We start from the raw sequence: 55,799 nt of genomic DNA on the forward strand, positions 1-55,799 counted from the left end.
AAATGGCACCCCGACGTGTCGGCGCTGACCTTCACCTCGTGGCAACTGACGGCCGGGGGGATATTGCTGCTGCCCTTCGCCCTTCTGGCCGAGCCCGCGCTTCCCGCGCTCGGGGCGGGGGCGATTGCGGGCTTTCTCTGGTTGAGCCTTGCAGGGGCGGCGCTAAGCTACTTTTTCTGGTTTCGCGGGATCGAACGCCTGGGGCCTGCGGCGGTAACGGGGCTGGGCTTTCTCAGCCCGCTCACGGCGGTCTTGCTGGGCTGGCAGCTGCGGCAGGAAACGCTGTCAGCGGCGCAATGGGCGGGGGCGTGTGTGGTGCTGCTCAGCGTCTGGTTGGGAACCCGCCCTGCGACAGGGGCACGGCGTGGCGCGGGTCTGTCCCGTTCCTGAACGGCACAGAGGCGTGGCAGGCGTCATGCCGCGTCTTCCCTGCTTCAAAAAACAAACGGCTACCGGAAGCAATCCGGTAGCCGTTGGAATTCAGGCGGAAGGGCCTCATTTACAGTTGGGCGGCCACGTCTTCCGGCACGTCGAAATTGGCGGTGACGTTTTGCACGTCATCATCGTCTTCCAGCGTGTCGATCAGCTTCATCAGCTTCTGCGCGGTCTCGAGATTGACCTCGGTGCGGTTTTGCGGCTTCCAGATCAGCTTGGCTTCTTTTGCCTCGCCCAGCTCCTTTTCCAGCGCGTCGGTCACCGTGGACAGATCTTCCATCGGGCAGTAGATCCAGTGGCCTTCCTCATCGGATTCCACATCTTCCGCACCCGCTTCGATGGCCGCCATCATGACGGTATCGGCATCGCCTACGGAGGCGTCATAGATGATCTCGCCGAGGCGGTCGAACATGAAGCTCACCGAGCCGCTGGTGCCGAGATTGCCGCCGCATTTGGTGAAGGTCGAACGCACGTTCGAGGCGGTGCGGTTGAGGTTGTCGGTCAGCGCCTCGACGATCACCGCGATCCCCTCGGGGCCGTAGCCTTCATAGCGGATCTCGGTATATTCATCGCCGTCACCCACCTGCGATTTCTTGATCGCGCGGTCGATCACGTCCTTCGGCATCGATTGCGACTTGGCCGCTTTTACCGCCAGACGCAGACGCGGGTTTTTCTCGGGATCAGGGTCGCCCATCTTTGCGGCCACGGTGATCTCTTTCGAAAGCTTCGAAAACATTTTCGAGCGGATGGCATCCTGCTTGCCTTTACGGTGCTGGATGTTTGCCCATTTTGAATGGCCTGCCATGAGCCGTCTTCTCCGTCAGATGTTCATATAATTTGGCGCTGATATAGGACAGACAGCGCCCAATCTGCAAGATGCCGCGCGAAAACGCTTAGTGCAGCGCCATTGGCGGGTCGACATTGTCGCCTGTGGTGTCGCGCAGCGAGGGGGTGTGGAAGGTCCAGGTGCGGCCCGCGCCATTGGATAGGACCACCGTGGATTGCGTCTGCAAGATCGCCGAGGCTGCGGGCACAAGCGGGTGGCTCTCGATCCGGACCTCGTAGTGCAACGGGTTGGAACAGTTGGACAATGTTCCCGAATGCGCGCCACCCATAGTCACGCGGCACACCTCGCCGTTGAAAAAGCTTACCGCAAGCTGTTCGCCATGCAGCGTGACGCCTTGCGGGTTGGCCTTCCAGCCGGTTTGGGCACAGGCGGCGAGGCCGAGAGCCAGCCCCAGACCAATCAGATATTTCATGGGACGTTCTCCCGAAGTGAATCAAAGCGGCCAGATCAAAGGAATAATCAGGCAAGCGGTCAGGCCGGTGACAATATCCAGCGGAATCCCCAGACGCAGGAAGTCGTTGAAACGGTAGCCACCCGGCCCGTAGACCATCATATGGGTCTGATAGCCGATCGGCGTCGCAAAAGCCACCGATGCCGAAAACATTACCGCGATGGCGAAGGGGCGGGGGTCATAGCCCAACGAATGGGCCAAGCTGATGGCGATCGGGGCATAGATCACGGCCACGGCGTTGTTGGACAGGAATTCCGTCATCACCAGCCCGATGAAATACACCGCCATCAGGGTGGCGAAGGGCGGCAGATGGGTCAGCCAGGGCGAGATATAATCGACCAGCAGTTTCACCGATCCCGAAGCCTCAAGCGCGTCACCCACGATCAGCATCGAGAAGATCATGGCCAGAAGGCGCCCGTCGACAAAGGTGAAGGCTTCATCGGCATCAATGCATTTGCTGACCAGAATGATGGCTACGGCTACGCCCGCCAGCACCAGAATCGGGGCGATGTCAAAGGCGGCCAGCCCGACAACGCCCAGCAGCGCCCCGATCGCCAGCGGCATATGGCTGCGGCGATAGGCTTTGGCGGTGGGCTTGGAGACATCCACCAGATCCATATCCGAGGCCAGACGCGCAATGTCTTCCGGCGCGCCTTCCAGAAGCAGCGTGTCGCCCACGACAACCACCAGATCATCCAGCTGGCGCCCGATATTCTGGTTGCGACGGTGGGCGGCCAGAACATAGACCCCGTAGCGGCGGCGCAGGCGCAGCTCGCCCAAGGACCGCCCGATCATCCGGCAACCGGGCGAAATCAGCACCTCGACGGTTTCGGTCTGTACCGAACTCAGCTTGTCGATCATCCGCAGATCGGGGTTTTTCTGCATGCCCAGCAGCTCGGTCATCTCGGTGCGCAAGACCACGCGGTCGCCCTGTTCCAGAACGGCATTGGGCAGATCGCGGCGCAGCGAGGCATCGCCGCGCAGCACATCCACCACGCGCACGCCCTCGCGTTTGAAGGCATCCACCTCCAGAACCGGCGTGCCCAGAAGCGAGCTGTCCTCGGGGATGGCCACCTCGGTGAAATATTTCATCTTCGGGCGCTGGCCCAGCAGGAAGGCCATCGACTGGCGCTCGGGCAGCAGGAATCTGGTGGTCAGCGCCATGAAGAGCGAGCCTGCCACAAGCACCGCGATCCCGACCGGCAGAATCTCCAGCACGCCGAAAGGCTCCAGCCCGCTGCGCCGCGCGACCCCGTCAACGAGGATGTTTGTCGAGGTGCCCAGAAGCGTCAGCATGCCGCCCATGACGGTGAAGTAACTGAGCGGCAACAGGAATTTCGAGGGCGACTTGCCCAGTTTGCGCGCCACCTGAATGAAGACGGGGATCATCACCGCCACGACGGGGGTGTTGTTCATCACCCCGGATGCGACGGCGGTGATGGCAAACATCAGCCCGACCGTGAAGACGGGGCGCTTCGAGATATGGGTCTCGGCATAGCGGGTCATCGCATCCAGCGCGCCTGTGCGCACCAGCGCGCCCATGATCAGGAACATGAAGGCAATGGTCCAAGGTGCCGAGTTCGACAGGCTTTCGGTGGCCTGTTTCACGGGCTCGAAGCCAAAGATGACCATCAGCGCCGCACCCGCAATCGCGATCACCTCGGGCGGGCGCGTTTCGCGGATGAACATGACGAACATCCAGACCACGATCAGCAGCGGCAAAATGGCCCGCACCGTATCGGAAAGCGGCAGATCGATCATCATGACCCCAAGAATTTTTCAAGCGTCTTCGGGCGGATACTAATCAGCACGGGACGCGGCACAAGCAGAGTTTGAAAATCAGGAGCCTTTCCGCCGCAACGGAGCAAAAGGCAACCGGATCCGCTCAAATCGGCGTCTGTTCGGGAAGACGTCCGCCCACCCGCACCGGCTGGCAACGTTTGGCCAGCCCCGTGCGGTCATCGGTTTCGACGAAGAACCCCGAAAGGGAGGCCTCGCCCTTGGCAGGGGTGAATCGGTCCCGTGCCATGCCGGTGATGAAGCGGCGCATGGGCTCGGCTTTTTCCATGCCGATCACCGAGTTGTAATCGCCGCACATACCCGCATCGGTCAGATAGGCGGTGCCTGCGGGCAGGATCATGGCATCGGCGGTGGGCACATGGGTATGGGTGCCCACAACCATGCTGGCCTTGCCATCGCAGAAATGCCCCATCGCCATCTTCTCCGAGGTCGCCTCGCAATGGACATCCAGCAAGATCGCCTGTGCCTGACCGCCCAGAGGATAGGATTTCAGCACCTTTTCGACTGCGGAGAAGGGGTCGTCGAAGGGGCGCTTCATGAAGACCTGTCCCAGCACCTGCGCCACAAGGATCTTGCGGCCACGACGATCCTCAAACAGCCGCGCTCCTGCACCGGGGGCATCCTTGGCGAAATTGAGCGGGCGGATCACCCGTTTTTCCTGCGCGATGAACGGCATCATGTCCTTCTGGTCGAAGGCATGATCGCCCAGCGTCACCACATCGGCACCCGCATTCAGCAAAAGCTTGGCATGATCCGCCGAGAGCCCCATCCCGTTCGAGGAATTCTCGCCGTTGACCACGACAAAATCCAGCTTCCACGCCTCGCGCAGACCCGCAAGACGCTCGCTGATTGCCGTGCGCCCCGCGCGGCCCATTACATCGCCAAGAAAGAGTATTTTCATGGGGTCCTGCCTTAGGGGGTCGGGCGTGAAAGGGCAAATGTTTTCACCCGTTTCCCCCGATTTTTGGCGTTACGGCGCCTCGGAGCGGGTGGGGAAAGGACTGAAAACGCCGGTTTCGGTCACCATCAGGTCCAGCGGCTGGTCGGTGGCCTCGACGGGAACCCGCGCCATTTCCTGCGCGGCAAAGGCGAAACCGATCGCCGTGACGGGGCCGCGCTGGCGCAGGCCCTCAAGGGTACGGTCGTAAAACCCGCCGCCATACCCCAGCCGGAAGCCGTGGCGGTCGAAAGCCAGAAGCGGCACCACGACCACCTGCGGGCAGACCGTCGCCGTAGCGGCGGGAATGGCCGCGCCGAATGCGCCGGGGATCATCTCGGCTTCCGCCGACCACGGTCGGAAGGACAGCGGTCGGGCCTCGGCTTCGACCACGGGCAGGCAGAGAGGGCCGTCATAGCGCAGCAGGGCAGGGCGGGGGTCAAGCTCGGTGCGGATCGGCATGTATCCCGCCACGATCTGACCCGCATAGCGGCGCAGGACCTCGCTCAGGCGGGCATTGGCCTGCAGCGCCAGCCCCTGCGTGGCGAAGGCGGCCTTGCGGGCGACGAAGGCGGCTTTGCGCGCGGCCTGCTTGTCCTCGCCCGAGCTCATAAAAGCATAGTCCCCGCAAGGCCCAGAAAGGCGAAAAACCCCACGACATCGGTGACGGTCGTCACGAAGGTCCCCGAGGCCAGTGCAGGGTCGGCCCCGAGTTTCTCCAGCGCCAGCGGCACCAGAATGCCGGCAACCGCCGCCACCACCAGATTGATGACCATCGCAATGGCAATCACCGCGCCAAGCGTGGCCCCGTCAAACCAGACCCATGCGACGATCCCCATGACAAGCGCGAAGGCCAGCCCGTTGAGCAACCCCACAATGGTTTCCCGCCTGACCACACGCCAGACGTTGCTATCGGTCAGGCTTTTGGTTGCCAGCGCCCGCACGGCCACGGTCAGTGTCTGCGTGCCCGCATTGCCCCCCATTGAAGCGACAATCGGCATCAGCACCGCCAAGGCGACGATTTTCTGAATCGTGCCTTCAAAGACCGAGATCACCAGCGAGGCCAGAATGGCGGTCAGCAGGTTCACCATCAGCCACGGCAACCGCTGGCGCAGGGTTTCCAGAACGGTGTCGGAAAGCGAGGATTCATCCCCCACACCCGCCAGACGCAGGATGTCTTCCTCGTGTTCCTCATCCAGCACGGACATGGCGTCGTCGATGGTGATCACGCCGACAAGGCGGTCATTCTCGTCGACCACGGGGCAGGAGATCAGGTGGTACTGGTTGAAGGCATAGGCCACATCCCCTTCCTCCTGATAGACGGAGATCGTGCGGAACTCTTCCTCGGCAATATCCCTGAGGCCGGAATCGCGCGGCGCCGACAGAATGCGCCCCAGCGTGACATTGGCCAGCGGGTGATGTGCGGGGTCCACCAGAATGACGTGGTAGAACTGGTCCGGCAACCATTCCGACGAGCGCAGATAGTCGATGGTCTCGCCCACGGTCCAATGCTCGGGGGCGGTGACCACCTCGCGCTGCATCAGACGACCGGCAGAATATTCGGGATAGGTCAGCGATTTCTCGACCGCGATCCGGTCACGGTCATCGAGGATATCGAGAATCGCTTCCTGCTGCGGTTCTTCGAGATCCTCGATCAGGTCGACCACGTCATCGGAATCAAGCTCGCGGACTGCCTCGGCCAGAACCTCGGGCTCGAGGCTCGACAGCACTTCCTCGCGGATCGATTCGTCGATCTCGGTCAGGATCTCCCCGTCGATCTCGCGGCCCCAGAGGCGCAGGATCCCGCGGCGTTCATTCCCCGAGATCTGTTCGAGAAGGTCAGCGATATCTGCGGCGTGCAAAGGCTCCAGTAGGCGTTTGAGCGCCTCTGCGTCCTCGTCTTCCACGGCCTGCAGGATCGTCTCGACCAGCTCGCCATCCAGCCGGTAATCCTGCTCTTCGCGCTCTTGGTCCTCGATCAGATCTTCTGCCATCCGGCCCCCTTGGATTTTATTGGCCCGCAACTCGGTATTCAAACTAGCCTATCCGCTGGGCGGGCAGAAGAGGCTGGTATCCCGTTTTCGCTCATGCCTAAGATGGTGCGTCTTTTGCGAGCGGAAAGGAATGGTGATGGTCGATCTTCTGTTGGGACAGGTGATCCGTTTTTGTGACATCCCCATGACAGATCAGGCGTTCGGGATGGAGCATTTGACCCAAGGTGCCGTCGTTGTAAAGGACGGTCGGATCGCGGCAGTCGGCCCTGCCGAAGATGTGAAGCGCGCCTGGCCGCAGGCGCGCCTGCACGATTACGGGGACAAACTGATTTCGGCAGGGTTCATCGACGCCCATGTGCATTTTCCGCAAACCGCGATCATTGCCAGCTGGGGAAAGCGGCTGATCGACTGGCTCAACGCCTATACCTTTCCGGAGGAAATGCGACTGGCCGATCCGCTCTATGCCAAGACGATTGCCGAGACCTATATGGATCTGGCGCTGGCCAATGGCACGACAAGCATGTGCAGCTTCTGTACCGTCCATCCGGCAAGCGTCGACGCTTTTTTCGCGGCGGCACAAAGGCGTGGTCTGCGCGCGATGGGCGGTAAGACCTGTATGGACCGCAACGCCCCCGAGGGGCTGCGCGACAGCGCCCAATCGGCCTATGATGACAGCAAGGCGCTTTTGCGCAAATGGCATGGGGTGGACCGGCTGTCTTATGTGATCACCCCGCGGTTCTCGCCCACATCCACGCCAGACCAGCTGCGCGCTCTGGGGGATCTATGGGCCGAACATCCCGACTGCCTGATGCAGACCCATCTTTCCGAGCAGACCGACGAGATCGCCTGGGTCAGATCGCTTTTCCCGCAGGCCCGCGATTATCTCGACACTTACGAGGCCTTTGGGCTATTGGGCGAAAACGGTCTCTATGGCCATGCGATCCATCTGGAGCCGCGCGAGATCGACAGGTTGTCCGAGCTGAATGCCGGGATCGCCCATTGCCCGACCTCGAATACCTTCATCGGCTCGGGGCTGTTCGATATGGCGGGCATGGTGGACCGCACCCGCGTAGGTCTTGCGACCGACACGGGCGGCGGGTCGAGCTTTTCCATGCTACGCACGATGGCTGCAGCCTACGAGATCGGCCAGCTGCGGGGAACGCCGCTGCATCCGGCATTCCTGTGGTGGCTGGCGACCCAAGGCTCCGCGCGCAGTTTGAAGATCGATGATCGTGTGGGGAATATCGCTGTTGGGCTGGAGGCGGACCTGATCGTGGTGGATCTGGCCTCCACCCCCGCCATCCGTCAACGCATGTCCCGCGCGGACAGCTTCACGGAAGCCCTTTTCGCCACCATCATGATGGGCGACGACCGCGCCATCGCATCTGTCTGGGTGAACGGGGAAAAGCACCACTAACGCCGCTTAATGTGTGTAATTTGAAGCATATTCTTACCTTATCAAATTAACGGGTTTGCACTCGCAGCTTCACCTTGCTTGCGAACTTCAGATCCTCTGAAGCGCATAAGCGTTAAGTGCGACAAGGTCGTTTTCAGCCCAAAGCGTGTCGGCCTGAACATGAGGGCGGAGATGTGTTCGCGCGGCCTTGCGAGAAATGCGCTGGTTCTTCGGGGGGGATCGTGGGAAGAAGCAGGCGCTCGCCTTTGGGTGGAGTCCGGCCTTGGAGGATGACATGGACCAGACCGTTCTTTTTATCATCGCGGCGCTGATCGTGGGCATGTCGAAAGGCGGTCTGGCATCGGCTGCGGCGATCGCTGTGCCTTTGCTGGCTTTGTTCATGAATCCCGTGACCGCCGCTGCGACGCTTCTGCCGGTCTATATCGTGACCGACTGGATCGGGGTCTGGCTGTTCCGGAAAGAGTTTTCGGGTCGCAACCTGCTGATCTTCACGCCTGCCCTGCTGTTCGGGGTGGGGGTGGCAACCTTTATCACCCCATATACGCCCGAGCCTGTCCTGCTGCTGTTTACCGGAGGCATCGGGCTTTGGTTCTGTTTGCGCGCATGGTGCGGGCGCGGTGGCACAAAGGTCACGCAGCCTGCGCTTTTGCCCGGGCTTTTCTGGGGCACTCTGACAGGGATCGCAAGCTTCATCACCCATTCCGGCTCGCCGCCCGCGCAGGCCTATCTTTTGCCCCAGCGCCTGCCAAAGCTGAAATTTGCGGGCACCATCGCGATTTCCTTCGCGATTGGCAATCTGGCGAAGCTTCCGGCCTATTTTGCGATCGGACAGCTTGACGGGCTGAACTGGGGCCTGATTGCCGCATTGGCCGCCACCGGTATTCTGGGGACGTTTATCGGGCGCTGGCTGACGGTCAAACTGTCGGATACGCATTATGTCCGGGTGATACAGGGGATGTTGTTCCTGCTTTCGGTTATTTTGCTGGCGAAAGGCATAATGACGCTGATCGGCGGTCAGGCCTTGCTTTCGTAACTGTTACAGACATGTCATAGAGCAGCCCTAAGAGAGCCCTGCGCACGTGACGCGCCACAGACTTACTGCCCGAAAGGTTGCTATGACCCGTATCGTCCAATCGCTTGCCGAGATTTCTGCCTCCTATGATGCGCTGTTCTGCGATCTGTGGGGGTGTTTGCATAATGGCGTGACGGCCTATCCTGCGGCTGTCGCAGCCCTGCAGGCGTTTCGTGCCAAAGGCGGACGGGTCGTCTTGCTGACCAATGCGCCGCGTCCGGCGGAATTCGTGAAAGAACGCTTTGCCAGGATGGCGATCCCCGACGATGCGTGGGATCTGATTGTCAGCTCGGGGGATGCCGCGCAGGATGCGATGTTTGCCGGTGCCGTAGGGCGCAAGATCTGGCATCTGGGGCCGGAGAAAGACAACGGGTTCTTCACGTCCATTCCCGCCGAATGGGAAGGCCGTGCCAAGATCGAACGCGTGTCTTTCGAAGAAGCCGAGGGCATTGTGTGTACGGGGCCTTTCGACGAAGAGACCGAAACCCCCGAGGATTACCGCGCGACGTTTCTGGCCGCCAAGACCCGCGGGCTGAAGATGCTTTGCGCCAATCCCGATCTGGTGGTGGATATGGGCGACAAGCGGATTTACTGCGCGGGTGCGCTGGCCGAGCTTTATGAGGACATGGGGGGCGATGCGATCTATTGCGGCAAGCCCCATCCGCCGATCTACGATCTGGCTCGCCGCAAGCTGAGCGCGTCCTTCGGTCTGCCGGAGGATGGCCGCATTCTGGCAATCGGGGACGGGATCCTGACCGATGTCGCGGGGGCGGCGGGCGAGGGGCTTGATTGCCTTTTCGTGACCGGTGGTCTGGCCGCCGAGGCTTTCGGGCCGGATGTGGAGGCCCCCGATTCCGACAAGCTGGAGCCGTGGCTGGATGACCAGCAGCAGGCACCGCTTTATGCGATTGGAAGACTTCGCTAACCAGTTGAATCGAATTTTAGTGATTTGAGCGCCCCTTGGAACGTAGTGTTTCAGGGGGCGTTTTGCTATGCAGAGTTCGGATTGAAACAATCTTTCGCACAAGAATATTATCATTTGGTAGTATTTGGTAATATATTATTGCTATAACGATTGATATTGGCGCGGGGGTGCGCTATGCTGCGATGCAACATAACCAGTTTGGAAAGGCCACGCGGATGACGCTGATGAAGGAAATCGAAGGCTCCACGATCTTCATCGAAGATCTTCAGGAAGGCATGTCGCGCCAGCTGGTGAAGACGGTGACCGACCGTGACATCGAGCTTTTTGCCGAAGTCTCGACGGACCGGAACCCTGTGCATGTCGATGACGATTACGCCCGTACCACGATGTTCAAGGGCCGGATCGCCCACGGCATCCTGTCCGCTGGTCTGATTTCGGCCGTGATTGGCGAACAGCTTCCGGGGCATGGTGCGATCTATCTTAAACAATCGCTGACTTTCATGGCGCCGGTGCGTCCGGGGGATGAAGTTTGTGCAACTGTCCGCGTGGCGGCGATTGATCGGGTTAAGCGGCGTGTCACACTTGCAACCCAATGCACGGTGGGCGATACGGTTGTTCTGAAGGGCGAGGCCGTGGTGCTGGCTCCGTCGCGGGATATCTCGCGCGGCTGAGGCAGACCCGTTCTCGCGGGAATGCGGGAACGGACGGCTTTATGCGAGTTTACGACCACTGGCAGATTCCTCCGGAGGCGCGCGGCGCCTCCATTGCCATGGGCAATTTCGATGGTGTGCATCTGGGGCACCGCTCTGTGATCGATCTGGCGCGTCGTGACGGCGTGCCTTTGGGGGTTGTGACATTCGAACCCCACCCGCGCGAGTTTTTCCGCCCCGAAGATCCGCCTTTCCGTCTGATGAATGCCGAAGCTCGCCGCAACCGGCTGGAAAAGCTGGGCGTCGACAGTCTTTATGCGCTTCCGTTCGATGCGCAGCTGGCGTCGATGGAGCCGGAACCCTTTGCCCGCGATGTGCTGGCAGAGGGGCTTGGCGTGTCCAATGTGACGGTCGGGCGCGATTTCCGCTTTGGCCGCAAGCGGGCAGGCGGGGTAGAGGAGCTGGCGCTCTTTGGCCAGAGATTCGGGTTTGACGTGACTGTGGCGCCGCTTCTGGAAGTGGAGGGGGTGCATGTGTCCTCCACCGCGATCCGCAATGCGCTGTCCGAGGGCCAGCCGGAACTTGCAGCCGCCATGCTGGGCCACCTGCACCGGATCGAAGGGGCGGTCATTCATGGCGAGAAACGCGGGCGCGAGTTGGGCTTTCCCACGGCCAATATGTCGGTGGACGGGCTGCATCTGCCGAAACTCGGCGTCTATGCGGTGAAGGTCGATGTGATGACCGGTCCGCAGAAGGGCAGCTATATGGGCGCGGCCAGCCTTGGGGTGCGACCGATGTTCGGGGTCAATACGCCCAATCTTGAAACCTATCTGCTGGATTTCAAGGGCGATCTTTACGGCCAGCATCTATCGATCGCGCTGGTCGAGTATCTGCGCCCCGAACTGGCCTTTACCGGCATCCCCGACCTGATCACGCAGATGGATCGTGATGTCGAACGCACCCGCGAGATCTTGACCGCCTGAGCCAAGAGACGCATTGCCTTTCCCAGCCAAATGATGAGTCTCCTTCTATGTCCAAGCTACGCAAGAAATTCTGGGAACTGCCGCTCGGGGATCTGAATGCCTCGGAATGGGAGGCGCTGTGCGACGGGTGCGGCAAGTGCTGCCTCAACAAGCTGGAATTCGTTGATACCAACGAAGTCGAGTTTACCCGCGTTGCCTGCCGTCTGCTGGATGGGCAGACCTGCCGCTGTGCGCAATACGAGATCCGGCACCATTTCGTGCCCGAATGCGTGCGTCTGACGCCGGAGTCGATCGAGCAGATCGCCTACTGGATGCCGCGCACCTGCGCCTATCGGTTGCGGTTTGAAGACAAGCCGCTGGAAAGCTGGCACTATCTTCTTTCCGGATCGAAAGAGACGGTGCATGAGGCGGGCCAGTCCGTGCGTGGCTGGACCGTGCCGGAATACGAGGTGCCGGAAGAAGACTGGGAAGATTATGTGATCGAGGATCTTTCATGAATTTCGGCTCCGACAACACTTCGGCGGTGGCTCCTCGCATTATGGAGGCCATTCAGGCCGCCAATGAAGGCCATGCGCGCCCCTATGGCGGCGATGCCCTGACGCCGGTTGTCGAAGCCCGTATCCGCGATATTTTCGAGGCCCCCGAGGCGCGTGTTTTTCTGGTAACCTCCGGCACGGCGGCCAATGCCCTGTCCTGCGCGCTTCTGACCCGACCGTGGGAGGCGATTTTCTGCCATCGCAACGCCCATATCGAGGAAGACGAATGCGGCGCGCCGGAATTTTTCACCGATGGGGCCAAGCTGGTTCTGGTGGAGGGCGAGGATGCCAAGATGGAACCGCAGGCGCTTCGGGACAAGATCCGCCATACGGGGGCGGCAATCCATAATATCAAGCGCGGTATGGTCTCGATCACCAATGCGACCGAATTCGGCACTGTTTACACGGTGGACGAGGTCAAGGCGCTGTGTGATGTGGCCCGCGAATTCGATCTGCCGGTGCATATGGATGGGGCGCGCTTTGCCAATGCGGTGGTGCGTCTGGGCTGTAGCCCTGCTGATCTGACATGGAAGGCGGGGGTGGATGTGCTCTCGTTCGGTGGCACCAAGAACGGCTGTATGGGGGTCGAGGCGGTGGTGGTTTTCGACCCCGCCCGGGCGCAGGAATTCGAGATCCGGCGCAAGCGTTCGGGGCAGTTGATGTCCAAACACCGCTATCTGGCGGCGCAGATGATGGCCTATCTTTACGGCGATCTGTGGCTGTTGCTGGCACGTCAGGCCAACGCAATGGCGCGCAAGCTGGCGGATGGTCTGGCAAGCCTGCCCGAGGTGCGGATGCTGCATCCCACGCAGGCCAATGCGGTTTTTGTGGCCATGCCGCGCCATTTGCACCAGAAGCTCCACGATCACGGTGCCTATTACTATTTCTGGCCCTTCGATCAGGATTTGGAAGGCGATGCGGAAGAGGTGCTTTCGGCGCGGCTGGTATGTTCGTGGTCGACCACGACGCCCGAGATCGAGACCTTTCTGGGGCTTCTGGGCTGGGTTGCGCCTGCCAGATCGCTGCCCAAAGCGCCGCGCAGCCTAGCGCCGCAGGAGGCCGAGCCCGATCCCGCCCAGCACGAGGGCTCCCGCTAGCCAGAAGCGCGGGCCGGGCAGTTCGGCCAGAAACACCGCGCCGCCCAATGCGGCGATCAGCGGCACGCTCAACTGCGCGAGAGCCGCCTGCGTCGCGGGGATCTGCGGCAGCACTCGATACCACAGCGCATAGCCTAACCCCGATGTTATCGCCCCCGACGCCAGTGTGGCCCAAAGCCCGTAGGAGGCCCCCGCCATCGGGCTGCCGGCCCCGAGCCACCAGAGCAGCGCAAGAGGCGTGGCAAGGGCGAAGTTGAACGCCGTGGCCGTCAGCGCATCGCGTGCCTTTGCCCCGTTCAGCGAATACAGCCCCCAGCCCATGCCTGCCGCCATCATCCATGCCAGTCCGGTCATGTCGATACGCAGATCACCTTGCGGCCACAGCAAAACCGCCAGCCCCGCGAGCGCCATGCCTGCCCCCAGCCAGCGTAGCGGGGGGATGTGTGTCTTGCGGAAGACCGCGGCCCCGAACATGGTGATCTGCACGGTGCCGAACAGCGTCAGCGCGCCCACACCGGCATCCAGCCGTCCGGAGGCGCGTGAAAAGCCCCAGATATACAGAAACAGGGTTGCCACACCCAAAGCCAGCATGGCAGGCGGGGGCGGATGGCGTAGGCGCATCCCGCTGAGCAGGCATAGCACCACCGCCCCCGCCCCAAGCCGTAGCACCCCGACAAGCGCCGGATCCCAGCCCGCCCCGAACACGGCCATCCGGTTCAGCACCGAATTGGCCGCAAAAGCGATCATCACAAGGCAGGTGGTCAGAAACAGGCGCATCCCGTCACTCTGCCGGTCCTAAGCCAGCTTGGCAAATGCGACTTTCGGGCAATGAAAAAGCCCGGCACTTTGGCCGGGCTTTCGGATCGTATCGGAGGCGGTCTTACGACTGGCTATACATGCCTTCGTAGATCGGCTTGATGGTTTCGGTTTCAAACAGCGACGAGACCGAGGTGCCCGACCATGTGTTCAGGATGGCTTGGGCAAACATCGGCGCGGTCGGCACGATGCGGATATTGGGGCATTTCTTCACGGCTTCGGTCGCTTGGATCGAGTCGGTGATCACCAGCGATTTCATGACCGATTTCGACACGCGCTCGACAGCGGGCCCCGACAGCACACCGTGGGTGATATAGGCATGAACCTCGACAGCGCCCGCTTCCATCAGCACTTCGGCGGCTTTGCACAGCGTGCCTGCGGTATCGCAGATGTCATCGACGATGATACATTTCTTGCCGGTCACATCCCCGATCACGGTCATGCCGGCCACTTCGCCCGCTTTCTCGCGGCGTTTGTCGACGATGGCCAGCGGCGCACCGATGCGCTTGGCGATCTCGCGGGCACGGGCCACACCGCCGACATCGGGGGAGATGACCATGACATCATCCATATCGCCTTTGAAGTGGTGCATGATATCGAGCGAGAAGACCGGCGAGGCATAGAGGTTATCCACCGGAATATCGAAGAAGCCCTGGATCTGGGTCGCATGCAGATCCAGCGTCAGGATACGGTTCACACCGGCTTCGGTCAGCAGGTTCGCCACCAGCTTGGCCGAGATCGGGGTGCGGGCCTTGGTGCGGCGGTCCTGGCGGGCATAGCCGAAATAGGGGATCACGGCGGTGATACGATCCGCCGAGGAGCGTTTGAGCGCATCGGCCATGATCAGCAGTTCCATCAGGTTGTCATTGGCCGGATTGGAGGTGGGCTGGATGACATACATGTCTTCGCCACGAACGTTCTCGTAGACTTCGACGAAGATTTCCTGATCGTTGAACCGCTCGACGCGGGCATCGACGAGGCCCACGGACATTCCGCGATGCATCGACATCCGGCGGGCAATGGCTTCGGCCAACGGGCGGTTGGCATTGCCGGCGATCAGTTTGGGTTCAGTCATGGCGGACATGGGCTTTGGCTCCGGGCAGCGCCGCAAGGGAAGGTCGCGGCAGAGATTCGCTTACATTGCGCCTGCCTTAGCACCGAGGTAGCGTCTGGGCAAATCCAAGGGTGCAAGGGAGACATGCGAATGTCACATATTGATTACTACTTCTCGGTTTTTTCGCCTTATACCTATTTCGCGGGGCTGCGTCTTGAAGAGATTGCAACCCGTCACGGGGCGCAGGTGACCTATCGGCCGCTGGACCTGATGGCGCTGTTTGATCGCACGGGGGGCACCCGTCCGGCGGACCGCCATCCGTCGCGGATGCAATATCGCAATCAGGAGGTCACGCGCTGGTCGCAAAAACTGGGGCTGCCGATGCCCAATATCTCGGTGCCCGTGCCCAATGCCGCCCCCGCCTCTTATGCGATCATCGCGGCCCAGAAGGCCGGTGGCGGCGATCTGGGGGGGCTGGTCCATGCCATTGCCCGCGCCCGTTGGGCCGAAGGGCGCGACATCGCCGAGGAAGGGCTGATCCGCGCGGCGCTGGAGGCCAATGGTTTTGACGGCAATCTGGTGACGACGGGGTTGTTTGACGGGGCGATTGCCTACGAGAAAAACCTTGAAGACGCGGTGGCCGCAGGGGTCTTCGGCTCGCCCTTCTATGTCGTGACCGACACCGACCAGCGCTTCTTCGGGCAGGACCGGCTGGCGTTTCTCGACAGCTATCTGGGGACATGTGCATGATCGATGACCGCAGGGGGGTCCAGATCGCCTCGGAATTGCTCGGGGGCGGCGAACGCCCGGCTTTGGCAATCCACTGCATGCTGGGCAATGCCCGCGCATGGGAGCCGTCCTTCGCGCTGCTGGAAGACCGGATGACCGCGCGGGTCTTCGACCTGCCGGGGCACGGGCGGTCGGGCGAATGGGTCGCAGAAGAGGCCGCCGGTGCCTTCGAGAGGCTGGTGACACAGATTGCGGCCAGTTTCATCGACCGCCCGCTTGATCTGATCGGGCATAGCTTCGGCTCCAGCGTGGCGCTGCGGCTGGCGGTTGCGGCCCCCGAGGCCATCCGCAGCCTGACGCTGATCGAGCCCATTCTTTTTGCCGCCATCGAAGGCACGCCGGAATATGATGCGGTGGCCAAGGACCAGAAACATCTGATGCAGCTTCTGGCTGCAGGAAAGCGCGAAGAGGCGGCACGGGCCTTTCTGGCGCAATGGGGCAGCGGTGTGCCTTGGGAGGCTTTGCCAGAGCATCAACGCGCGCGCTTCATGGAGCAGATGCCCATTCTGGCCAATACGACCACAGCAAATTTCGCCGATCCCGGGCAGATCCTGCGGGCGGACGGGATCGAGGCGATTGACGCGCCGGTCCTGCTGGTCCACGGCGACCAGACCCACCCTTCGGTGCCGCTGGTTTGTGCCGAACTGGCGGTGCGGATGCAGAATGTCGGGACGGCGACGGTGCCGGGGGCAGGGCATATGCTGCCGCTGACGCATTTTGAAAGTCTGGCCGATCTGATCGGCGTCAATCTCGACCGCTCCTGAAGCGGACGCCGCGCTGATCGGGCGCGGCGTTCACTCTCATATCAGCCTGTTTACATGGCCCATCTTGCGGCCCGGCTTGGCCTCGGCCTTGCCGTAAAGATGGATCTGCGTGCGCGGGGTCTTGGCAAATTCGGGCACGCGCAGCACATCATCGCCGATCAGGTTGAGCATCTCGACATCGGCATAGCGCGCGCCATCGCCCAAGGGCCAGCCCGCGATCGCGCGGATATGTTGTTCGAACTGGTCGACGGCACAGCCCGCCTGCGTCCAGTGGCCCGAATTATGCACACGCGGCGCGATCTCGTTGACGATCAGCCCCCCCTTGGTGACAAACAGCTCGACCCCCATCACGCCGACATAGTCCAGCGCATTCAGGATCTTTGCCGCCATCAGAACGGCATCCATGCGCAGGCTGTCAGGGATTTGCGCCGGCACGGTGGTGGTGTGCAGAATGCCGTTCTTATGAACATTCTGACCGGGATCGAAACAGGCGACCTCACCGGTGGTGCCACGCGCGGCAATCACCGAAATCTCCATCGAGAAGTCGATGAACCCTTCCAGAACCGCCTCGGCCCCTGCCATCGCGGCCAGCGCCTCGGGGGCATCTTCGGGCGCCATGATCCGCGCCTGACCCTTTCCGTCATAGCCCAGACGGGTGGTTTTCAGGATTGCGGGCGTGCCGATCTCGGCAATCGCCGCGTCGAGGCTGGCCGTATCGGTGACCTTGGCCCACGGCGCGGTCTTCAGCCCGATCTCACCCAAGAAGCTCTTCTCGATAATCCGGTCCTGCGAGGTCGCCAGGGCGCGCCGGTTGGGATGCAGCGGGCGGATGGCCTCGAGGATATCCAGCGCCGAGGTGGGGATGTTCTCGAACTCATAGGTGATCACGTCCACCGAACGGGCGAAGGCGCGCAGGGCCTCGGCATCCTCATAGGACGCTGTGGTCACCTGATGTGCCACATCGGCTGCGGGCGGATTGGCGCCGGGTTCGAAGATATGGGTCTTGAAGCCCAGACGCGAGGCCGCAACCGAGAGCATGCGTCCCAGTTGTCCGCCGCCCAGAATGCCGATCATGGCTCCGGGTTGCAACGAGATGTCGGTCATGGATGAACGTCCTGCGGCTCGTCAGGGATCGAGTCGGACAGGGTCGTGCGCCATGTGTCCAGCCGCTCGGCCAGCGCCGCGTCCTGAAGCGCCAGAATGCCCGCTGCCAGAAGGGCCGCATTGGGCGCACCGGCAGAACCGATCGCCATTGTGGCCACAGGGTAGCCTTTGGGCATCTGGAGGATAGAATAGAGGCTATCGACCCCCGAAAGCGCCTTTGTCTGCACCGGCACGCCGATCACGGGCACACGGGTCTTGGAGGCCATCATGCCGGGCAGGTGGGCCGCGCCGCCTGCACCTGCGATGATCACTTGCAGCCCGCGCTCGACAGCGGTCTTGCCATAGGTCCACAGGCGATCGGGTGTTCTATGTGCCGAAACGATCTTCGTCTCGTAGCTGACCCCGAGATCGTCAAGGATCTGTGCTGCGCCCTTCATGGTCGGCCAATCGGACTGGCTCCCCATGATGATTCCGACTTTTACGCCCAATGGTACCTCCTGAAACTTTGAAAGCGCACTATAGGCGCGCAGCCGTTCTGAGCAAGACCAAAGGGGGGATTCGAGGCTTAGGCGAGGATGTCGGGGATCAGTTTGTCTTCGATACGGGCGATCTCGTCTTTCAGTTGCAGCTTCTGCCGCTTCATGCGCGACAGACGCAACTGGTCGCAATGGGCCACAGCCTGAAGGGCTGCAATGGCTTCATCAAGATCGCGATGTTCCTGACGTAGCACCGCAAGTTTGACCCGCAGGACTTCTTCGTGTTCCATTTCGACATGCGCATTCATGATGGCGTTCCGTAGATTGCTGTATGGCGCCGGCCTCAAAGGGTGACTCGGCAGGTGTTCATTTTTATTAATACACGATTTTTTGGAATTTCGGAAGAAAATCGACGTTAATCCTTCTCTGGCAGGGTCTTGCGGTATGCGCTGCGGCTGACCATATTCATAGGGAAGGGCCGCCGGTGCATGGGGCCCGTTCGCTGCACGTCGCTTTGAAAAGGGCTTGCCTGATGACGAAACTAGGCTTTGGGTCGCATCCGTATCTGCTGGGCTTTGACCAGCTGGAACGATTGGTGGAACGGACGGCCAAAACAGGGTCGGATGCCTATCCACCCTATAATATCGAACAGTCGGGGCCGGATTGCTACCGGATCACTCTGGCGGTGGCGGGATTTGCCGAAGAGGATCTGTCGATCACGATGGAGGATCGCGCGCTTGTGATCCGTGGTCGGCAGGGTGAAGACGGTGCGGACCGCGTTTATCTTTACCGTGGAATCGCTGCACGCGCCTTCCAGCGCAGCTTCGTGCTGGCGGATGGGGTCGATGTGGCGGGCGCGTCGATGGAAAACGGGCTCTTGCATGTCGATCTGCGGCGGGTGGTGCCCGATCCCGTCGTGCAGACGATCCCGATCTCGAAAAAATAACATCAGGCAGGAGGACTTGCGATGCATACGAAATTCGACTTTGCGCCCGAAGGCCAGACGGACCGGATTGCCTATATCCGTGCGGTGGATGCGGGCGATCTGCCCGACGAGGTGAAAGCCCAGCTGGGCGATGTCAAACAGCTTTACGCGCTGCATTCTTCTGACGGCGAGCGGCTGGCCTTGGTCCGTGACCGCGAAATGGCCTTTATCCTTGCGCGGCAGAACGACCTTGCGCCTGTGACGGTGCATTGATCGCAAGGGCCGTTGGCAGAAGACAAATCCGGCCTCTGGAGGCGAAAGACTGACTGATATCGGGGTGCCGCATAGGCGCCCCGTTTTCTTTGGCCGTGAGGCGTGTCCGGCGGCTGGTCCCAAAGGGGGGCATGGCCCGCCGGACCCTCAGGCCACGCCTTTTTCCAGGCCCCGCGATTGGTTATGTGGCAGCAGCGCCGGACCCAGTTTGCGGCAAATTCTGCCGGAGAGGGCCGGATAGGCCAGCGGGCCGTAATCTGCGGGTAGGCGGGAAAGCTGGGGCAGCGATTGCCGGATCAGCTTCTGGCAGGCGGGGCCGAGCATCGCCCATGCCTCGGTGCCGGGATAGAGGGTTTCGGCCCATGCGCCTTCGGCCATGATGACCTGATGATGCTCGGTCAGGATGTGCCAGTATCGCAGCCGCGGATAGGCGACGGGCTGGATGCCGGACCTGAGCCCGACAAGGTGACGCGCCGCAGCCAGACCCTGCCTGTATCCCGTAAGGTCTTCTAAGGCAGGATGGCTGACCAGCACCCGATGGTGGGCCGAAACAAGCAGCGCCCGCGTGTTGCCCAATATGCCTTTCGCAAAGCGGATAGGCGCGGCGCGCCCGAGGGCCGCGACCTCGCGGCAACCGATCCAGAGAATACGGGCGGGCGGTCCGTGAGGGGTGATCAGCCTGTCGCGCGGGGTCAGGTTTTGCACGGGGCGGGGGCCATCGACTGTCATGATGCGGGTGTCCTGCGCAAAGCAGACGAAGGGGGCATCGACATGGGCGATGGTCACGCCATCATATTCGACCCCGTCCCATGTGCCCAATGTGATGGACTGGACATTGCTGTAATGCACCCCCGCCGGAATGGAGCTGTCCATCAGGCGGGCGCCCCATGTGCCATCGGTGAACAGCGTGACCTCGATCTCCAGTCCGCTATAGGTGACCCCGTTCACCACCATCGTCGAGTTGGTATAAAGCGCGATTTCCTGCGGATAGAGGTTGAGCGAGGGGCCCGAGATATATTCGGCGGGATCGGGGCTATGCACGTCATCGGTGTCATAGTCCCAGATAATTCCGTCGTTATTGGTGTCATGTAGCGTGATTTCGGTATAGCCCGCCGGATCGACCGAGCGGCCATTTCCGCTGGCATTGAGGTTGTCTTGCGAGGCTGCGGAATAGCCCGGCCATGTGCTGGAGGAATACCATCCCCAAGAAGATGTATCTGCCATAGGTTACAATCTATGCTTCAAAATCCCGTTCTTCGGGAGATTGGCAAACAAAGCTTAAATTGCGGTGAAATGCGCCGGAGGCCGCAGGCCATAGGGGGCGGCAGAACGGAACGGGCCTGAACAGGGCAGGGGAAACCGGAAGGCAAAAAACCGCCCCGAGGGGGGCGGCTTTCCAGAGGTTTGTTAGGTTCCGGACCTGTCTGTGTGTGACAGGGTTATTCGGCCAGACCCTGTTCGGCCAGCCAGCGTTCGGCATCCAGCGCGGCCATGCAGCCCATGCCCGCCGAGGTGACGGCCTGACGGTAGGTGTGGTCGGTCAGATCGCCTGCGGCAAAGACGCCCTCGATCGAGGTGCGGGTCGAACCCGGCTCGACCCAAACATAGCCGCCCTCCTGCAGTTTGAGCTGGTCCTTCACCAGTTCCGAAGCGGGCGCATGGCCGATGGCCACGAAGAAACCGTCACAGGGGACTTCGCGCTCGGCGCCATCGGCGGTGGATTTCACCCGCACGCCGGTCACGCCCAGGGGCGCCTCGGTGCCAAGGACTTCTTCAACGGTGTGGTTCCAGACCACCTCGACCTTGGGGTTTTTGAACAGGCGTTCTTGCAGGATCTTCTCGGCGCGGAAGCTGTCGCGGCGGTGGATCACGGTGACCTTGGAGGCGAAATTGGTCAGGAAGAGGGCCTCTTCCACCGCCGTATTGCCGCCGCCGATCACCACGACCTCCTTGCCGCGATAGAAGAACCCGTCGCAGGTGGCGCAGGCCGAGACGCCGAAGCCCTGGAATTTGTCTTCCGAGGGCAGGCCCAGCCATTTCGCCTGAGCACCCGTGGCCAGCACGACCGCATCGGCCACATAGGTGGTGCCCGAGTCGCCTTGCGCGGTGAAGGGGCGTGAGCCCAGATCGAGCGAGGTGATGTAATCACCGATGATCTCGGTGCCCATCGCGCGGGCATGCTCTTCCATCTGCACCATCAGGTCGGGGCCTTGCACCTCGGTATGGCCGGGCCAGTTCTCGACCTCGGTGGTGATGGTCAGCTGGCCGCCCGGTTGCAGGCCCTGCACCAGAACGGGCTGAAGCATGGCGCGCGAGGCATAGACGCCTGCGGTATAGCCAGCGGGGCCGGAGCCGATGATGAGCAGTTTTGTTTTCTTGGTCGTCTCGGACATGCCGGTCTCCTGAGATTCCTGTCTTGCAGCGCGTTTGATGCGGATATAGACACCGCAACCTGCGACGAAAACCCCCCGCCGAGCTCGACGGAAGGATTGATGCGATTGTGCCGCGCGGCGGATCGGGTCTGCCTTTGCGAAATCAGGGTGCGATTGCGCTTGCAGATAAAGATGTGAAATATTATTGCGCAACTGCGATATTTTCGATAGTTTTCGGCGCAAGGCGGAGGTGTGATCATGGCCAGTTCAAAGCTTGACGAAATCGACCGGAAAATCTTGGCCGAGTTACAGGCCGACGGGCGTATGACGAATGTGGAGCTGGCAAAGCGTGTGGGGATCTCGGCACCGCCCTGCCTGCGGCGTGTGCGCACGCTGGAAGAGGCGGGATATATCCGCGGCTACCATGCTGATGTGAACCCGCGCGAGCTGAATTTCGAGGTGCAGGTTTTTGCCTCGGTCCGGCTGCATTCGCAATCCGAGGCCGATCTGGCGCAGTTCGAGGCGCGTTGCAATACATGGCCGCTGGTGCGGGAATGCCATATGCTCAATGGCGAGATCGATTTCATCCTGAAATGCGTGGCCCCCGATCTCTCGACCTTCCAGAGCTTCCTGATGAGCGATCTGACCGCTGCGGAAAACGTGGCCAGCGTGAAAACCTCGCTGGTGATCCGCTGTGCCAAGGACGAGCCCGGTGTGCCTTTCGACGTGCTGGAAAGCCGTCTGGCCAAGCAGGCCTGAACCTGTCTGGCCACGGGGCGGGGCGCGTGAAGCCCTGACGACCAAGAAGGTAGCCCCGAGCGAAGGGGCCGCATCTGGCAGCCGCGCATAAATTCGTGAGCCTCTGTGCAAAAATCGCGGTGTGCAGTCGGGCTGTTTCGGGCTAGACTGGCTGCATGGACAAGCCTCTTTCTCTATGGTCGCGCATCGCGGCGGCACTTGCTTCCCTGACGCGGGGGGAGGCGCTTTCGGATGTGTTCGACCAACTGCGCGCGCCGCCCGAACGGTCGGTGGCCTTCACCATTGCGGTGATCGCGCTGGGGGCAAAGATGGCCAAGGCCGACGGGCAGGTGACCCGTAACGAGGTCGAGACATTCCGCCGGATTTTCTCGATCCCGCCGGGCGAAGAGACCAATGCCGCGCGTGTCTTCAACATGGCGCGCACCGATGTGGCCGGTTTTGATGCCTATGCGCGCAAGATTGCCGCGATGTTCGGTCCGGGCAACGGGGTGTTGAAAGACGTGCTGGAGGGGCTGTTTGCCATTGCGGTGGCCGATGGTGATTTCCACGAGAATGAAGAGATCTTCCTGAAAGAGGTGGCGCGGATCTTCGGTTTGAAGGACTGCTGCTATAGCGCTATCCGTGCCAGCTACGTGGCAGGGTCCGATCCGGACCCTTGGGCCGTGCTGGAGGTCGCGCCGGATGCGAGCCTTGACGAGGTGCGCAAGGCGTGGAAGGCGGCGATACGCGAGGCCCATCCCGATCGCGCGATTGCCCGCGGGATGCCGGAAGAGGCCGTGCGTCTGGCCCAAGACCGGACAGTGGCGCTGAACCGTGCGTGGGAAGAGATTCGCACGCGGCGGGAGATGGCCTAGGGGCATCATGCAGCGCGATATCAATTTGCGGATCGCGACCTATAATGTGGAGTGGTTCACCAATCTGTTCGATGCGCAGGGCGAGCCGTTATTTGACGGGCGGCCCACGCGCCACGAGCAGACGACCGCCGCCGGTCAGGCGCGGGCGGTGGCGCGGGTGATGGCCTCTGTCGATGCGGATCTGATGCTTGTGGTCGAGGCCCCCGATGACGGGGTCGGGCGGCATACACGGGTCAGTCTGGAGCTGTTTGCCGAGTATTTCGGGTTGCGCACCCGTGCTTGTTTGCATGGGGCGGCCAGTGTGACCCAACAAGAGATCGCCTTGCTCTATGATCCTGATCGGGTGGCGGTGAGGCTTGATCCGGAACCGGGAAGCCATCCGGTGCCGCGCGTGCACGGGCTGAGTGCGGCCGATCATGTCTTCGACAAGCCGCCGCTTGAAGCGATCATCGAGAGTGCGGGCAGTACTTTCCATCTGATCGGGGTGCATATCAAATCGAAGGTCTCGCATGGCCAGACCGCGCGGAACATGCACCGGCTGGCGTTGCGCAGCCGTCGCAAGCAGCTTGTGCAATCGCTCTGGCTGCGCGAGCGGGTGGAGGACCTGCTACGGCAGGGGAAGTCACTGATTTTGCTGGGAGATCTGAACGATGGTCCGGGGCTGGACGAATATGAAGAAGTGCTGGGCCAATCCGCGCTGGAAGTGATTTCGGGGCAGCTCGGGCCGGGGCGGTATCTGCTGCATGATCCGCATGCCCGCCTGCAGGTCGGGCCGACGCTTGCCCAACCCGCATCGGCGCGGTTCTGGTCTGTGGCCGATCAGCATTATTTCGGCGCGATGGTCGATTACATCATGGTGTCGGGGGATCTTTGCGCCAACCGGCCTGCATGGCGGATCTGGCATCCGTTCGACGACCCCGTCTGTTATCGCAATGCCGAATTGCGGGAGGCGCTGCTGACCGCTTCGGACCATTTTCCGGTATCGCTGGATCTGGTGCTGCATGCCCCCGCCGAAGCAGGGGCAGCACAAGGCCGCCCTTAGGCGGGCTGGCGGATGACCGGCTTCACGCCAAGCGAATTGCATAGCGAGGTGAAGCGCGATTCGGTGACTTCGCCAAACAGGTCCGCGCCCTTGCGGGTCAGGCTGAGTTCCAGCCGCTTGTCCTCGCGGTGATGGGTCAGCACGCCCGCCTCGGTCGGATCGTCAATCGAGAACATGGCCGCAAAGCGCATGGCCTTGCCCAAGATTTCGGCCTCGCGGATCTGGTCTTTCGAGAGCAGCTTGAAAAGGGCCTGATGCGCCGAGTTCGAGCGGTTGTTCTTGTAGCGATGCAAAAGCGCCAGCCCGACCAGAATCCGCTCCGGATGGGACAAGGCCGCCATATTGGCGCGGGTGACGTTTTCGAAACAGGCATCGGCGCGGTAATCGGGATGGGTGCGCCATGTCGTGTCATGCAGCAGGCAGGCCGCACGGATCAGACGGTAGGTTTCGGGCGGCACCTCGCCCCAGATCGGCTGGATGAAGCTGTGCATCTTCTTGCCAAAGCCGGGCAGGCGGGCGGCACGGCGTTCGGCATGACGGCACGCCTCGATCAGCGGATCGCGGCGGCGCAGACGGTCGGGCATCTGTTCGTAAAGCAGCCCCTCGCGGATCCCGTAAGAGGACACGTCGATTTCGGCGGGCTGGAACAGCGCGACCAGTTCGCGCAGCACGATGGCCGCATAGGGCACCAGATCCATCCGTGCCGAACCGATGCCGGTGCGGGTGCGCAAATCCGAGAGATTGGTGCTTTCGATCATCTCGAGGGTTTTGCCCACCGCCTCCGGTGTCATCCGGTATTCATGTAGCACCAGAAGCGGATAGGCCTCGCGCTCCATATCGATGCGGGCAATGGCGCGCCACGATCCGCCAACCAGATAGATCCGCTCGTAATCGGTGCCCACCTCGGCGGCCAGCCGCTGCATGGTCTCTTTGACATGGGCAATCTGCGCCGCACGGTCGCCCACAAGCTGCAAACGGAACGGCCCGAGCTGCGAGGAAACCCGCCGCCAGACCTTGCCATCTCGCACCTCTGCCAGTTCCATCGAATTGCCGCCGATATCGCAGATGAGACCGTTGGCATCGGGCCAGCCCAGCAGCACGCCCTGTGCCGACAGTCGCGCCTCTTCGGGACCGTCCACCACATGGATGGTCAGGCCGGTTTCCTGCTCGATCAGCTTGTGGAAGTCCGGCCCGTCTTCGGCATCGCGCATGGCGGCGGTGGCCACACAGGTCAGTGAATTGACCTTCATCCCCTTGGCCAGCGCGGCAAAGCGGCGCATCGCGGTCAGGGCGCGGATGCGCCCTTCGGGGTTCAATCGGCCCGTCTCGGCCAACCCCTGCCCGAGCCCCGCCATGACCTTCTCATTGAAAAATAGGCAGGCGAACGCGCCGCGCCGTCAAAGACGACCATGCGGATAGAGTTCGAGCCTATATCGACGACCCCAACACGGCTGAGCGCGCGAATCGAGGGGTCGTCAAAGAGCGGTTTTCCGAAGGGATCCCACTCGTCATTGTCAGTGCTGCTACCGACGGCCACCATATCTGCCATCTGTGCCTTCCGGGCTAAACAAACATCGCCCAAATTCTAGGCTCAGTCGAAGCTATGAGCAAGCTTTGGCACGTCGCTTGCCCCTGCGGAACCCCGTCCCGAAAGCGACGGGTTTTCCATGAAGAAGCGGTGACAGCTGAACAGCGTCTGATTGTCCTCGGGCAGATAACGGATGAATTTGCCATCGGGCTGCAAAATCCAGCTTTGGGCCTCATCGGCCATATTCGCCGCCATGATCTGTTCGGTGATCTGCGCCTTGACGGTGGGGTTTGTGGTCTCCACCAGCGTTTCCACGCGCCGGTTGAGGTTGCGCCCCATCCAGTCGGCCGAGCTGAAAAAGACCCGCGCCTTTTTCGAGGGTAGCCCGTGGCCATTGCCAAAGCAGACGATCCGCGAATGCTCCAGATAGCGCCCGACGATAGATTTCACGCGGATATTCTCCGACAGGCCCTTGATGCCGGGGCGGATGCCGCAGATGCCGCGGATCACAAGGCTTATCTTCACGCCCGCATTCGAGGCGGCATAGAGCGCGTCGATCACCTCGGGGTCGATGATCGAATTCATCTTCGCCCAGATTTCGGCGGGTTTGCCGACTTTGGCATGTTCGGCCTCACGGGCGATCAGCTCCAGCAGGCGCGGCTTCAGCGTATGGGGCGAGATTGCAAGGTTCTCGAGATTTTCCGGCTGCACATAGCCCGAAAGATAGTTGAAAACCTTGGTCGCATCGCGCCCGAGCGCATCGTCACAGGTGAAGAAACTGAGATCGGTATAGATTTTGGCCGTGATCGGGTGGTAGTTGCCGGTGCCGTAATGGGTATAGGTTACTAGGCTGTCTCCCTCGCGGCGCACCACGGTGCTGATCTTGGCGTGGGTTTTGTAATTGGTGAAACCATAGACCACATGCGCGCCCGCGCGTTCCAGCATCCGCGACTGGCGGATATTGGCGGCCTCGTCGAAACGGGCTTTCAGCTCGACCAGTGCCGTGACCATCTTGCCGTTCTCGGCGGCCTCGCAGAGCGCGGCGACAATGGGGGAATCCTTCGAGGTCCGGTAGAGGGTCTGCTTGATGGCCACCACATTGGGGTCATTGGCCGCCTGTGCCAGAAACCGCACCACCATATCGAAGGTCTCGTAGGGGTGATGCAGCAACATGTCTTTCTGGCGGATCGCCGCGAACATATTGCCTTCATGGTCCTGCACCCGTTCGGGAACGCGGGGGGTGAAGGAGGGCCAGAGCAGGTCGGGGCGGTCGTCAAGGATCAGCTCCTTGAGATCGGCCACGCCCAGAAGGCCGCGCACTTCCACTACCTCGTCTTGCGTGACATGCAATTCCTCGCGGATCACCTGATGCAGGCTTTCGGGCGCACCTGCCGTGATTTTCAGCCGGATCACCTGACCGCGCCGCCGCCGCTTCAGGGCGGTTTCAAATTCGCGCACCAGATCCTCGGCCTCGTCCTCGATCTCGAGATCGCTGTCGCGGAGCACGCGGAAGGCACAATGGCCGCGCTCGCGGAAGCCGGGGAAGAGCGAGTTCAGGTGCAAGAGCAGCACGTCTTCCAGCGGCAGGAAGCGCGCCTCTCCGGGCAGGCGGACAAACCGGTCGATCTGCTGCGGAATCGGCAGAAGCGCCTGCATGCGGCGCTTGTCGCCGGGGCGTTCCAGCTCCAGTGCCAGACAGAAGCCCAGATTGGGGATGAACGGGAAGGGGTGGGCCGGATCAATCGCCAGAGGCGAGAGTACCGGAAACACCTTTTGCAGGAAGTGATCGCGCAGGAAAACCAGATCGTCTTCGGTCAGCGTCGCGCGGGTCACCACATGGATGCCCGCCTCGTCCAGTTCACGCCGGATGGTGTTCCAGCTCGATTGCTGCATATCCATCAGCTGGCGGGCGTCTTCATTGATCAGTTGCAGCTGTTCGCGCGGGGTGAGCCCGTCATGCGAGGGGATATTGTTGCCCTCGCGGACCAGTTCACGCAGACCGGCCACGCGCACGGTGTAGAACTCATCAAGATTGGTGGCCGAGATCGAGACGAAGCGCAGCCGTTCCAGCAGCGGAACGCGCGGATTGGTGGCCTCTTCCAAGACCCGCCAGTTGAACGCGAGCCATGACAGCTCGCGGTTGAAGAAACGTCCGGGACCGGAGATGACTTCCTCGGGAAGTTCGACGGGCACGGGAAACGGGGTTTTGAGAAAATCAGCCTGTGTCATGACCGCGGTTATTGCCCTGAAATGTATCGGAAAGATGACAGTTTGATCAATCTTCCTCGTGAAGACCAAGACTGTCCAGAACGTCCGAGGCCAAAGAGCGGGTAATCGCGCGTTTTTCCGACAGTGACCTTGCGTCAAGAGCGGCCACCAGTGCCCGCGCCGTCGCCAGAGACCTGTCCATCCGGCTGACAAGCCACGGGATCAGCGTCACCGGCACATGAATCTGGCGGTCTGCAAACATTTTCACCAGAACGGCAGCCAGCAGCGCATCATCGGGTGGCATGATCTTGGCGCTGGTCGTGGCCTCCATACGCGAGCGCAGGTCCGGCACCACAAGCCCCCAGTCACGCGGCGCGGTGCGGGCGGTCAACAAAAGCTTCACCCCCTCCGCCTGACACAGATTGCACAGGTGGAACAGCAGTGATTCGCGTTCGCGGGTGCCCGCGATGTGATTGGCGTCATCCACGACGATTGCGCCCGCTGTTGCCAGCCAAGGCGCATCATAGTTCTGCAATTCGGCGGCGGGGATCAGCGGCGCGCGGTTCGCATCGGCCCAGATCTGCGCCAGATGGGTTTTGCCCGCGCCGGCATCGCCGGTCAGGATCATTCGCCCCGAGGTCCAGCTTTCGGGCGTGTCGAGCATCGCCAGTGCCAGCGCATTGGCCTGTGCGACATAGTAATCCTCGCGCCCCTGCGACTGGCGCAGCGGCAGGTCGAATATCAGCTGTTTGCCTGTCATCCTGCCTCCCCCGGTCTGGCCGGGTCGTGCCTTTTTACTTGGTGAAATCTTCCGGCGGAAGATCCTTGGCGCCGACCCCTTTGTAAAGCGGTCCTTGCATGTACTGCTGGATGCCAAAACGTGCAAGCACACCCAGCATCGCCGCGACAGGCACCGCAACCAGCATCCCCACAAAACCGAACAGCGTCCCGAAGGCCGACAGGGCGAAGATCAGCCACAAAGGATGCAGCCCGATGGAATTGCCGACAAGCTTCGGCGTGATGATATTGCCTTCCAGAAACTGCCCCAGCGCGAATATGGCCGCCACAATCGCGATATGGCCCCATTCGCCCCAGAACTGGAACAGCGCAAGCCCGATGGCAAGGCTGCCGCCGATAATCGCACCGACATAGGGGATAAAGGTCAACGACCCCGCAATCGCCCCCGCGATCAGGCCGAAGTTCAGCCCTGCAAGCATCAGCCCGACGGCGTAGAACGTCCCGAGGATCAGGCAGACGGTCACCTGCCCGCGCACGAAGCCCGACAGGACGCGGTCGATATCGCGCGCGAGGCTGCGGATGGTGGCGGCATGTTCGCGCGGCAGCATCCGGTCGACCTTGGCCACAATCGGGTCCCAGTCGAGCAGCATATAGAAGGCCACCACCGGCACCACGACGATGAAGACGATGAAATTGACCACGCCCATAGCCGAGCTGAGCAGGGTGCTGGCCAGCTCGCCGCCGCGCTCCTGAATGGTCTGCCCGATCGAAACCAGCGCCTCGTTTACCGGCGAGCCGCTTTGTGCCAGTTCGGGGAATTGGGTCGTCAGGAAGTCTTTCAACTGGTTGAAAATCTGCGGCGCCGTTTGCACAAGTTGCGTCAGCTGGTCGACCAGAAGCGGCACGATGGCCAGCGCCGCAATCACGAAGATCAGCGTGGCGGTGACGGCAATCACGGTGGTGGCCAAGGCGCGCGACATGAATTTTTCCAGCCGGTCGGCCACGGGATCAAGGAAATACGCGATGGCACCGCCCACGATAAAGGGCAGGATCACATCTCCCATCAGCCAGAGCGCCAGCACGAAAACGACGATGACGATGGACCAGATGAGCGCTTGGTTGCGCATGGTAAAAGACATGATTGCTCCTGATATGGGTCTTGCGCAGAATGACGAAAAATCGGGCAAAGGCAACCGCCCGCACCGGACAGTGTCCCCGACGCCCTCGCGGTTGCGCATGTCAGGGCGCTTGAGAAGACGTGAACATAAGATAGGCGGGCGGGGCTTGCATCCAAGGGCGGCGGGCGTCACTCATGACGCGCCACAAACAGGAGCGTAAAATGAAGACCTTCTTTGTGATGGCGACGGTTTCGCTGGGGCTTGCACTTCCAGCCGCCGCAGAGACGGCCCGCGCCGATCTGGTCGATGCACAGGGGCAGGCATTGGCCTCTGTGACGGTCGCCGATCTGGCCCCCGAGGAGGGGTCTGTGCGTCTGGCGCTGGCTACGGTCGAACTGGCGGCAGGCGACAGGCTCGGGGCAGGGGTCGAGCTGGCCTCGGCCAGCGCCTGTCCGCGTGGGGCGGCGGGCACGCTGCTGATCCCGCAATCGGATCTTCCGCCCGACCCCAAGGCACAGGCCGACCGCCAAATGCAGGCGCAGGGGCAGGCACCGAAATTGCTGCTGCCTGCCGCCGGTCGTCAGAAGGCCGAATATCTTCTGCCCGATACCGATGTGCGCAGCGCCTTCCTTTCGCGGCAGCCGCGTGCGGTCAGCCTGCGCCGGAACGGTGTGCAGCTTGCCTGTGCGCTGTTCCAGACCGTGCCGGACACTGCGGAGCAGGCGCAAGATCTGTGATGCGCGTGGTTGCTCTTGCCTGACCGCGCCGAATGGGCTAGCCCGAAGGCCAGTTTCACCTAACCGACAGGGGCCGTCCCTCATGCGTCTTTCCCGTTACTTTCTTCCCGTTCTGAAGGAAAACCCGTCCGAGGCGCAGATTGCCTCGCACCGGCTGATGCTGCGTGCCGGCATGATCAAGCAACAGCAGGCCGGTATCTATTCGTGGCTGCCGCTGGGCTATAAGGTTCTGCGCCGTATCGAACAGATCGTGCATGAGGAACAGATCCGCGCGGGCCATATTCCGGTGCTGATGCCGACGATGCAATCGGCGGAACTCTGGCAGGAATCGGGCCGCTATGACGCCTATGGCCCCGAGATGCTGCGTATCAAGGACCGCCATGGCCGCGACATGCTTTACGGGCCGACCAATGAGGAGATGATCACCGACATCTTCCGCGCCCATGTCGAAAGCTACAAATCGCTGCCGATGACGCTGTATCAGATCCAGTGGAAATTCCGCGACGAGGTCCGCCCGCGTTTCGGTGTGATGCGTGGCCGCGAATTCTTCATGAAAGACGGCTATAGTTTCGATCTGACCCGCGAAGACGCGCTGCATGCCTATAACCGCCATATGGTGTCCTACCTGCGCACCTATGAGCGTATGGGCCTGACCGCGATCCCGATGCGCGCCGATTCCGGCCCGATTGGTGGCGACAATACCCATGAGTTCCTCGTGCTGGCCCCCACGGGCGAGTCGGAGGTGTTCTATGACAGCAATGTCACCGACCTGACGCTGGGCAACCGCGAGGTGGATTACGACAACCGCGAAGAGGTGGAAGCGATCTGCAAGGAGTTCACCACGCTTTACGCCCGCACCGACGAGACCCATGACGAGGCGATCTTCAACGAGGTCCCTGAAGAGCGCCGCAAATCGGCGCGCGGGATCGAGGTCGGCCAGATCTTCTATTTCGGCACCAAATATTCGGAATCGATGGGCGCTGTTGTCCAGACGCCCGACGGGTCGAAAGTGCCGGTCGAGATGGGCTCGCACGGGATCGGTGTCTCGCGTCTGGTCGGCGCGCTGATCGAGGCGAACCATGACGACAAGGGCATCATCTGGCCCGAGGGTGTGACCCCCTTCCACGTGGGGATCGTCAACCTCAAGCAGGGCGATGCGGCCTGTGATAGTGCCTGCGACGCGCTTTATGCCGCGCTGGTGAAGGCGGGTCTGGACCCGCTTTACGATGACCGCAACGAACGGGCGGGCGCGAAATTCGCCACGATGGACCTGATCGGTCTGCCGTGGCGGATTACCGTGGGGCCGCGCGGTCTGGCGGCCAATAAGGTCGAACTGACCTCGCGCCGTAGCGGCGAAAGCGAGGAAATGTCGGCAGAGGCCGCCGTGGCCAAGATCATCGAGATCTACGCCCCCCACCGCTAAGTTCCAGACCCCCGCTTCCTGCAAGCGGGGGTTTTTCATGCGGTCATCCGTCTCGGGGCGCCAGTTGCAGATGCAGATGGTCGTCATAGCGTGCCGCCCGACAGCCCTGAAAACGGATCTTGGGCTCGTTTGCGCCGATCTCTGCCAACAGATGCGGCTCCAGAAAGACCTTGCCGATGGCAGGGTCGGCCTGAAGAACCGCCAGCAGATCGCGGGTCCGCAGAGGGTCCAGCTGATAGTCGGGGAAGAGCCCCTGTAGCCACCCCATATCCCAGCGCAGCGTCGGCCATTTGCGCGGGCAGTCCGAGGGCCCCTGCTGGAAGGCGAAATAGCCGATGGGCGAGCGGGTCTTGCCCGCCAGATACTGCCCGTCGCGCATATAATACAGCGCCAGATCCGCCTTACGCCCGTCCTTATGCGACAGATGCGGCAGCAGCGGAAAACCGTCGAGAAAGGGGAAATTGGCGTCCAGCACCTGCGTGATCGTTCCCGGATGGCGGTCCTGCATGGTCTGGGCCGTGCGTTCCAGCGCGGCTTTCAGATCGGGCGTCACATAATTGCGGTTGAGTGCACAGGTCAGCCAGCTACGCATTTCCAGCGGGCCAGTGGCGTGGCCAGTGCCGTGGCAGGGGAGGGCCACCCGATCGCCCAGCGGTGCAAGCCACAGGCAGGCCGCCCATAACACCAGATAGCTCAGCGCAAAGAGCGCCAGACGCAGAGTGCGCCGTGGCATGGACAAAGAAAGCAGCCACGCCACCCCGCCGATCTGGGTCAGGAATGTCAGTCCGAGAATAAGAAAACCTTGCAGAATATAGCGCATCAGAAACAGCCCGTCATTGCTTTGTGGCATCTGGCACAGGGTGGGATCGCAGGCAATATGCAAGATCTTGATTGAAAAAATCAGGAAAATGCGGCATGGGCTTGGTCTGTAGGTTTGTAACATCCCGTGATGCCGATGCCCGTTCTGTTCCGTCTGTCCGCGTTTGTCCTTGGCGTTGCCTGTGCGGCACCGCTTGCCGCGCCACTTGCCGCGCAAGAGGCGGCACCCGCGCCTTGGGCCGCGTGGGGGGAGATGCTGTTTCACGACACCGAGCTGTCGCAGAATGGCACGCAATCCTGCGCCACCTGCCATGATCCGGCGCTGGCCTTCACTGATCCACGTGAATCACAGGCGGGGCGGGCGGTGTCTTTGGGCGATGACATGACAAGCCTGGGCGACAGGAACGCGCCGACTTTGGGCTATGCGCGCTTTTCCCCCGCCTTCGGTCAGGATGGCTCGGGGATCTATCGTGGCGGGCAGTTCCATGACGGGCGTGCCAAGGATCTGACCGAGCAGGCGCGTGGCCCGCTGTTCAACCCGATCGAGATGGGGCTGGCATCGGCGGGGCTGTTTGCCCGGCGACTGGCTGAAAACCCCGATCAGGCGCGGCTGGCCCGCGATCTGGCGGGCATTGCCGACCCCGAAGCCGACCCCGAAGCCACTTTGGCCGCCGCCACCAAGGCGATTGCCGCCTTCGAGGCCACGGACGAATTCGCCCCTTTCGACAGCCGCTATGACCGTTTTCTGCGCGGCGAGATCGAATTGACGGATGAAGAGGAACTGGGGCGCATCCTGTTCTTTTCGCAGCAGTTTACAAATTGCAACCAGTGCCATCAGCTGCGCGCGACACCGGGCGAGGCGGGGGAGACCTTCTCGAATTACCAATACCATAATATCGGTGTGCCGGTGAATGTTGCCGCGCGCGGGCTGAATGGTGTGGCCAGCGATTTCCACGATCAGGGGCTTCTGGCCAACCCCGCCATCACCGACCCCGCACAGGCGGGCAAGTTCAAGGTGCCGACCCTGCGCAATGTGGCGGTCACCGGCCCCTATATGCATAACGGGGTGTTCTCCGACCTGCGCACGGTGATCCTGTTCTACAACACCTATAACACCAAGCGCCCCGAGCGGCATATCAACCCCGAAACCGGCAAGCCCTTTGCGCCGCCGGAAGTGGCGGGGACGCTGTCCCTTAAAGAGCTGGAGATCGGGCCTGCGCTGGATGACCAGCGTATCGACGCGCTGGTGGCGTTTCTCAAGACCCTGACCGATGCGCGCTACGAGCCGCTGCTGGAGCCGTAATATCGGCAGTTTGATGCAGGTGGCACCGGCCAGCGCTTGACCTTTCCCCCGCGTGCCGCAACTGTGCCGCGCGATTACGATTATCCGGAGAGACCATATGGCTGGCCAAAGCAGGCCCTTCTCGGCGTTTGAATTCATGATTGCCTGGCGTTACTTGCGGGCACGTCGGGCCGAAGGCGGGGTCTCGGTGATGACCTGGATCAGCCTGATCGGCATCACGCTGGGGGTGGCTGCGCTGATCATCACGCTGGCCGTGCGCGCGGGCTTCCGCGCGGAATTCGTGGATACCATTCTTGGTGCAAATCCCCATGTCACGGTCTATTCGGCACCAACCGAGGTGGTGGAGGGCTCGGGCGTCTATAGCCGGATCATCCGTGATTATGACGCACGCGCCAAGCGCATCGCCGCAATTCCCGGTGTGACAGATGCCGCGCCCTTGGTGAAAGGGCAGGTGATGGCCACGTTCAACGACCGCAACAATGTGGGCGAGGTGTTCGGCATCCGCAAAGCGGATCTGGAAAAAATCCCCGGCGTGGCGCATTCGGATCAGGCCATTGGCAGTCTGGACAATTTCGATCAGGGCATCGCCATCGGGTCCGGCATGGCGCGCGACCTTGGCATCGGTCTGGGGGACAAGCTGCGCCTTCTGTCGCCCGAAGGGGCCAAGACCGCCTTTGGCACCAGCCCGCGGGTCTCGGCCTATACGGTGACCTATATCTTCTCGGCGGGGCGCTATGACATCGACCAGACCCGTATCTATATGCCTTTCACCGAAGCCCAGAGCTATTTCAACCGCGAGGGTGGGGCCGACGAGATTGATGTCAGTGTGACCGACCCCGAGAATGTGGATAACTGGACGCCCCAGCTTATGGAGGCGGGCGGCGAGGGCACCATGCTCTGGACATGGCGCGACAGCTCGGGGAGCTTTCTCAAGGCGCTGACGATGGAGGATAATGTGATGTTCATTATCCTGTCGGTGCTGGTGCTGATTGCCTCGATGAATATCACCTCGGGCCTGATCATGCTGGTCAAGAACAAGGGCCGCGACATCGGGATCTTGCGCACGATGGGGCTGACCGAAGGCTCGATCCTGCGGGTGTTTTTTCTGTGTGGCGCCTTTACCGGCGTGATCGGCACCCTTGCGGGGCTGGTCGTGGGGGTGGTGTTCTCGCTGAATATCCAGCACATCATGGACGGGCTGAATGCGCTCAATGGCGGCGATGTCTGGGATGCCTCGGTGCGCGGCATCTACGAGCTGCCCGCCAAGCTGCAGGTGATGGATGTGGTCAAATCCGTGGGCCTGTCGCTTGGGCTCAGCTTTGTGGTGACAATTTTTCCCGCCCGTCGTGCGGCGCGTCTGAACCCTGTGGAGGCCCTGCGCTATGAGTGATGTGTTGAAGCTCTCCGGCATCGAGAAAATCTATAACCGTGGCACGGCCAAAGAGATCGCTGTGCTGCGGGGCCTTGATCTGGCGATTGCACCGGGGCAGGTGGTGGCACTGGTCGCGCCTTCGGGCACCGGTAAATCGACGCTTCTGCATATCGCGGGGCTGCTGGATACGCCCGATACCGGCGAGGTGCAGATTGACGGTGAGGATCTGGGGCGCGCCTCCGACAAGCGGCGTACGGCGGCACGGCGGAATTCGCTGGGCTTTGTCTACCAGTTCCATCATCTGCTGCCCGAATTTACCGCCGAGGAAAATATCGTGCTGCCGCAACTGGCCAATGGGGTCGCCCGTGCCGAGGCGGTGTCTCATGCCCGCTCCCTGCTGGAGCGCGTCGGCCTGAAAGACCGCGCCAGCCACCGCCCCTCGGCGCTTTCGGGCGGCGAACAGCAGCGGGTAGCGTTTTGCCGCGCCTTGGCCAATAAACCGCGCCTGCTTCTGGCGGATGAACCCACCGGCAATCTTGATCCGGCGACCTCGGATACGGTATTCGCGGCGCTGATGGATCTCGTGCGCGAGACGAATCTTTCGGCGCTGATTGCGACCCATAATATGGAGCTTGCACAGCGTATGGATCGGGTGCTCCGGCTGGATGGGGGGCTGTTGAGGGACTGATATGGATCTATATGGCATAAAGACCTGCGATACCTGCCGCAAAGCGCGCAAAGCCTTGGAGGCCGCGGGCAAGACCGTGATCTTTCACGATATTCGCGAAACGCCTCTGTCGGCGGAAAAGCTGGCGGCCTTTTACGAGGCTTTCGGGGACAAGCTGCTGAACCGATCCTCCACCACATGGCGGGGGCTGGACGAGGCCGAACGCGCCACGCCCGTCAAAGACCTTCTGGCCCTGCACCCTACCTTGATGAAACGTCCTGTGCTTGAGGAGGCAGGGCAAATGACGCTGGGCTGGGCGAAAGATGTTCAGGGGCTCTGGCTGGCATAAAAATTTGGGCTGGGCGGGAACTTTATTTACCAGCTTATGTTTCTTTCCTGATGTATCAGTTTTCCGCGTCGGAATTTTTAACCTCTGTCGTTCAGAGTAATGAAAAGACGCAGTAACGGAAGGATTCCGTATGGTTCAGCTTGCAAGCCCCGCCCAGCTTATGGGTGCGCCGGTTACCCGTGTGACTTCCGTCCGTCCCGATTATTGGGTGCATCTTGCCTGGATTACTGCGGGCGCAACGCCGCTTTGCGCATGGCGTCATGCGGCCAATCTGTCGACTGCGGGTCTGGCAGATGCGGTCGGGATTTCGCCGGAACAGCTTGCGCGGATCGAATGCCGCAAAGAGGCGCTGGGATCCGATCTTCGGCTGCGGGCGGCTGCGGCTTTGGGTGTGCCGGAAGGTGATCTGCGCGAATAAGCCTTGGCCTGTCGATACTCTGCTTTCTGGACAAGCTCCCAGACCTGCGCGCCTGATCCGGCGCGCTTTTGCTTTGTTCCGGAACTGCGGGGGCAGGTGTCTTCGGGGCAGGGAGGGTGCCGATAAAATAAAACGGCCCGATGATGGAATCGGGCCGTCTCGTCATCTGACTATGAAGCTCAGAGAACCTTGAGCTCACCAGCAGAGGCACGACCGTCACGGCCGCTGATCAGTTCGTATTCGATCTTTTGGTTGTCGGCGAGGCCGGTCAGCCCTGCGCGCTCAACTGCAGAAATATGGACGAACACATCTTTGCCGCCTTCATCGGGGGCGATGAAGCCGTAGCCTTTGGTGGTGTTGAACCATTTTACGGTGCCAGTGGCCATTCCCGTAGTCTCCTTCAGGTCTTCCCGGCGGCGAGATTGCAACCGGGCCGTGCTGCCTGGTCTTCCAAGTCGCCCGGCAGCCCTTAGGACACGGGGTAGAAAGTCAGCGTTACACGCGAGTACGAACATGAACCATGCGTATGAAAATGCAATGACGAAATGGCGAGAGAGCGAACTCTCTCACCTTTCTGTGATATGGCGCCACGGCGCATGGCATTTTGCCCGAAAAATTAGCGCAGATCGGGGGCGAGGGCTTCCGATGCAAGCGTTGCGATAATTTCGTCCAATGCGACGGTCTCGGTGCGGTTTTCCCCCAGACGACGCACCGAAACGGTCCGCTCCTCAACTTCTTTCATCCCGATGGCAAAGATATAGGGCACTTTGCCAAGGCTGTGCTCGCGCACCTTATAGTTGATTTTCTCGTTGCGCGTATCGGCTTCGGCACGGATGCCACGGGCCGTCAATGCAGCAGTGACCTCGCGCACGAAGTCATCGGCATCCGACACGATCGAGGCCACAACCACCTGACGCGGCGCCAGCCACAAAGGCAGCTTGCCCGCGAAATTCTCGATCAGCATGCCGATGAAGCGCTCGAAGGACCCCAGAACCGCGCGGTGCAGCATGACGGGGCGGTGACGCTCGCCATCCTGCCCGATATAGCTGGCATCCAGACGCTCGGGGAGGTTGGGGTCCACCTGCAGCGTGCCGCATTGCCATTCGCGGCCAATCGCATCGGTCAGGGTGAATTCAAGCTTCGGCCCGTAAAACGCCCCTTCGCCTTCCTGAATCTCGTATTCATAGCCTGCGTGGTTGCACGCATTGCCAAGCGCCGCCTCGACGCGGTCCCAGCTTTCTTCCGTGCCGATGCGCTTTTCGGGGCGGGTCGAGAGCTTGATCGTCCAGTTCTCGAAGCCCAGATCGGCATAGATGCCCGCAAGGAAGCTGATGAACTTGGCGGTTTCTTCCTCGATTTGCGCCTCGGTGCAGAAAATATGCGCGTCATCTTGGGTAAAGCCGCGCACCCGCATGATACCGTGCAGCGCCCCCGAGGGTTCATAGCGGTTGCACGACCCGAATTCGGCCATACGCAGCGGCAGGTCGCGATAGGATTTCAGCCCCACGTTGAATACCTGCACGTGGCAGGGGCAGTTCATCGGCTTCAGCGCATTGACGGTTTTCTCACGGGCATGATCCTCGTCCACTTCGACGATGAACATGTTCTCCTGATAGTTTTCCCAATGCCCCGAGGCTTCCCAGAGCTTGCGGTTCACCACCTGCGGGGTGTTCACCTCGACATAGCCGTCGGCGCGCTGCTTGCGGCGCATATAGTCTTGCAGCGTGGTGTAGATGGTCCAGCCATTGGGGTGCCAGAAGACCTGACCGGGGGCCTCTTCCTGCATGTGATAGAGGTCCATCTCGCGGCCCAGACGGCGGTGGTCGCGCTTGGCGGCCTCTTCCATCATGGTGGTCCAGGCGTTCAGGTCCTTCTTGGTCTTGAAGGCCACGCCATAGATCCGCTGCAGCATCGGGCGGCTGGAATCACCCAGCCAATAGGCGCCCGCCACATGGGTCAGCTTGAAGGCATCGGCGGGCACCTGACCGGTATGGACAAGGTGCGGGCCACGGCAGAGGTCCTGCCAGTCGCCATGCCAATACATCCGCAGGTCCTCGCCTTCGGGGATGCGATTGACCAGCTCGACCTTGAAGGGCTCGCCACGGTCCTCGTAATATTTGATGGCGTCTTCGCGCGACCACAGCTCGGTCTTCACCGGCTCGCGGGCGTTGATGATGTCGCGCATCTTCTTCTCGATCACCGCGAGGTCTTCGGGGGTGAAGGGCTCGGCGCGGTCGAAATCATAGAACCAGCCGTTGTCGCGGACCGGACCGATGGTCACTTTCACATCCGGCCAGATCTCCTGCACGGCGCGGGCCATGATATGGGCCAGATCGTGGCGGATCAGTTCCAGCGCGGGCGCATCATCGGACATGGTGTTGATGGCGATCTGCGCATCTTCCTTGATCGGCCATTGCAGATCCCAATGCTGGCCATTCACCTGCGCAGAGATCGCCTTCTTCGACAGGGATTTGGAAATGCCCTCGGCGATTTCCATCGGCGTGATGCCGGCATCGACCTGCTTCTGATTTCCATCGGGGAAGGTGAGGGTAATCTGGGACATCTGAGTCCTCCTCGTCGGTTTGGCGCCCACGGAACGCCCGGTTGCAAGTTATGTATTCGGGGGCCTTGTGGAACCCGCAGGAAACGGTGTCAAGTCTTCGATAAAGAATGTCCATAAAAACGGGTGCCTATGGCGGAACTTCCCCATTCACAGCACCGTTATCTATGGAAGTCGCAGCGAGGTCCTCATGCCCAGCCAGTTCAGCCGTTCCCTCTTCCGCCGCCTTGTGGACGACCCCGACCGTGACGGCGGCCTGAAACCCGCCCCCCGCGAGGCGGAGCCCTCGAATTTTCTGCGCCATATCGTGGGGTTGGCGGGGACAAAATCGGCGGATGGGCTGATTGACCCGAAGCTGGTGCTTAGTTGGCTTCTCGGCCATCTGGGGGCAGGGGCTTTCTACACAGGGCTTTTGGTGCCGGTGCGCGAGGCGGGGGCGCTTTTGCCGCAGATTTTCACGGCGGCGCTGATCCACGGGCGGGGACGGCGCAAATGGGTCTGGGCTTTGGGCTCGGCCGTTCAGGGGCTTGCGGCGGGCGGCATCGCGCTGGCGGGCCTGCGGCTTGAGGGCGCCGTGGCGGGTGCGGTAATCGTGGCACTTCTGGCGGTGCTGGCGGTGGCGCGCTCGGCCTGTTCGGTGGCCTATAAGGATGTGCTGGGCAAGACGATTGGTCAAAGCCGCCGCGGGACGGTGACCGGCACGGCCTCGACGATCGGCTCGGCGGCGGTGGTGATCTTTGCGCTGGTGCTGCTGTTTGTGCCGGTGGATCGCTATGCCTTGGTCGAATGGGCGATCTTTCTGGCTTCTATCGGCTGGGGGATTGGCGCGGTTATGATGGCGCTGATGGTCGAGGATGACGATGGCGGCACAGGGGAATCAGGCCTGCCCAACCCTTGGACCCTGATGCGCGAAGACCGCCAGCTGCGGCTGTTCATTATGGCGCGCGCGCTTCTGGTCGGTACGGCTTTGGCGCCGCCCTATCTGGTGCTTTTGGCCTCCAAGGGCAGTCAGGATTTTGCCGAATTGGGCGGGCTGGTGCTGGCCTCCTCCGTGGCGGCTTTCCTTTCGGCCTATATCTGGGGGCGGCTGTCGGACCGCTCCTCGCGCCGCGTGCTGATCTATGCGGGGCTTGCGGCGGCGCTCAGCTTGGCGCTGGCCTTGGGGATGAACGCTATGGGGCTGGCGCAGACCATCTGGGCGATGCCTGTCGTGCTGTTTTGCCTGATGCTGGCCTATCATGGGGTGCGTCAGGGGCGCTCTACTCATCTGGTGGATATGTCGGGGCCGGGCGAGCGGGCGGATTACACGGCGGTCTCGAATACGGTCGTGGGCATCTTCCTGCTGGTGGCGGGGGCAGGGGCTGCCGCACTGGGAAGTGTCTCGGTGCCCCTTGTCATCGGGGTGTTTCTTGTGATGTCTGTGGCAGGCGCTTGGATTGCAACGAAATTGACCGAGGTTCAGACATGACCGATTTCCTGACCACACCCGAAGGCCGCAAGATCGGCTATAACCGTATCGAGGGCAGCGAGCCGGGTATCGTGTTTCTGGGGGGCTTGCGCTCGGATATGGAGGGCACCAAGGCGCTCGCGCTGGAGCAATGGGCCAAGGCTCAGGGCAAGTCCTTCCTGCGGTTCGATTATTCCGGCCACGGGGTGTCTTCGGGGACCTTCGAGGAAGGCGCGATTGGCGATTGGTTTGAGGACGCGATGGCGGTGATCACCACGCTGACATCGGGGCCGCAGGTTCTGGTGGGCTCGTCGATGGGTGGCTGGGTGTCGCTTCTGGTGGCGCGCACGATCCCCGACCGTGTGGCCGGTCTGGTGACGATTGCTGCGGCGCCTGATTTCACCGAAGACGGCTATTGGGCCAGTTTCGATAAGGAAACCAAGCATAAGCTGGAAGCCGAAGGGCAGATCGCGCTCCCCTCGGACTATGGCGCGCCGATGATCATCACCCGCCGCCTGATCAACGAGGGCCGCACCCGTCTGGTGCTGCGCGACCCGCTGTCGCTGCCCTTCCCGACGCGCCTTTTGCAGGGCACCAATGACGAGGCTGTGCCCTATGACTGGGCGATCCGGCTGCTGAATCACGCCGATTGCCCCGATATGACGCTGCAACTGGTGAAGGGCGCCGATCACCGCTTCTCGGATGAGGATTGTCTGAAGATGATCGAGCGTGCCGTGGCCGATGTACTGGCCCGTATTCCGTAAGGGATCACCCCTGATCCAGTCACTTGCGGCCGCCGTTATAACCCCGAGATGACATTTCCGCTTCAATCTCCACCGCCCTTGCGTCACATTGGTGTCAAGAGCGGTGAAGCCGCCACAAGAGGAAGAGGGAATTCGAGCGATGACAGCTGAACCACTGGTTCTGCTTCCGGGCTTTATGTGCGATGCCCGTATGTATTGGCATCAGGTTGCAGAGCTTTCCGCAGAACGATCGGTGATGGTCTGTCCGCTGCGGGGCGAGAGCGTCGAGGCGATGGCGCAGGCGGTGCTGGCGGATGCGCCGCCGCGTTTTGCTTTGGCAGGGCATTGGCTGGGCGCGCTGGTGGCGATGGAAATGCTCAAGCAGGCCCCCGAGCGGATCAGCCGTATTGCCCTGATGAACGTGTCGCCCCTGACAGAAACGCCCACAATGGCGGGGTTACGCGAGCAGCGGATCCTGCGGGCCAAAATCGGGCGTCTGGATGATGCCATGCTGGAAGAGGTGCCTGCGGAGGCTCTGGCTGCGGGCGAACATCGCGCTACGGTTCAGGCGATCTTGCTGGATATGGCAGGCAGCCTGGGCGCTGACCGGTTTGCCGCCCAGTCGCGGGCGCTGATGCGCCGCCCCGACCAGCAGCGGTCGCTGCGCACGGCCCGCCTGCGGGCGCTTTTGCTCTGCGGCGAGGCCGATACGATTTGCCCGCCGCGCCGTCACCAGTTTCTGGCCGAACTGATTCCGCATGGCGTTTACAAGGAAATCCCGCAGGCAGGGCATCTGGCGCCGCTCGAGCAACCGAAGGTGGTCACCGAGGCGCTGCGGGACTGGCTCAACCTGCCAGAATCTTTCAAATAATAGATACTTTCTTTGGGTTTTTTTAACGTTTGCACTGGAACATCTTCCTGAGAGGCAGAAAGAACTTTTGCGCCTCTATTCTCTTGTCTACGGTGAATAGTGGGTTCGGTTATTTCAATTGCCTTGCACGAAGGCGATCGATGGCAGGGAGGGCCTGATGATCCGTATCGTGAGTTGCACTTTCAAAGCGAACGACCCCGTTTACGATCATCGATATTTTCAGGGCAGCTCTGTGCGCATTGCTTCCTTGGAAAAGGGGTGTGATCTGGTGAGCTACAGCGCACCGCAATATGAGAACGACGCGGCGCGTCCACAGCCTGCAAATGATGCCGTGGCGCAAATGGCGCGCCTGAGCCCGCCGGCGCGGGGCAGCAGCAGGCGTGGGGCGATCCGTGTGGAAGCCGATGCGGGCGCGGTTCTGGAACGTCACATGGCAGAGGCGCGGCGGGCGGCCGCTTTGGTCAAAATGATCGAGGGGGCGTTGATGGGCGATGTCTTCTTGCAAGATCCGCCCTGACCGGTTGCACAGACATTTCGAAGCCAGACATTCCGAAGGCGTCATTCCGGAAGCGGGTGTGCCGGAATAGACTAAAGGCGCGGCAGGACAGCCGCGCCTTTGTGTATTTCGGGGCCAGTGACGCGGTGGTCGACGCGGTGGTCAGATCCCGCGCGACAGCGCCGCAACACCGGTGCGGGCCACATCGCTGAGCCCCAGCGGACGCATCAGCTCTGCAAAGGCGTCGATCTTCTCGGGCGCGCCGGTCATCTCGAAGACAAAGCTCTCCAGCGTCGAATCCACCACATTGGCGCGGAAGATCTCGGCCAGACGTAGCGCCTCGATACGCTTGTCGCCCGCGCCCACCACCTTGATCAGCGCCAGTTCGCGTTCAACGGCCTGACCTTCGATGGTCAGGTCGATCACCTCATGCACCGGCACGATGCGGCCAAGCTGGGCCTTGATCTGTTCGACGACGGCCACGGTGCCGCGGGTCACGATGGTGATGCGCGAACGGTGGCCCTTATGGTCGATCTCGGCCACGGTGAGGCTGTCGATATTATACCCGCGACCGGCAAACAGCCCGATCACACGGGCCAGAACGCCCGCTTCGTTTTCCACGATCAGCGCCAGCGTGTGGCTTTGCACGACCTCGGAATGGAAATCCCGTAGGTCATAGGCCGAATGGCTCGTCGAGCCCTTTTTGATGTTCAGAGCGGCCATAGCCTGTCTCCTTTCAATCCATGCATTTCAGCGCTCGGGCGGGGCGGACCCGCCCGATCAGGCTTACACGAGGGCTGCGCCCTCTTTGAAGGCCTGCGCATCGGCGGCCAGTAGCATCTCGTTATGCGGCTTGCCCGAGGGGATCATCGGGAAGCAGTTCTCGTGCTTCTCGACAAGGCAGTCAAACAGCACCGGACCATCGTGGTTGAGCATCTCCATGATGGCATCATCCAGATCGGCGGGGTTGTCACAGACGATCCCTTTCCAGCCGAAGGCCTCGGCCAGCTTGACGAAATCGGGCAGGCTTTCGGACCAGCTCGAGGAATAGCGCTCGCCATGCAGCAGCTCCTGCCACTGGCGGACCATGCCGAGGCGCTCGTTGTTCAGGATGAACTGCTTGACCGGCACGCGGAATTGCGAGGCGGTGCCCATTTCCTGCATGTTCATCAGCCACGAGGCCTCACCGGCCACGTTGATCACCAGCGCCTCCGGATGCGCGATCTGCACCCCGATCGAGGCAGGGAACCCATAGCCCATGGTGCCCAGACCACCGGAGGTCATCCAGCGGTTCGGTTTGTCGAAATGCAGATATTGCGCGGCCCACATCTGGTGCTGGCCCACTTCGGTGGTGATATAGCGGTCGCGGTCGGCGGTCAGCGCCTGCAGGCGCTCAAGCGCATATTGCGGCTTGATGGTCTTTTCCGAGCCGGTATAGGCAAGGCAGCGCACGGCACGCCATTCGTCAACCTGCTTGTGCCATGCAGCCACGGCCTCTTTGTTGGTCTTGCGGCCACGCGCTTTCCAGACCTTCAGCACGTCTTCCAGCACATGCCCCACATCGCCCACGATCGGCAGATGCACGGGGATGATCTTGTTGATCGAGGAGGGGTCGATGTCGATATGAACCTTGGTGGACTCGGGCGAGAAATCTGCCACGCGGCCGGTGATCCGGTCATCGAAACGCGCGCCGATATTGATCATCAGGTCGCAATCATGCATCGCCAGATTGGCCTCATAGAGACCGTGCATCCCCAGCATGCCCAGCCAGTTCTTGCCCGAGGCCGGATAGGCACCCAGACCCATCAGCGTCGAGGTGATCGGGAAATCGGTGCCATCGACCAGCTCGCACAGAAGCTGGCTTGCCGCCGAGCCGGAATTGATCACGCCGCCGCCAGTATAGAAGACGGGCTTCTTGGCGGTTTCGATCAGCTCCACCAGCTTGGTGATCGCCTCGATATCGCCCTTCACCTTGGGGGCGTAATGGCTGACATCCACCTGTTTCGGCTCGCAATAGGTGCCAAGCGCGAATTGCACGTCTTTGGGCAGATCCACCAGCACGGGGCCAGGGCGGCCAGAGGTCGCCACATGGAAGGCCTCGTGGATCGTGGCGGCCAGTTCCTCGGTCTCTTTTACCAGCCAGTTATGCTTGGTGCAGGGACGGGTGATGCCCACGGTGTCGGCTTCCTGAAAACCGTCGGTGCCGATCAGGAAGGTCGGCACCTGACCCGACAGAACCACTAGCGGGATGGAATCGAGCAGCGCATCGGTCAGGCCGGTGACGGCATTCGTCGCCCCGGGGCCAGAGGTGACCAGCACCACGCCCGGCTTGCCGGTCGAGCGGGCATAGCCTTCCGCCATATGGACCGCCGCCTGTTCGTGGCGGACAAGGATATGGCGGATGTCGTTTTGCTGGAAAATCTCGTCATAAATCGGTAGGACAGCGCCGCCCGGATAGCCGAAGATAACTTCGACACCCTGATCCTTGAGCGCCTGAACCACCATTTTCGCGCCAGTCATCTGCCGTGACATCGCATACTCCATCCATTGCCCAATATCGGGCCCGTTCCAATCCAACCCAGTGTGTCGATACGAAAAAGCCCCCGACCTGTGGCGGGGGCGCATGGGAACCATCATGGTCTAACCGCTTAACGGCCCATGCGCTTCCTTCTAATGACGACGAGGAGCGAGTTCATCGCTAGTCCTTTCACTGTGGTTGCTGGCACATTATGTCCCCGCGCAAGGGCCGTCAATCTCAAAATCGGAAATAAAGTAACTCTGCTGGCATATAATTCGGTTCTTTATTGCGTAAATGCCGGGTCCTGTCGGAATAATCGCAAATTGACCACGGCCGGGCGGGCGGATTTGCGGCAGATTCGGAGAAAGGCCACGCGCTCGGCGGCGAATGGGTGTAAAACGGCGCCGGACGTGGTAATCGGAAGGTATGCGCCTGAATGGGGAGCAAACGGCCCGATTGGTTGCGGTAAAAGTGCAAAGTGGTCAATTAATCTCACCAGATTTAGGCATTCCCCTTGACCTGAGACGGCTGTCTGCACCAAGAGGGGGGGGTGTCATAGTGCGGTCCTGCCCATCGGGACCCGATGTGAGGGAGGAAACTTATGGGTGCCATGTTGGCATTCGCGCGGGCTGTTGACCGCGTGAATGAATTCATCGGAAAATCTGTGTCATGGTTGATCCTGCTGGCAATCCTTGTCAGCGCGGTCAATGCGGTGGTGCGCAAGGTGTTTAGTGTCTCGTCCAATGCGTGGCTTGAACTGCAATGGTATCTTTACGGGGCGGCTTTCCTGTTGGCGGCGGCCTATACCCTGCAAAAGAACGAACATATCCGGATCGATATCCTTTATGGCGCGCTGAAACGGCGCACCCAGAACTGGATCGACCTGTTTGGCCATGTCTTCTTTCTGCTGCCGTTCACATCGCTGATGCTGTATTTCCTCTATCCCTATGTGATGCTGTCGATCCGTTCGGGCGAGGTTTCGACGAATGCGGGCGGGCTGATCCTGTGGCCCGCAAAGCTTCTGCTCCTGATCGGCTTCGTGCTGCTCTTTGCGCAGAATATCGCAGAAATCATCAAGAAGATCGCCATTTTGCGCGGTCTGACCGAAGACCCGCATGCGGGCCAGTCCAGCCACGGCGATATGTCCGATGAGCCTGTCGTGAAAGAGGAGGCTCTGTAATGTTGATGGAGCTTATCGCGCAGAACCTTGCGCCCATCATGTTCGCCTCGCTGGTGATCTTCCTGCTGCTGGGCTATCCGGTGGCGTTCTCGCTGGCGGCCAATGGTCTGCTGTTCTTTGTGATCGGGGTCTATCTGGCGCCGATGTCGGGCGGCTCGATCCATCTTAGCTGGCCGCTTCTCAACGCGATGCCGGAACGGATGTGGGGGGTCTTGTCGAACGAGACATTGCTCGCCATTCCCTTCTTTACCTTCATGGGGCTGATGCTGGAGAAATCCGGCATGGCGGAAGACCTGCTGGACACCATCGGTCAGCTGTTCGGCCCCGTGCGCGGTGGTCTGGCCTATGCCGTGGTCATCGTGGGCGCGCTTCTGGCGGCAACCACGGGGGTCGTTGCGGCCTCGGTGATCGCGATGGGGCTGATCTCGCTGCCGATCATGCTGCGCTACGGCTATGACCGCAAGATCGCCTCGGGGGTGATTACCGCCTCGGGGACACTGGCGCAGATCATCCCGCCGTCGCTGGTGCTGATCATCCTCGCCGACCAGCTTGGCCGGTCCGTCGGCGATATGTATAAAGGCGCGCTGATCCCCGGTATGATCCTGATGGGGCTCTATCTGGGCTATGTCTTCGTGATGTCGATCATCCGCCCGAACGCCATGCCGGCGCTGCCGAAAGAGGCGCGTACGCTGGGCTCTGGTGTCATGTCGCTGGTTGTCGTGCTGGCGATCGCGGGCGCGGTCTTCTATGGCACCGATCTTTATCTGGCGACCAATCACGCGGCCAATGATGCGGGCATTCTGGCGGTCTTTGCCGCTGTGATCGTGGCCTATGTCATCGCGCTGGCCGACCGCGGGCTGAAGACCAACCTCATGAGCCGTCTGGCCCAGCAGGTGGTCATCGTGCTGATCCCGCCGCTGGCGCTGATCTTCCTCGTGCTTGGCACCATCTTCCTTGGCGTGGCAACGCCCACCGAGGGTGGGGCGATGGGCGCGGTTGGCGCGCTGATCCTTTCGGCGATGAAGGGGCGGCTGAAGTTCGATGTGGTGCGTGACGCGCTGACCTCGACCACGCGTCTGTCGGCCTTCGTGATGTTCATCCTGCTGGGCGCGCGGGTCTTCTCGCTGACCTTCTACGGCGTCAACGGGCACCTCTGGGTCGAGCATCTGCTGACCTCGCTTCCGGGCGGCCAGCTTGGCTTCCTGCTGGTGGTCTCGGTGATGGTGTTCTTCCTGGCCTTCTTCCTCGATTTCTTCGAGCTGGCCTTCATCATCGTGCCGCTTCTGGCCCCTGCGGCAGAAGCCATGGGGATCGACCTGATCTGGTTTGGCGTGATCTTGGGCGTGAACATGCAGACCTCTTTCATGCACCCGCCCTTCGGTTTCGCGCTGTTCTTCCTGCGCTCGGTCGCGCCGAAAGTGCCCTATCTCGACCGGATCACCGGCAAGACGATTGCGCCGGTGAAGACCTCGCAAATCTATTGGGGGGCGGTGCCCTTCCTGTTCATCCAGATCGCGATGATCGGGCTGGTGATCGCCTTCCCGCAGATGGTCATGCATTACAAAGGGCCGACTGTCGATCCGTCGACGATCGAGATGAAGCTGCCCGATATGCCGGGTCTTGGCGGAATGGGCGGCCTTGCGCCGCTGGGCGGGGCGCCTTCGGGCGGCGATAGCAACCCGCTTGGCCTGCCGCCGCTGGGCATGCCGGGTGCGCCTACGGGCCAACCCGCCACGCCGCCGCAGGGCGGGGATGCAAGCCTTGGCATTCCGGCTCCGGCAGGTCTGGGTGGCCTGAACTAACCCGTCCGGACGTTTTTAGACCAGAACCGGCGCTTGCAAAGGCGCCGGTTTTTTCGTGGGCTGGTAGGACGGGCGGCAGGCAGGCGATGCGCCCGCATGATTTGGCCGCCAGACCAGGGAGGACGCGGATGCAGGATATGAGAGTGGCGCTTGTCGGAGGGCGGGGAATGCTTGGGCGGGCTTTCGGGCTGGGGCTGATGCGCGCGGGGATGCCGGCGCGGAATATCACCGTTTTCAGCCGCTCGGACCAACCGCTGCCAGAGGGGCTGGAAGCGGTTGCCCTGATGCAGGATTACCGACAGCTTGCGGCGCGATGCGATCTGGCGGTGCTGTTGCTGCCGCCCGCACAGGCGCGGACATTGCGTCTTGATCTGGCGGGCAAGCCGGTTCTGTCGGTCATGGCCGGAATAGATCTGGCCCAGCTTGCACGGATCGCCCCCGAGGCCCAACTGGCCCGTGCGATGTCCAGTCCGGCGGCAGAGCAGGGGCTTGCCTATTCGCCCTGGGTGGCGGGGGCAGGGCTGGGCGCGCGCGGCATGGCGCAGGTCGGGACGTTTCTGGGGGCTTTGGGGCAGGCGGAGCGTCTGGAGAACGAAGAGCTTCTGGCGCTTTTCACCGCATTGACCGGCCCGGTGCCGGGATTTGTCGCGCTTTTTGCCGAAATGATGCAGGACTATCTGGTCGCGCGCGGAGTCGCAGAGGCGGTGGCGGACCGTGCGATCCGTCAGCTCTTTCTAGGGGCGGGGCAGATGATGGCGCACCAGCCCGCCACCGCCTCGGCCCATGTGCGGGATATGCTTGCCTATGGCGGCACGACAGCGGCGGGGTTGCAGGTGCTGCGCGACGCGCCGCTGCGCAGGATGCTTTTTGAGGGGCTGGATGCGGCGGCAGAGCGGGCCCGCAGCATCGGCCTGCCTTCGGGGGAAACCTCCCCAAGCCGTGAAGCCTAGGGCGTAAAAAAAGGGCGCGGTGTGGCGCGCCCTTTCTATGGAGTTATGGACGAGGCTGTCTCAGGATTTGTTGCCCTCGGCCTTTGCGGCAGGAAGCGGGTCTGCCGCCTTGGTGGCAGAGGTGGCCGGAGCGGCTTGCGGCGCTGCGGCTGCGCCCTCCGGTTTCTGGGCGACGGTCTGTGCCACAGGTGCCGGTGTGGCGGTTACAGGCGCTGCAGCGACAGGGGCCGCCACAGGCACGGGCTGGACGGGGGCAGGGGACGCGGCGGGCGCGACCTCTTTGACCGGCGCGGTTTTTACTGGTTCTGCTTTGGTTTCGGAGGTCTTGGTTTTGGGGGCCTCGGTTTTGGAAGCGGCGGGTTTGCGCCCGCGACGGGTCGCCGCCTTGGGGGCTGCCGTTTCGGAGGCCGCCGCCTTGCGGACCGCAGCTTTGCGCGGTGCCATAGGAGTGACCGCACTATTGCCCTTGATCTCGCGATCCGCATCTTCTGGCGCGGCATGCTCGTCGATGAATTTCAGCACGATCGGGCGGATATTGTTGCGCCATGCGCCGCCTGCAAAAATGCCGTAATGGCCGGCATTCGGTTCCAGATGCTGGCCTTTCATATGGTCGGGCACGCCGGTGCACAGATTCAGCGCCGCCACACATTGACCGGGGGCGGAGATGTCGTCTTTCTCGCCTTCGACCGTTTTGACCGCCACTGTGGTGATCTTGCCGATATCGATCTTCTTGCCATCGATGCTGAACCGGTTGCGGGCCACTTCCAGCCCCTTGAAGATCCGCTGCACCGTCGAAAGATAGAATTCCGCCGTCATATCCATGACGGAGAGATATTCATCATAAAAGCGGTTGTGGCGGTCACGCTCGGCAGGGCCGGTTTTCGCATCGGCCATGATCTTGTCGAAGAAGGACTTGGCATGGGTCTCGGCATTCATCGAGATGAAAGAGGCAAGCTGCATCAGGCCGGGATAGACCATGCGGCCCACGCCCTTGTAACGATAGCCCACGCGCTGGATCACGCTATGTTCCAGCTGGCCCATCGTGATGCGGCGTCCGAAATCGGTGACCTCGGTATCGGCGGCATCGGGGTCGATCGGCCCGCCGATCAGCGTCAGCGTGCGCGGCTGCGCCTCGGGGTCTTCCTCGGCCAGATAGGCGGTCGCGGCAAGTGCCAGCGGGGCCGGTTGGCAGACCGCGATCACGTTGATATCGGGGCCGAGCTTGCGCATGAAATCGACCAGATAGCGGGTGTAATCCTCGACGTCGAACTTACCCTCGCTGACCGGAATGTCGCGCGCGTTCTTCCAGTCGGTCACATAGACCTCTGCATCGGGCATCAGCGAGATGACCGTCGAGCGCATCAGGGTCGCGTAATGGCCCGACATCGGGGCCACCAGCAGGATGCGGCGCGGCATAGGGTCGCGGCCCTGCACCTTGAAATGCACAAGCGACCCGAAGGCCTTGTCCATCAGGGTTTCTATTTCCACTATGTGGTCGCGCCCGTCGGCAGCGGCGATGGCACGGATGCCCCAGTCGGGTTTCATGACCATGCGCGAGAAGCTGCGTTCGGTCACCGCACCCCATGATTCCATGATGCGGAAAGCGGGGTTGGGCGAGAGGCCGAACACCGGGTAAGAGGCGATGGCACGGGCGGAGGCGCCGATCCATTCATTGGTGTTTCTGATGCTCTCCATCAGATCGTAGCTGTAGATGCCTTTCATCGTGTCGCTCCTTTGGCCGACCAGTCCGGACATTTCACACGCCTGAGGTGAAAATCTGCTGAATGCCCGCTTTACCCTAGAGAAGAGAGGTCTATGGTTGGGAAAAGGATAGGAGGAGCGAGAAGGCATGACAACAGGGGAGGCGCAGGTTTCTGCTGCATCGCAGAAAATGCAGGAAAATCTTGCAAAGATAGAACAGCTTTCGCAGCGACTTGTCGATGCGTTAAGCCATCGGCGCATGCCGAATCCCTCTTTGGAAGGACCCGGCGTCGATTTGTATATGTCGACGACCGCGGCGCTGATGCGGGAATTGTCGGATAAGCCGGCTCAGATTCTCGAAGCGCAGGTGAAATACTGGGGCGATGCGATGAGCCATTATATTCAGGCCACGCATGCTCTTGCCACGCAAGGCTTCCGTCCGCCCGAGGATCCGGGCCCCGAGGACAAGCGCTTTTCCAATCCGCTCTGGACGACCCATCCCTATTTCAACTTCGTCAAACAGCAATATATGATCGCCTCGCGGGCCATTGACGAGGGCACCGACGCCCTGCCGGGCCTTGCCGATGTAGATCGCAAGCGGCTGAAATACTTCACCAAGCAGTTGGTGGATATGATGGCCCCCACCAATTTCTTCGCCACCAATCCCGACGCGCTGGAACGCGCCATCGAAACCGAAGGCGAAAGTCTGGTGCGGGGATTGGAGAATCTCGTGCATGATGTCGAGCGCAATCACGGCGATCTGCTGGTGACATTGGCAGACCGCACCGCCTTCGAGGTCGGGCGCAATCTGGCCACGACCGAGGGCAAAGTGATCTACCGCTGCCGCATGTTCGAACTGATCCAGTACACGCCGCGCACCGAGAAAGTGTATCGCACGCCTTTGCTGATTTTCCCGCCCTGGATCAACAAATACTACATTCTGGATCTGAAAGAGCAGAACAGCTTCATCCGCTATGCGGTGGAGCAAGGGTTCAGCGTGTTTGTCGTGAGCTGGAAAAACCCCGATGCCAGCTTTGCCGATGTGGGCTTTGACGATTATGTCGCCAGCTATCTGGAGGCCATTGCGCAGGTCAAACAGGAGACCGGCGTCGCCAAAATCAACGCAATCGGCTATTGCATCGCGGGCACCACTCTGGGGCTGACGCTGTCTTTGATGAAAAAGCGCGGTGATCATTCGATCAATAGCGCGACCTTCTTCACGACACTGACCGATTTTTCCGATCAGGGGGAGTTTGTCTCGTTCTTGCAGGATGATTTCGTGGACGGGCTGGAGGTGCAGTGCCGTGTGGACGGTGTGCTTTCGAGCTATTTCATGTCGCGCACCTTCTCTTTCCTGCGCTCGAACGACCTGATCTGGCGTCCGGCGATCCGCAGCTACATGATGGGCGAGGCCCCGCCCGCCTTCGATCTGCTTTACTGGAACGGCGACGCGACCAACCTGCCGGGCAAGATGGCAATGGAATATCTGCGCGGCCTGTGCCAGCAGAACCGCTTTGCCGAGGAGACCTTTACCCTGTTGGGCGAGGATCTGCGACTGGCCGATATTGATGTGCCGCTTATGGCGATTGCCTGCGAGACCGACCATATCGCGCCGTGGCGTGCCTCGTTCAGGGGGGTGGCGCAGATGGGGTCGAAAGACAAACAGTTCGTCTTGGCAGAATCGGGCCATATCGCAGGGATCGTCAATCCGCCCGACAAGAAGAAATACGGCCATTACACCAGTCCGGCCCCGATCGAGGATGCCGACGACTGGCATGCGGCTGCCGAATATCACGAAGGCACGTGGTGGCCGCGCTGGTCCGAATGGCTGGCCGGACGGTCGGGGCGGCAGGTTGCCGCGCGCGTGCCCGGAGCAGGCGGGCATGAAATTGTGGCGGATGCCCCCGGAAGTTACGTTCGCGAGACAATTTTGTTGTGAAAATTTTTCCGAGTGGTTTAAGACTTGTCCTGTGCTTTACCTAGTGTAAATTTTCTGCAATGCAGCATAAAAGACTTGATTTTCTGCGCTGCAGCATATACTCTTCATTGTAGCGAATAGGGCCGCGCAGACCGAACCCCTGGCCCTTCTATCTCAGATCGGAGCGACGAAATGGCCGCAACTACCCAAGATTTCACCAAGATTATGCAAGATATGATGTCCTCGATGCCGATGGACATGTCGAAGTTCCAAGAGGGCTTCAAAGCGCAAGCGGCTTTCGGTGAGAAAATGTCCAAAGTGGCTTTGGATGCTGCCGAGAAATCGACCGAGATTTCGGCAAAATGGACCAAAGAAACGCTCGCCAAAATGAGCGATATCGCAACCACCAAATCCGAACCGGCAGACTATGCTAAAGCTGTCAGCGACTTCGCGTCGGCTTCGGCAGAAATCGCGTCGGAAAATATCGCCGCTTTCGCAGAAGTTGCGAAAAAAGTGCAGATGGAAACCGTCGAACTGATGCTGGCCGCCGGCAAGGATTTCTCGGAAGATGCCACCGCTGCCATGAAATCGGCAACGTCTTCGGCAACTTCGGCTGCGAAAAAGACCACCGCAGCAGCGACCGCGAAGTAATCTCTTCCTCCCGGGTCTCTGGCAAGATCCTCCCAGTCAGGGAACGGACTTAGGGGCGGGCTTAGGCTCGCCCCTTTCTTATTGATTTTATGGCATTTGCGCCTCATGATAGCGTTTCATACGATATCCTGGGGAGGATCATCATGGCCGATGCGGAAAAGCCTCTACTGATCAAACGCTACGCGAGCCGTCGTCTGTATAATACGGAGACGAGCGATTATGTGACGCTGGAAGATATTGCCCGCTTCATTCGCGATGGCCGCGAGGTGCAGATTGTCGATCTGAAATCGGGCGACGATCTGACGCGCCAGTATCTTCTTCAGATCATTGCCGAACATGAAAGCCGCGGCGAGAGCGTTCTGCCGGTGGATGTGCTGACCGATCTCGTGCGCTCTTACACCAGTTCGGCGCAAAGCGTTGTGCCGCAGTTTCTGGCGGCAAGTTTCGACATGCTGCGTCAGGGCCAGTCCCAGATGATGGAGAATATGGGCCGTATGCCGATTGCTTCCATGCCGGGGTTCGAGGCGCTGCAAAAACAGCAGCAGGCGTTCTTGCAGACGATGATGGGGGGCTGGCCCAAAGCGGGCACCGGCCCCGAGCGGGAAGCCCCCGCCGCTTCCGAGGACCGCGAGGAACTGGAAAAGATCAAGAAACAGCTTTCCGAATTGCAATCGAAGCTGTCCAAGCTCTGATCACACGCATCCCAGCGCCCTTAGCGCTTCGCCAAGAGCGGTTTTGGGCAGAAGGACCAGACAGGGGCCTGTCATCTGCAAGGTGACGGGCCCTGTGACTTCATTCGAGGTGCCGATCTGGCCGCAAGGCTCCAGCGTCAGGCCGTCGATGGGCCAGCGTAGCCCCGTGGATGTTCCGGCAGAGGGGCCTAGCGGATAGAGGGAAAAGCGGCTTTGGACCGGCAGGGTCAAAGCCATTTCCGGTGGCGCGCAGAACACGATATCTTCCGCGTCGATCAGGATGATCTTTTTACGTGGCGGGTGGGCCAGCGCCGACAGGGCCGCCAGCGTATGGTCGAGACGCCGCCCCGTAAAGCCGAGCCCCAGATAGAAAGGGGCCTGTGTCAGGCGCAGGCATTTGCCGAAATCGGTGCTGTCCTGTTCGGCGATGTGGTGTAGCCGTTCTGCCGTGATTCTGCCACGATGGGCCGGATCGAAGCTATCCATATCGCCGATCACGGCTTCGGGCATCAGTTCCAGCGCCAAGGCCTGATTTGCGCCGCCATCTGCCGCGACCAAATGTGGCGCGATTGTCATGGCATGGTAAACGTCCCGAGGGTCGATTTGCCCGCCGCCCAGCAGCGTAATGCCGGTTTTTCTTGATAATACAGGCGATTCCGTCATTATTTGATCCTGTCAGGGGCGCTGGATTGGCCTCTGAATAGGTAAAATTCCTTGTAATTGCCATTATTCGTTCACTGAATGGCACCAATTTCGAAACATAGTTAGCCGAACAGAAGTCCAAAGAGGCGAGCAAATGGTCGGTGCAAATAAGATTCTCACTGTTTCTTACGGGACATTCTCCTGCACGCTTGAGGGCTTTGACGAGCCGTTCCAGACGATGCAGGCGATTGCGGAATATTTCCGCGACCTCGCCGCCGAGGACCGATATTTCGGTGCCGAGCCTCCCCAGCCCGATGCGGAGATGCTGCACCGGATTGCCGAGCGCGAGATCCAGCGCCGCGTTGATGCCAAGATCCAGAAAAACGGGGTGATTCTGCGTGCTTCGGAAACGGGCTCTGTGCCTTCTGTCGCTGCCAGGCCCTTGGCACCGGAGAAGCCCGAGGCTGCTGTCGCCGCGCCGGAAGAGGCCGCGGCAGTTCAGGTGCCCGTGCAAACACCGGTGCAAACACCCCTAAAAACGCCTGCGCCGATGGCGGCCCGGATGGAGGAGTCTGT

55 protein-coding genes and 2 pseudogenes (2 of these 57 cut by a window edge) are annotated in these 55,799 nt (G+C 61.3%); 33 read left to right on the forward strand and 24 right to left on the reverse strand.

The features are described from left to right. Positions 1–390, forward strand: the end of a protein-coding gene (locus tag WDB86_RS14075; RefSeq protein WP_406736205.1) for an EamA family transporter. Its footprint begins 489 nt before the window's first position; the window shows 390 of its 879 coding nt (coding positions 490–879); its start codon lies beyond the left edge, outside the window; its stop codon occupies positions 388–390. A 109-nt stretch (positions 391–499) separates the two neighbouring features. Here WDB86_RS14075 and WDB86_RS14080 read toward each other — a convergent pair whose 3' ends face one another. The 6 genes from WDB86_RS14080 to mgtE all read right to left on the reverse strand — a co-directional run bounded on the left by WDB86_RS14080 (position 500) and on the right by mgtE (position 6,464). Continuing rightward, on the reverse strand, positions 500–1,240 hold the full coding sequence (locus WDB86_RS14080; protein ID WP_339107881.1) for a YebC/PmpR family DNA-binding transcriptional regulator: 741 nt from the start codon (positions 1,238–1,240) through the stop codon (positions 500–502). A gap of 88 nt (positions 1,241–1,328) precedes the next feature. After that, positions 1,329–1,694, reverse strand: coding sequence for a hypothetical protein (locus WDB86_RS14085; RefSeq protein ID WP_339107880.1), 366 nt, complete (start codon positions 1,692–1,694; stop codon positions 1,329–1,331). A 21-nt stretch (positions 1,695–1,715) separates the two neighbouring features. Beyond that, complete coding sequence (locus tag WDB86_RS14090) at positions 1,716–3,494, reverse strand: SLC13 family permease (RefSeq protein WP_339109532.1); 1,779 nt, start codon at positions 3,492–3,494, stop codon at positions 1,716–1,718. Between the two features lie 124 nt (positions 3,495–3,618). Next, a complete protein-coding gene (locus tag WDB86_RS14095) occupies positions 3,619–4,434 on the reverse strand; it encodes a TIGR00282 family metallophosphoesterase (RefSeq protein WP_339107879.1) in 816 nt (271 codons plus the stop codon). Positions 4,435–4,503: 69 nt separating this feature from the next. Further along, positions 4,504–5,082: a 5-formyltetrahydrofolate cyclo-ligase gene (locus WDB86_RS14100; RefSeq protein WP_406736206.1), complete on the reverse strand. Its 579-nt coding sequence runs from the start codon at positions 5,080–5,082 to the stop codon at positions 4,504–4,506. Next, positions 5,079–6,464, reverse strand: coding sequence for a magnesium transporter (mgtE, locus tag WDB86_RS14105; protein ID WP_339107877.1), 1,386 nt, complete (start codon positions 6,462–6,464; stop codon positions 5,079–5,081). Before mgtE ends, WDB86_RS14100 begins: the two co-directional genes overlap by 4 nt. Positions 6,465–6,600: 136 nt before the next feature. On the opposite strand from mgtE, the gene guaD reads away from it, so the two are divergent. The 7 genes from guaD (at position 6,601) to WDB86_RS14140 (ending at position 13,144) form a co-directional block, all read left to right on the forward strand. Continuing rightward, positions 6,601–7,881, forward strand: coding sequence for a guanine deaminase (gene guaD, locus WDB86_RS14110; protein ID WP_406736207.1), 1,281 nt, complete (start codon positions 6,601–6,603; stop codon positions 7,879–7,881). A 274-nt stretch (positions 7,882–8,155) separates the two neighbouring features. Further along, the gene (locus tag WDB86_RS14115) at positions 8,156–8,914 is read left to right on the forward strand and encodes a sulfite exporter TauE/SafE family protein (RefSeq protein WP_339107875.1); all 759 of its coding nucleotides are present in this window, start codon (positions 8,156–8,158) and stop codon (positions 8,912–8,914) included. Positions 8,915–8,996: 82 nt separating this feature from the next. Next, a complete protein-coding gene (locus WDB86_RS14120) occupies positions 8,997–9,878 on the forward strand; it encodes a TIGR01459 family HAD-type hydrolase (protein WP_339107874.1) in 882 nt (293 codons plus the stop codon). A 224-nt stretch (positions 9,879–10,102) separates the two neighbouring features. Further along, complete coding sequence (locus tag WDB86_RS14125) at positions 10,103–10,549, forward strand: MaoC family dehydratase (protein ID WP_339109531.1); 447 nt, start codon at positions 10,103–10,105, stop codon at positions 10,547–10,549. Between the two features lie 41 nt (positions 10,550–10,590). Continuing rightward, on the forward strand, positions 10,591–11,511 hold the full coding sequence (locus tag WDB86_RS14130) for a bifunctional riboflavin kinase/FAD synthetase (protein WP_339107873.1): 921 nt from the start codon (positions 10,591–10,593) through the stop codon (positions 11,509–11,511). Positions 11,512–11,558: 47 nt separating this feature from the next. Then, positions 11,559–12,008: a YcgN family cysteine cluster protein gene (locus WDB86_RS14135; RefSeq protein WP_339107872.1), complete on the forward strand. Its 450-nt coding sequence runs from the start codon at positions 11,559–11,561 to the stop codon at positions 12,006–12,008. Beyond that, positions 12,005–13,144 (forward strand): threonine aldolase family protein, encoded by a 1,140-nt coding sequence (locus WDB86_RS14140; protein WP_406736208.1) that lies wholly within the window; start codon positions 12,005–12,007, stop codon positions 13,142–13,144. The genes WDB86_RS14135 and WDB86_RS14140 overlap by 4 nt, the downstream gene beginning before the upstream one ends. Here WDB86_RS14140 and WDB86_RS14145 read toward each other — a convergent pair. Beyond that, complete coding sequence (locus WDB86_RS14145) at positions 13,091–13,921, reverse strand: DMT family transporter (RefSeq protein WP_406736209.1); 831 nt, start codon at positions 13,919–13,921, stop codon at positions 13,091–13,093. The two genes, WDB86_RS14140 and WDB86_RS14145, sit on opposite strands and share 54 nt — an antisense overlap. A 103-nt stretch (positions 13,922–14,024) precedes the next feature. Then, the gene (locus WDB86_RS14150) at positions 14,025–15,044 is read right to left on the reverse strand and encodes a ribose-phosphate pyrophosphokinase (RefSeq protein ID WP_339107868.1); all 1,020 of its coding nucleotides are present in this window, start codon (positions 15,042–15,044) and stop codon (positions 14,025–14,027) included. A gap of 120 nt (positions 15,045–15,164) precedes the next feature. Between WDB86_RS14150 and WDB86_RS14155 the strand changes: the two genes are divergently transcribed. Further along, positions 15,165–15,764, forward strand: coding sequence for a 2-hydroxychromene-2-carboxylate isomerase (locus WDB86_RS14155; RefSeq protein ID WP_406736210.1), 600 nt, complete (start codon positions 15,165–15,167; stop codon positions 15,762–15,764). Beyond that, the gene (locus WDB86_RS14160) at positions 15,761–16,567 is read left to right on the forward strand and encodes an alpha/beta fold hydrolase (protein WP_406736211.1); all 807 of its coding nucleotides are present in this window, start codon (positions 15,761–15,763) and stop codon (positions 16,565–16,567) included. Before WDB86_RS14155 ends, WDB86_RS14160 begins: the two co-directional genes overlap by 4 nt. A 36-nt stretch (positions 16,568–16,603) precedes the next feature. On the opposite strand, the gene WDB86_RS14165 is transcribed toward WDB86_RS14160, so the two are convergent. The 3 genes from WDB86_RS14165 to WDB86_RS14175 all read right to left on the reverse strand — a co-directional run bounded on the left by WDB86_RS14165 (position 16,604) and on the right by WDB86_RS14175 (position 18,455). Continuing rightward, positions 16,604–17,671 (reverse strand): 5-(carboxyamino)imidazole ribonucleotide synthase, encoded by a 1,068-nt coding sequence (locus WDB86_RS14165; RefSeq protein WP_406721092.1) that lies wholly within the window; start codon positions 17,669–17,671, stop codon positions 16,604–16,606. After that, a complete protein-coding gene (purE, locus tag WDB86_RS14170) occupies positions 17,668–18,159 on the reverse strand; it encodes a 5-(carboxyamino)imidazole ribonucleotide mutase (protein ID WP_339107864.1) in 492 nt (163 codons plus the stop codon). The genes WDB86_RS14165 and purE overlap by 4 nt, the downstream gene beginning before the upstream one ends. A gap of 77 nt (positions 18,160–18,236) precedes the next feature. After that, complete coding sequence (locus WDB86_RS14175) at positions 18,237–18,455, reverse strand: DUF465 domain-containing protein (protein WP_339107863.1); 219 nt, start codon at positions 18,453–18,455, stop codon at positions 18,237–18,239. Between the two features lie 224 nt (positions 18,456–18,679). Here WDB86_RS14175 and WDB86_RS14180 point away from each other — a divergent pair, with 224 nt between their 5' ends. Both WDB86_RS14180 and WDB86_RS14185 read left to right on the forward strand, forming a co-directional pair. Next, positions 18,680–19,093, forward strand: a complete 414-nt coding sequence (locus WDB86_RS14180; protein WP_339107862.1) for an Hsp20 family protein — start codon at positions 18,680–18,682, stop codon at positions 19,091–19,093. A gap of 21 nt (positions 19,094–19,114) precedes the next feature. Beyond that, positions 19,115–19,345 (forward strand): DUF1150 family protein, encoded by a 231-nt coding sequence (locus WDB86_RS14185; protein WP_406736212.1) that lies wholly within the window; start codon positions 19,115–19,117, stop codon positions 19,343–19,345. A 147-nt stretch (positions 19,346–19,492) separates the two neighbouring features. Here WDB86_RS14185 and WDB86_RS14190 read toward each other — a convergent pair whose 3' ends face one another. Next, positions 19,493–20,569: a Hint domain-containing protein gene (locus WDB86_RS14190; RefSeq protein WP_406736213.1), complete on the reverse strand. Its 1,077-nt coding sequence runs from the start codon at positions 20,567–20,569 to the stop codon at positions 19,493–19,495. Positions 20,570–20,784: 215 nt separating this feature from the next. Further along, entirely contained in the window at positions 20,785–21,738 is a 954-nt protein-coding gene (gene trxB, locus WDB86_RS14195) for a thioredoxin-disulfide reductase (RefSeq protein WP_406736214.1), read from the reverse strand. Between the two features lie 237 nt (positions 21,739–21,975). Here trxB and WDB86_RS14200 point away from each other — a divergent pair, with 237 nt between their 5' ends. The 3 genes from WDB86_RS14200 to WDB86_RS14210 all read left to right on the forward strand — a co-directional run bounded on the left by WDB86_RS14200 (position 21,976) and on the right by WDB86_RS14210 (position 24,372). Next, positions 21,976–22,476 (forward strand): Lrp/AsnC family transcriptional regulator, encoded by a 501-nt coding sequence (locus WDB86_RS14200; protein WP_339107858.1) that lies wholly within the window; start codon positions 21,976–21,978, stop codon positions 22,474–22,476. Positions 22,477–22,631: 155 nt separating this feature from the next. After that, positions 22,632–23,330, forward strand: a complete 699-nt coding sequence (locus WDB86_RS14205) for a TerB family tellurite resistance protein (protein WP_406736215.1) — start codon at positions 22,632–22,634, stop codon at positions 23,328–23,330. Between the two features lie 7 nt (positions 23,331–23,337). After that, positions 23,338–24,372: an endonuclease/exonuclease/phosphatase family protein gene (locus WDB86_RS14210; protein ID WP_406736216.1), complete on the forward strand. Its 1,035-nt coding sequence runs from the start codon at positions 23,338–23,340 to the stop codon at positions 24,370–24,372. On the opposite strand, the pseudogene WDB86_RS14215 reads toward WDB86_RS14210, so the two are convergent. The 4 genes and pseudogenes from WDB86_RS14215 to WDB86_RS14230 all read right to left on the reverse strand — a co-directional run bounded on the left by WDB86_RS14215 (position 24,369) and on the right by WDB86_RS14230 (position 29,985). Next, positions 24,369–25,912: pseudogene (locus WDB86_RS14215) on the reverse strand (Ppx/GppA family phosphatase). The gene WDB86_RS14210 and the pseudogene WDB86_RS14215 overlap by 4 nt on opposite strands. Before the next feature lie 51 nt (positions 25,913–25,963). After that, on the reverse strand, positions 25,964–28,129 hold the full coding sequence (locus WDB86_RS14220; RefSeq protein ID WP_406736217.1) for an RNA degradosome polyphosphate kinase: 2,166 nt from the start codon (positions 28,127–28,129) through the stop codon (positions 25,964–25,966). Between the two features lie 46 nt (positions 28,130–28,175). After that, positions 28,176–28,868: a DnaA ATPase domain-containing protein gene (locus WDB86_RS14225; RefSeq protein ID WP_339107853.1), complete on the reverse strand. Its 693-nt coding sequence runs from the start codon at positions 28,866–28,868 to the stop codon at positions 28,176–28,178. A 34-nt stretch (positions 28,869–28,902) separates the two neighbouring features. After that, positions 28,903–29,985: an AI-2E family transporter gene (locus WDB86_RS14230; RefSeq protein WP_339107852.1), complete on the reverse strand. Its 1,083-nt coding sequence runs from the start codon at positions 29,983–29,985 to the stop codon at positions 28,903–28,905. Positions 29,986–30,185: 200 nt separating this feature from the next. Here WDB86_RS14230 and WDB86_RS14235 point away from each other — a divergent pair, with 200 nt between their 5' ends. Then, positions 30,186–30,701 carry a hypothetical protein gene (locus WDB86_RS14235; RefSeq protein WP_406736218.1) on the forward strand — a complete coding sequence of 172 codons (516 nt, stop codon included), beginning with the start codon at positions 30,186–30,188 and terminating at the stop codon, positions 30,699–30,701. An 82-nt stretch (positions 30,702–30,783) separates the two neighbouring features. Then, a complete protein-coding gene (gene proS, locus WDB86_RS14240; RefSeq protein ID WP_406736219.1) occupies positions 30,784–32,124 on the forward strand; it encodes a proline--tRNA ligase in 1,341 nt (446 codons plus the stop codon). 43 nt (positions 32,125–32,167) lie between these two features. Here the strand turns inward: proS and WDB86_RS14245 are convergent, their stop codons facing one another. Next, positions 32,168–32,944, reverse strand: a complete 777-nt coding sequence (locus WDB86_RS14245; RefSeq protein ID WP_406736220.1) for a hypothetical protein — start codon at positions 32,942–32,944, stop codon at positions 32,168–32,170. 129 nt (positions 32,945–33,073) lie between these two features. Between WDB86_RS14245 and WDB86_RS14250 the strand changes: the two genes are divergently transcribed. The 5 genes from WDB86_RS14250 to WDB86_RS14270 all read left to right on the forward strand — a co-directional run bounded on the left by WDB86_RS14250 (position 33,074) and on the right by WDB86_RS14270 (position 37,052). After that, on the forward strand, positions 33,074–34,246 hold the full coding sequence (locus WDB86_RS14250; protein WP_406736221.1) for a cytochrome-c peroxidase: 1,173 nt from the start codon (positions 33,074–33,076) through the stop codon (positions 34,244–34,246). A gap of 97 nt (positions 34,247–34,343) precedes the next feature. After that, the gene (locus WDB86_RS14255; RefSeq protein WP_339107847.1) at positions 34,344–35,636 is read left to right on the forward strand and encodes a lipoprotein-releasing ABC transporter permease subunit; all 1,293 of its coding nucleotides are present in this window, start codon (positions 34,344–34,346) and stop codon (positions 35,634–35,636) included. Beyond that, the gene (locus WDB86_RS14260; RefSeq protein ID WP_339107846.1) at positions 35,629–36,306 is read left to right on the forward strand and encodes an ABC transporter ATP-binding protein; all 678 of its coding nucleotides are present in this window, start codon (positions 35,629–35,631) and stop codon (positions 36,304–36,306) included. The genes WDB86_RS14255 and WDB86_RS14260 overlap by 8 nt, the downstream gene beginning before the upstream one ends. Position 36,307: 1 nt before the next feature. Further along, a complete protein-coding gene (locus WDB86_RS14265) occupies positions 36,308–36,634 on the forward strand; it encodes an ArsC/Spx/MgsR family protein (protein WP_339107845.1) in 327 nt (108 codons plus the stop codon). A gap of 130 nt (positions 36,635–36,764) precedes the next feature. Next, positions 36,765–37,052 (forward strand): helix-turn-helix transcriptional regulator, encoded by a 288-nt coding sequence (locus tag WDB86_RS14270; RefSeq protein ID WP_339107844.1) that lies wholly within the window; start codon positions 36,765–36,767, stop codon positions 37,050–37,052. 179 nt (positions 37,053–37,231) lie between these two features. On the opposite strand, the gene WDB86_RS14275 is transcribed toward WDB86_RS14270, so the two are convergent. Further along, positions 37,232–37,438 (reverse strand): cold-shock protein, encoded by a 207-nt coding sequence (locus WDB86_RS14275; protein WP_339107843.1) that lies wholly within the window; start codon positions 37,436–37,438, stop codon positions 37,232–37,234. Positions 37,439–37,668: 230 nt separating this feature from the next. After that, positions 37,669–39,615 (reverse strand): threonine--tRNA ligase, encoded by a 1,947-nt coding sequence (gene thrS, locus WDB86_RS14280; protein WP_406736222.1) that lies wholly within the window; start codon positions 39,613–39,615, stop codon positions 37,669–37,671. Between the two features lie 187 nt (positions 39,616–39,802). Between thrS and WDB86_RS14285 the strand changes: the two genes are divergently transcribed. From WDB86_RS14285 to WDB86_RS14300, 4 genes are all read left to right on the forward strand, one after another. Continuing rightward, a complete protein-coding gene (locus WDB86_RS14285) occupies positions 39,803–41,080 on the forward strand; it encodes an MFS transporter (protein WP_406736223.1) in 1,278 nt (425 codons plus the stop codon). Beyond that, the gene (locus tag WDB86_RS14290; RefSeq protein WP_406736224.1) at positions 41,077–41,823 is read left to right on the forward strand and encodes an alpha/beta hydrolase; all 747 of its coding nucleotides are present in this window, start codon (positions 41,077–41,079) and stop codon (positions 41,821–41,823) included. Before WDB86_RS14285 ends, WDB86_RS14290 begins: the two co-directional genes overlap by 4 nt. Before the next feature lie 139 nt (positions 41,824–41,962). Then, complete coding sequence (locus tag WDB86_RS14295) at positions 41,963–42,673, forward strand: alpha/beta fold hydrolase (RefSeq protein WP_406736225.1); 711 nt, start codon at positions 41,963–41,965, stop codon at positions 42,671–42,673. Between the two features lie 268 nt (positions 42,674–42,941). Then, positions 42,942–43,190: a hypothetical protein gene (locus WDB86_RS14300; RefSeq protein ID WP_339107838.1), complete on the forward strand. Its 249-nt coding sequence runs from the start codon at positions 42,942–42,944 to the stop codon at positions 43,188–43,190. Between the two features lie 141 nt (positions 43,191–43,331). Here the strand turns inward: WDB86_RS14300 and ilvN are convergent, their stop codons facing one another. Together ilvN and WDB86_RS14310 are read right to left on the reverse strand one after the other, a co-directional pair. Next, on the reverse strand, positions 43,332–43,892 hold the full coding sequence (gene ilvN / locus WDB86_RS14305; protein ID WP_339107837.1) for an acetolactate synthase small subunit: 561 nt from the start codon (positions 43,890–43,892) through the stop codon (positions 43,332–43,334). Between the two features lie 63 nt (positions 43,893–43,955). Continuing rightward, positions 43,956–45,701: an acetolactate synthase 3 large subunit gene (locus tag WDB86_RS14310; RefSeq protein WP_339107836.1), complete on the reverse strand. Its 1,746-nt coding sequence runs from the start codon at positions 45,699–45,701 to the stop codon at positions 43,956–43,958. A 587-nt stretch (positions 45,702–46,288) separates the two neighbouring features. On the opposite strand from WDB86_RS14310, the gene WDB86_RS14315 reads away from it, so the two are divergent. The 3 genes from WDB86_RS14315 to WDB86_RS14325 all read left to right on the forward strand — a co-directional run bounded on the left by WDB86_RS14315 (position 46,289) and on the right by WDB86_RS14325 (position 49,619). Beyond that, complete coding sequence (locus tag WDB86_RS14315; protein WP_339107835.1) at positions 46,289–46,867, forward strand: TRAP transporter small permease subunit; 579 nt, start codon at positions 46,289–46,291, stop codon at positions 46,865–46,867. Positions 46,868–46,869: 2 nt separating this feature from the next. Beyond that, the gene (locus WDB86_RS14320) at positions 46,870–48,669 is read left to right on the forward strand and encodes a TRAP transporter large permease subunit (RefSeq protein WP_406737057.1); all 1,800 of its coding nucleotides are present in this window, start codon (positions 46,870–46,872) and stop codon (positions 48,667–48,669) included. 128 nt (positions 48,670–48,797) lie between these two features. Then, positions 48,798–49,619, forward strand: a complete 822-nt coding sequence (locus WDB86_RS14325) for a pyrroline-5-carboxylate reductase family protein (protein WP_406736226.1) — start codon at positions 48,798–48,800, stop codon at positions 49,617–49,619. Between the two features lie 480 nt (positions 49,620–50,099). Here WDB86_RS14325 and phaZ read toward each other — a convergent pair. Then, a pseudogene (phaZ, locus tag WDB86_RS14330) lies at positions 50,100–51,341 on the reverse strand (polyhydroxyalkanoate depolymerase); the annotation flags it as partial. A 127-nt stretch (positions 51,342–51,468) separates the two neighbouring features. Between phaZ and phaC the strand changes: the two are divergent. The 3 genes from phaC to phaR all read left to right on the forward strand — a co-directional run bounded on the left by phaC (position 51,469) and on the right by phaR (position 54,581). Next, positions 51,469–53,259, forward strand: coding sequence for a class I poly(R)-hydroxyalkanoic acid synthase (gene phaC / locus WDB86_RS14335; RefSeq protein WP_339107833.1), 1,791 nt, complete (start codon positions 51,469–51,471; stop codon positions 53,257–53,259). A gap of 171 nt (positions 53,260–53,430) precedes the next feature. Then, entirely contained in the window at positions 53,431–53,889 is a 459-nt protein-coding gene (locus tag WDB86_RS14340; RefSeq protein WP_339107832.1) for a Phasin, read from the forward strand. 143 nt (positions 53,890–54,032) lie between these two features. Further along, the gene (gene phaR / locus WDB86_RS14345) at positions 54,033–54,581 is read left to right on the forward strand and encodes a polyhydroxyalkanoate synthesis repressor PhaR (RefSeq protein WP_406721078.1); all 549 of its coding nucleotides are present in this window, start codon (positions 54,033–54,035) and stop codon (positions 54,579–54,581) included. Here phaR and WDB86_RS14350 read toward each other — a convergent pair whose 3' ends face one another. Then, on the reverse strand, positions 54,582–55,244 hold the full coding sequence (locus tag WDB86_RS14350) for a thiamine diphosphokinase (RefSeq protein WP_339107830.1): 663 nt from the start codon (positions 55,242–55,244) through the stop codon (positions 54,582–54,584). Between the two features lie 133 nt (positions 55,245–55,377). Here WDB86_RS14350 and WDB86_RS14355 point away from each other — a divergent pair, with 133 nt between their 5' ends. Next, positions 55,378–55,799, forward strand: the start of a protein-coding gene (locus tag WDB86_RS14355; protein ID WP_406736227.1) for a hypothetical protein. It continues 2,023 nt past the right edge of the window; 422 of the gene's 2,445 nt are visible here — the first part of the coding sequence; its start codon is at positions 55,378–55,380; its stop codon lies off the right edge, out of view.

The organism is Thioclava sp. GXIMD4215, assembly GCF_045291555.1.
GTDB lineage: Bacteria > Pseudomonadota > Alphaproteobacteria > Rhodobacterales > Rhodobacteraceae > Thioclava > Thioclava litoralis.

Coding starts and splice junctions, on each gene's coding strand:
- WDB86_RS14080 (WP_339107881.1), bottom strand. CDS start 1,240: ATGGCAGGCCATTCAAAATGGGCAAACATCCAGCACCGTAAAGGCAAG.
- WDB86_RS14085 (WP_339107880.1), bottom strand. CDS start 1,694: ATGAAATATCTGATTGGTCTGGGGCTGGCTCTCGGCCTCGCCGCCTGT.
- WDB86_RS14090 (WP_339109532.1), bottom strand. CDS start 3,494: ATGATCGATCTGCCGCTTTCCGATACGGTGCGGGCCATTTTGCCGCTG.
- WDB86_RS14095 (WP_339107879.1), bottom strand. CDS start 4,434: ATGAAAATACTCTTTCTTGGCGATGTAATGGGCCGCGCGGGGCGCACG.
- WDB86_RS14100 (WP_406736206.1), bottom strand. CDS start 5,082: ATGAGCTCGGGCGAGGACAAGCAGGCCGCGCGCAAAGCCGCCTTCGTC.
- mgtE (WP_339107877.1), bottom strand. CDS start 6,464: ATGGCAGAAGATCTGATCGAGGACCAAGAGCGCGAAGAGCAGGATTAC.
- guaD (WP_406736207.1), top strand. CDS start 6,601: ATGGTCGATCTTCTGTTGGGACAGGTGATCCGTTTTTGTGACATCCCC.
- WDB86_RS14115 (WP_339107875.1), top strand. CDS start 8,156: ATGGACCAGACCGTTCTTTTTATCATCGCGGCGCTGATCGTGGGCATG.
- WDB86_RS14120 (WP_339107874.1), top strand. CDS start 8,997: ATGACCCGTATCGTCCAATCGCTTGCCGAGATTTCTGCCTCCTATGAT.
- WDB86_RS14125 (WP_339109531.1), top strand. CDS start 10,103: ATGAAGGAAATCGAAGGCTCCACGATCTTCATCGAAGATCTTCAGGAA.
- WDB86_RS14130 (WP_339107873.1), top strand. CDS start 10,591: ATGCGAGTTTACGACCACTGGCAGATTCCTCCGGAGGCGCGCGGCGCC.
- WDB86_RS14135 (WP_339107872.1), top strand. CDS start 11,559: ATGTCCAAGCTACGCAAGAAATTCTGGGAACTGCCGCTCGGGGATCTG.
- WDB86_RS14140 (WP_406736208.1), top strand. CDS start 12,005: ATGAATTTCGGCTCCGACAACACTTCGGCGGTGGCTCCTCGCATTATG.
- WDB86_RS14145 (WP_406736209.1), bottom strand. CDS start 13,921: ATGCGCCTGTTTCTGACCACCTGCCTTGTGATGATCGCTTTTGCGGCC.
- WDB86_RS14150 (WP_339107868.1), bottom strand. CDS start 15,044: ATGTCCGCCATGACTGAACCCAAACTGATCGCCGGCAATGCCAACCGC.
- WDB86_RS14155 (WP_406736210.1), top strand. CDS start 15,165: ATGTCACATATTGATTACTACTTCTCGGTTTTTTCGCCTTATACCTAT.
- WDB86_RS14160 (WP_406736211.1), top strand. CDS start 15,761: ATGATCGATGACCGCAGGGGGGTCCAGATCGCCTCGGAATTGCTCGGG.
- WDB86_RS14165 (WP_406721092.1), bottom strand. CDS start 17,671: ATGACCGACATCTCGTTGCAACCCGGAGCCATGATCGGCATTCTGGGC.
- WDB86_RS14175 (WP_339107863.1), bottom strand. CDS start 18,455: ATGAATGCGCATGTCGAAATGGAACACGAAGAAGTCCTGCGGGTCAAA.
- WDB86_RS14180 (WP_339107862.1), top strand. CDS start 18,680: ATGACGAAACTAGGCTTTGGGTCGCATCCGTATCTGCTGGGCTTTGAC.
- WDB86_RS14185 (WP_406736212.1), top strand. CDS start 19,115: ATGCATACGAAATTCGACTTTGCGCCCGAAGGCCAGACGGACCGGATT.
- WDB86_RS14190 (WP_406736213.1), bottom strand. CDS start 20,569: ATGGCAGATACATCTTCTTGGGGATGGTATTCCTCCAGCACATGGCCG.
- trxB (WP_406736214.1), bottom strand. CDS start 21,738: ATGTCCGAGACGACCAAGAAAACAAAACTGCTCATCATCGGCTCCGGC.
- WDB86_RS14200 (WP_339107858.1), top strand. CDS start 21,976: ATGGCCAGTTCAAAGCTTGACGAAATCGACCGGAAAATCTTGGCCGAG.
- WDB86_RS14205 (WP_406736215.1), top strand. CDS start 22,632: ATGGACAAGCCTCTTTCTCTATGGTCGCGCATCGCGGCGGCACTTGCT.
- WDB86_RS14210 (WP_406736216.1), top strand. CDS start 23,338: ATGCAGCGCGATATCAATTTGCGGATCGCGACCTATAATGTGGAGTGG.
- WDB86_RS14220 (WP_406736217.1), bottom strand. CDS start 28,129: ATGACACAGGCTGATTTTCTCAAAACCCCGTTTCCCGTGCCCGTCGAA.
- WDB86_RS14225 (WP_339107853.1), bottom strand. CDS start 28,868: ATGACAGGCAAACAGCTGATATTCGACCTGCCGCTGCGCCAGTCGCAG.
- WDB86_RS14230 (WP_339107852.1), bottom strand. CDS start 29,985: ATGTCTTTTACCATGCGCAACCAAGCGCTCATCTGGTCCATCGTCATC.
- WDB86_RS14235 (WP_406736218.1), top strand. CDS start 30,186: ATGAAGACCTTCTTTGTGATGGCGACGGTTTCGCTGGGGCTTGCACTT.
- proS (WP_406736219.1), top strand. CDS start 30,784: ATGCGTCTTTCCCGTTACTTTCTTCCCGTTCTGAAGGAAAACCCGTCC.
- WDB86_RS14245 (WP_406736220.1), bottom strand. CDS start 32,944: ATGCGCTATATTCTGCAAGGTTTTCTTATTCTCGGACTGACATTCCTG.
- WDB86_RS14250 (WP_406736221.1), top strand. CDS start 33,074: ATGCCGATGCCCGTTCTGTTCCGTCTGTCCGCGTTTGTCCTTGGCGTT.
- WDB86_RS14255 (WP_339107847.1), top strand. CDS start 34,344: ATGGCTGGCCAAAGCAGGCCCTTCTCGGCGTTTGAATTCATGATTGCC.
- WDB86_RS14260 (WP_339107846.1), top strand. CDS start 35,629: ATGAGTGATGTGTTGAAGCTCTCCGGCATCGAGAAAATCTATAACCGT.
- WDB86_RS14265 (WP_339107845.1), top strand. CDS start 36,308: ATGGATCTATATGGCATAAAGACCTGCGATACCTGCCGCAAAGCGCGC.
- WDB86_RS14270 (WP_339107844.1), top strand. CDS start 36,765: ATGGTTCAGCTTGCAAGCCCCGCCCAGCTTATGGGTGCGCCGGTTACC.
- WDB86_RS14275 (WP_339107843.1), bottom strand. CDS start 37,438: ATGGCCACTGGCACCGTAAAATGGTTCAACACCACCAAAGGCTACGGC.
- thrS (WP_406736222.1), bottom strand. CDS start 39,615: ATGTCCCAGATTACCCTCACCTTCCCCGATGGAAATCAGAAGCAGGTC.
- WDB86_RS14285 (WP_406736223.1), top strand. CDS start 39,803: ATGCCCAGCCAGTTCAGCCGTTCCCTCTTCCGCCGCCTTGTGGACGAC.
- WDB86_RS14290 (WP_406736224.1), top strand. CDS start 41,077: ATGACCGATTTCCTGACCACACCCGAAGGCCGCAAGATCGGCTATAAC.
- WDB86_RS14295 (WP_406736225.1), top strand. CDS start 41,963: ATGACAGCTGAACCACTGGTTCTGCTTCCGGGCTTTATGTGCGATGCC.
- ilvN (WP_339107837.1), bottom strand. CDS start 43,892: ATGGCCGCTCTGAACATCAAAAAGGGCTCGACGAGCCATTCGGCCTAT.
- WDB86_RS14310 (WP_339107836.1), bottom strand. CDS start 45,701: ATGTCACGGCAGATGACTGGCGCGAAAATGGTGGTTCAGGCGCTCAAG.
- WDB86_RS14315 (WP_339107835.1), top strand. CDS start 46,289: ATGGGTGCCATGTTGGCATTCGCGCGGGCTGTTGACCGCGTGAATGAA.
- WDB86_RS14325 (WP_406736226.1), top strand. CDS start 48,798: ATGCAGGATATGAGAGTGGCGCTTGTCGGAGGGCGGGGAATGCTTGGG.
- phaC (WP_339107833.1), top strand. CDS start 51,469: ATGACAACAGGGGAGGCGCAGGTTTCTGCTGCATCGCAGAAAATGCAG.
- WDB86_RS14340 (WP_339107832.1), top strand. CDS start 53,431: ATGGCCGCAACTACCCAAGATTTCACCAAGATTATGCAAGATATGATG.
- phaR (WP_406721078.1), top strand. CDS start 54,033: ATGGCCGATGCGGAAAAGCCTCTACTGATCAAACGCTACGCGAGCCGT.
- WDB86_RS14350 (WP_339107830.1), bottom strand. CDS start 55,244: ATGACGGAATCGCCTGTATTATCAAGAAAAACCGGCATTACGCTGCTG.